53 protein-coding genes (1 of these 53 running past the window's edge) are annotated in these 57,074 nt (G+C 66.0%); 23 read left to right on the top strand and 30 right to left on the bottom strand.

Going from position 1 to position 57,074, the window contains the following annotated elements:
• The first annotated feature begins 191 nt into the window (after positions 1-191).
• Complete coding sequence (locus tag KO490_RS08100; protein ID WP_216018910.1) at positions 192-410, top strand: hypothetical protein; 219 nt, start codon at positions 192-194, stop codon at positions 408-410.
• 41 nt (positions 411-451) lie between these two features.
• Here KO490_RS08100 and KO490_RS08105 read toward each other — a convergent pair whose 3' ends face one another.
• The 5 genes from KO490_RS08105 to uxuA are packed head-to-tail and all read right to left on the bottom strand — an operon-like array spanning position 452 to position 5,710.
• Positions 452-1,738: a TRAP transporter large permease gene (locus tag KO490_RS08105; protein WP_303462267.1), complete on the bottom strand. Its 1,287-nt coding sequence runs from the start codon at positions 1,736-1,738 to the stop codon at positions 452-454.
• Complete coding sequence (locus KO490_RS08110; RefSeq protein WP_216018911.1) at positions 1,735-2,256, bottom strand: TRAP transporter small permease; 522 nt, start codon at positions 2,254-2,256, stop codon at positions 1,735-1,737. Before KO490_RS08110 ends, KO490_RS08105 begins: the two co-directional genes overlap by 4 nt.
• A gap of 60 nt (positions 2,257-2,316) precedes the next feature.
• A complete protein-coding gene (locus tag KO490_RS08115; RefSeq protein WP_216018912.1) occupies positions 2,317-3,288 on the bottom strand; it encodes a C4-dicarboxylate TRAP transporter substrate-binding protein in 972 nt (323 codons plus the stop codon).
• Between the two features lie 53 nt (positions 3,289-3,341).
• Entirely contained in the window at positions 3,342-4,499 is a 1,158-nt protein-coding gene (locus KO490_RS08120) for an AGE family epimerase/isomerase (RefSeq protein WP_216018913.1), read from the bottom strand.
• A complete protein-coding gene (gene uxuA / locus KO490_RS08125; RefSeq protein ID WP_216018914.1) occupies positions 4,496-5,710 on the bottom strand; it encodes a mannonate dehydratase in 1,215 nt (404 codons plus the stop codon). The genes KO490_RS08120 and uxuA overlap by 4 nt, the downstream gene beginning before the upstream one ends.
• 109 nt (positions 5,711-5,819) lie before the next feature.
• Here uxuA and KO490_RS08130 point away from each other — a divergent pair, with 109 nt between their 5' ends.
• The 5 genes from KO490_RS08130 to KO490_RS08150 all read left to right on the top strand — a co-directional run bounded on the left by KO490_RS08130 (position 5,820) and on the right by KO490_RS08150 (position 9,903).
• Positions 5,820-6,506 carry a GntR family transcriptional regulator gene (locus tag KO490_RS08130; RefSeq protein ID WP_216018915.1) on the top strand — a complete coding sequence of 229 codons (687 nt, stop codon included), beginning with the start codon at positions 5,820-5,822 and terminating at the stop codon, positions 6,504-6,506.
• Positions 6,507-6,601: 95 nt separating this feature from the next.
• Positions 6,602-7,633, top strand: coding sequence for a glycosyltransferase family 2 protein (locus KO490_RS08135; protein ID WP_216018916.1), 1,032 nt, complete (start codon positions 6,602-6,604; stop codon positions 7,631-7,633).
• Complete coding sequence (locus KO490_RS08140; protein ID WP_216018917.1) at positions 7,630-8,667, top strand: acyl-CoA dehydrogenase family protein; 1,038 nt, start codon at positions 7,630-7,632, stop codon at positions 8,665-8,667. The genes KO490_RS08135 and KO490_RS08140 overlap by 4 nt, the downstream gene beginning before the upstream one ends.
• Entirely contained in the window at positions 8,664-9,353 is a 690-nt protein-coding gene (locus KO490_RS08145) for a PIG-L deacetylase family protein (protein ID WP_216018918.1), read from the top strand. The genes KO490_RS08140 and KO490_RS08145 overlap by 4 nt, the downstream gene beginning before the upstream one ends.
• Positions 9,343-9,903 carry an SAM-dependent methyltransferase gene (locus KO490_RS08150; RefSeq protein WP_216018919.1) on the top strand — a complete coding sequence of 187 codons (561 nt, stop codon included), beginning with the start codon at positions 9,343-9,345 and terminating at the stop codon, positions 9,901-9,903. The genes KO490_RS08145 and KO490_RS08150 overlap by 11 nt, the downstream gene beginning before the upstream one ends.
• Before the next feature lie 75 nt (positions 9,904-9,978).
• Here KO490_RS08150 and KO490_RS08155 read toward each other — a convergent pair whose 3' ends face one another.
• The 3 genes from KO490_RS08155 to KO490_RS08165 form a co-directional block, all read right to left on the bottom strand.
• Positions 9,979-13,014, bottom strand: coding sequence for an efflux RND transporter permease subunit (locus tag KO490_RS08155; protein WP_216018920.1), 3,036 nt, complete (start codon positions 13,012-13,014; stop codon positions 9,979-9,981).
• The gene (locus KO490_RS08160; protein ID WP_216018921.1) at positions 13,011-14,096 is read right to left on the bottom strand and encodes an efflux RND transporter periplasmic adaptor subunit; all 1,086 of its coding nucleotides are present in this window, start codon (positions 14,094-14,096) and stop codon (positions 13,011-13,013) included. Before KO490_RS08160 ends, KO490_RS08155 begins: the two co-directional genes overlap by 4 nt.
• Positions 14,097-14,204: 108 nt before the next feature.
• Positions 14,205-15,398, bottom strand: a complete 1,194-nt coding sequence (locus KO490_RS08165; protein WP_216018922.1) for an alpha/beta hydrolase — start codon at positions 15,396-15,398, stop codon at positions 14,205-14,207.
• A gap of 249 nt (positions 15,399-15,647) precedes the next feature.
• Here KO490_RS08165 and KO490_RS08170 point away from each other — a divergent pair, with 249 nt between their 5' ends.
• The 3 genes from KO490_RS08170 to KO490_RS08180 all read left to right on the top strand — a co-directional run bounded on the left by KO490_RS08170 (position 15,648) and on the right by KO490_RS08180 (position 18,057).
• The gene (locus KO490_RS08170) at positions 15,648-16,289 is read left to right on the top strand and encodes a TetR/AcrR family transcriptional regulator (RefSeq protein ID WP_216018923.1); all 642 of its coding nucleotides are present in this window, start codon (positions 15,648-15,650) and stop codon (positions 16,287-16,289) included.
• 77 nt (positions 16,290-16,366) lie between these two features.
• On the top strand, positions 16,367-17,530 hold the full coding sequence (locus tag KO490_RS08175; protein WP_252727079.1) for a DUF3500 domain-containing protein: 1,164 nt from the start codon (positions 16,367-16,369) through the stop codon (positions 17,528-17,530).
• Positions 17,527-18,057 (top strand): hypothetical protein, encoded by a 531-nt coding sequence (locus tag KO490_RS08180; protein ID WP_216018924.1) that lies wholly within the window; start codon positions 17,527-17,529, stop codon positions 18,055-18,057. Before KO490_RS08175 ends, KO490_RS08180 begins: the two co-directional genes overlap by 4 nt.
• A 3-nt stretch (positions 18,058-18,060) precedes the next feature.
• Here KO490_RS08180 and KO490_RS08185 read toward each other — a convergent pair whose 3' ends face one another.
• The 9 genes from KO490_RS08185 to KO490_RS08225 all read right to left on the bottom strand — a co-directional run bounded on the left by KO490_RS08185 (position 18,061) and on the right by KO490_RS08225 (position 27,063).
• Positions 18,061-18,666, bottom strand: coding sequence for a DedA family protein (locus tag KO490_RS08185; protein ID WP_216018925.1), 606 nt, complete (start codon positions 18,664-18,666; stop codon positions 18,061-18,063).
• A complete protein-coding gene (locus KO490_RS08190; protein WP_216018926.1) occupies positions 18,663-19,016 on the bottom strand; it encodes a hypothetical protein in 354 nt (117 codons plus the stop codon). Before KO490_RS08190 ends, KO490_RS08185 begins: the two co-directional genes overlap by 4 nt.
• Positions 19,017-19,118: 102 nt before the next feature.
• On the bottom strand, positions 19,119-20,396 hold the full coding sequence (locus tag KO490_RS08195; protein ID WP_216018927.1) for an amidase: 1,278 nt from the start codon (positions 20,394-20,396) through the stop codon (positions 19,119-19,121).
• A gap of 26 nt (positions 20,397-20,422) precedes the next feature.
• Complete coding sequence (locus KO490_RS08200; RefSeq protein WP_216018928.1) at positions 20,423-21,748, bottom strand: amidase; 1,326 nt, start codon at positions 21,746-21,748, stop codon at positions 20,423-20,425.
• Positions 21,745-21,927 (bottom strand): hypothetical protein, encoded by a 183-nt coding sequence (locus KO490_RS08205; RefSeq protein WP_216018929.1) that lies wholly within the window; start codon positions 21,925-21,927, stop codon positions 21,745-21,747. Before KO490_RS08205 ends, KO490_RS08200 begins: the two co-directional genes overlap by 4 nt.
• Positions 21,928-21,961: 34 nt before the next feature.
• Positions 21,962-22,960 carry an ABC transporter permease gene (locus KO490_RS08210; protein WP_216018930.1) on the bottom strand — a complete coding sequence of 333 codons (999 nt, stop codon included), beginning with the start codon at positions 22,958-22,960 and terminating at the stop codon, positions 21,962-21,964.
• A complete protein-coding gene (locus tag KO490_RS08215; RefSeq protein ID WP_216018931.1) occupies positions 22,957-24,537 on the bottom strand; it encodes a sugar ABC transporter ATP-binding protein in 1,581 nt (526 codons plus the stop codon). The genes KO490_RS08210 and KO490_RS08215 overlap by 4 nt, the downstream gene beginning before the upstream one ends.
• The gene (locus KO490_RS08220; RefSeq protein ID WP_216018932.1) at positions 24,537-25,643 is read right to left on the bottom strand and encodes a substrate-binding domain-containing protein; all 1,107 of its coding nucleotides are present in this window, start codon (positions 25,641-25,643) and stop codon (positions 24,537-24,539) included. Before KO490_RS08220 ends, KO490_RS08215 begins: the two co-directional genes overlap by 1 nt.
• Before the next feature lie 193 nt (positions 25,644-25,836).
• On the bottom strand, positions 25,837-27,063 hold the full coding sequence (locus KO490_RS08225; RefSeq protein WP_216018933.1) for an MFS transporter: 1,227 nt from the start codon (positions 27,061-27,063) through the stop codon (positions 25,837-25,839).
• A 108-nt stretch (positions 27,064-27,171) separates the two neighbouring features.
• Here KO490_RS08225 and KO490_RS08230 point away from each other — a divergent pair, with 108 nt between their 5' ends.
• The 3 genes from KO490_RS08230 (at position 27,172) to KO490_RS08240 (ending at position 29,849) form a co-directional block, all read left to right on the top strand.
• On the top strand, positions 27,172-27,924 hold the full coding sequence (locus KO490_RS08230; RefSeq protein ID WP_216018934.1) for a GntR family transcriptional regulator: 753 nt from the start codon (positions 27,172-27,174) through the stop codon (positions 27,922-27,924).
• Between the two features lie 142 nt (positions 27,925-28,066).
• Positions 28,067-29,146 (top strand): pyrimidine utilization protein A, encoded by a 1,080-nt coding sequence (rutA, locus tag KO490_RS08235; RefSeq protein ID WP_216018935.1) that lies wholly within the window; start codon positions 28,067-28,069, stop codon positions 29,144-29,146.
• A 67-nt stretch (positions 29,147-29,213) separates the two neighbouring features.
• Complete coding sequence (locus tag KO490_RS08240; protein WP_216018936.1) at positions 29,214-29,849, top strand: isochorismatase family protein; 636 nt, start codon at positions 29,214-29,216, stop codon at positions 29,847-29,849.
• Positions 29,850-29,872: 23 nt separating this feature from the next.
• Here the strand turns inward: KO490_RS08240 and KO490_RS08245 are convergent, their stop codons facing one another.
• From KO490_RS08245 to urtA, 7 genes are all read right to left on the bottom strand, one after another.
• Positions 29,873-30,205 (bottom strand): FmdB family zinc ribbon protein, encoded by a 333-nt coding sequence (locus KO490_RS08245; protein ID WP_216018937.1) that lies wholly within the window; start codon positions 30,203-30,205, stop codon positions 29,873-29,875.
• Between the two features lie 64 nt (positions 30,206-30,269).
• Positions 30,270-31,505, bottom strand: a complete 1,236-nt coding sequence (gene fmdA, locus KO490_RS08250) for a formamidase (RefSeq protein ID WP_216018938.1) — start codon at positions 31,503-31,505, stop codon at positions 30,270-30,272.
• 24 nt (positions 31,506-31,529) lie between these two features.
• On the bottom strand, positions 31,530-32,219 hold the full coding sequence (gene urtE / locus KO490_RS08255; RefSeq protein ID WP_216018939.1) for an urea ABC transporter ATP-binding subunit UrtE: 690 nt from the start codon (positions 32,217-32,219) through the stop codon (positions 31,530-31,532).
• A gap of 10 nt (positions 32,220-32,229) precedes the next feature.
• Entirely contained in the window at positions 32,230-32,973 is a 744-nt protein-coding gene (gene urtD, locus KO490_RS08260) for an urea ABC transporter ATP-binding protein UrtD (protein WP_216018940.1), read from the bottom strand.
• Positions 32,974-32,982: 9 nt separating this feature from the next.
• Positions 32,983-34,092, bottom strand: a complete 1,110-nt coding sequence (urtC, locus tag KO490_RS08265; protein WP_216018941.1) for an urea ABC transporter permease subunit UrtC — start codon at positions 34,090-34,092, stop codon at positions 32,983-32,985.
• Between the two features lie 10 nt (positions 34,093-34,102).
• On the bottom strand, positions 34,103-35,029 hold the full coding sequence (urtB, locus tag KO490_RS08270) for an urea ABC transporter permease subunit UrtB (protein WP_216018942.1): 927 nt from the start codon (positions 35,027-35,029) through the stop codon (positions 34,103-34,105).
• Between the two features lie 60 nt (positions 35,030-35,089).
• Positions 35,090-36,205 (bottom strand): urea ABC transporter substrate-binding protein, encoded by a 1,116-nt coding sequence (gene urtA / locus KO490_RS08275; RefSeq protein ID WP_303462230.1) that lies wholly within the window; start codon positions 36,203-36,205, stop codon positions 35,090-35,092.
• 324 nt (positions 36,206-36,529) lie between these two features.
• Here urtA and KO490_RS08280 point away from each other — a divergent pair, with 324 nt between their 5' ends.
• The 3 genes from KO490_RS08280 to KO490_RS08290 are packed head-to-tail and all read left to right on the top strand — an operon-like array spanning position 36,530 to position 41,161.
• Entirely contained in the window at positions 36,530-39,859 is a 3,330-nt protein-coding gene (locus KO490_RS08280; protein ID WP_216018943.1) for an ATP-binding protein, read from the top strand.
• Positions 39,856-40,767: a DNA-binding response regulator gene (locus KO490_RS08285; RefSeq protein ID WP_216018944.1), complete on the top strand. Its 912-nt coding sequence runs from the start codon at positions 39,856-39,858 to the stop codon at positions 40,765-40,767. The genes KO490_RS08280 and KO490_RS08285 overlap by 4 nt, the downstream gene beginning before the upstream one ends.
• Before the next feature lie 43 nt (positions 40,768-40,810).
• Complete coding sequence (locus KO490_RS08290) at positions 40,811-41,161, top strand: hypothetical protein (protein WP_216018945.1); 351 nt, start codon at positions 40,811-40,813, stop codon at positions 41,159-41,161.
• A gap of 5 nt (positions 41,162-41,166) precedes the next feature.
• Here KO490_RS08290 and KO490_RS08295 read toward each other — a convergent pair whose 3' ends face one another.
• Positions 41,167-41,775 (bottom strand): glutathione S-transferase family protein, encoded by a 609-nt coding sequence (locus KO490_RS08295; RefSeq protein ID WP_216018946.1) that lies wholly within the window; start codon positions 41,773-41,775, stop codon positions 41,167-41,169.
• A gap of 377 nt (positions 41,776-42,152) precedes the next feature.
• Between KO490_RS08295 and KO490_RS08300 the strand changes: the two genes are divergently transcribed.
• The 7 genes from KO490_RS08300 (at position 42,153) to KO490_RS08330 (ending at position 50,014) form a co-directional block, all read left to right on the top strand.
• A complete protein-coding gene (locus tag KO490_RS08300) occupies positions 42,153-43,448 on the top strand; it encodes an NAD(P)/FAD-dependent oxidoreductase (protein ID WP_216018947.1) in 1,296 nt (431 codons plus the stop codon).
• A 141-nt stretch (positions 43,449-43,589) separates the two neighbouring features.
• Positions 43,590-43,766, top strand: a complete 177-nt coding sequence (locus tag KO490_RS08305) for a hypothetical protein (protein WP_216018948.1) — start codon at positions 43,590-43,592, stop codon at positions 43,764-43,766.
• A gap of 368 nt (positions 43,767-44,134) precedes the next feature.
• Positions 44,135-44,959 carry an alpha/beta fold hydrolase gene (locus tag KO490_RS08310; protein ID WP_216018949.1) on the top strand — a complete coding sequence of 275 codons (825 nt, stop codon included), beginning with the start codon at positions 44,135-44,137 and terminating at the stop codon, positions 44,957-44,959.
• 378 nt (positions 44,960-45,337) lie between these two features.
• Positions 45,338-45,853 carry a YHS domain-containing (seleno)protein gene (locus KO490_RS08315; protein WP_216018950.1) on the top strand — a complete coding sequence of 172 codons (516 nt, stop codon included), beginning with the start codon at positions 45,338-45,340 and terminating at the stop codon, positions 45,851-45,853.
• A gap of 61 nt (positions 45,854-45,914) precedes the next feature.
• A complete protein-coding gene (locus KO490_RS08320; RefSeq protein ID WP_216018951.1) occupies positions 45,915-47,267 on the top strand; it encodes a tetratricopeptide repeat protein in 1,353 nt (450 codons plus the stop codon).
• Positions 47,268-47,290: 23 nt separating this feature from the next.
• Positions 47,291-48,496, top strand: coding sequence for an OpgC family protein (locus KO490_RS08325; RefSeq protein WP_252727080.1), 1,206 nt, complete (start codon positions 47,291-47,293; stop codon positions 48,494-48,496).
• A complete protein-coding gene (locus KO490_RS08330; RefSeq protein ID WP_216018952.1) occupies positions 48,497-50,014 on the top strand; it encodes a glucan biosynthesis protein in 1,518 nt (505 codons plus the stop codon).
• Here KO490_RS08330 and KO490_RS08335 read toward each other — a convergent pair.
• Positions 49,996-51,210, bottom strand: coding sequence for a CaiB/BaiF CoA-transferase family protein (locus KO490_RS08335; RefSeq protein ID WP_216018953.1), 1,215 nt, complete (start codon positions 51,208-51,210; stop codon positions 49,996-49,998). The two genes, KO490_RS08330 and KO490_RS08335, sit on opposite strands and share 19 nt — an antisense overlap.
• A 1-nt stretch (position 51,211) precedes the next feature.
• Entirely contained in the window at positions 51,212-52,840 is a 1,629-nt protein-coding gene (locus KO490_RS08340) for a thiamine pyrophosphate-binding protein (protein WP_216018954.1), read from the bottom strand.
• A 175-nt stretch (positions 52,841-53,015) separates the two neighbouring features.
• Here KO490_RS08340 and KO490_RS08345 point away from each other — a divergent pair, with 175 nt between their 5' ends.
• Positions 53,016-53,501, top strand: coding sequence for a hypothetical protein (locus KO490_RS08345; protein WP_216018955.1), 486 nt, complete (start codon positions 53,016-53,018; stop codon positions 53,499-53,501).
• Between the two features lie 44 nt (positions 53,502-53,545).
• Here the strand turns inward: KO490_RS08345 and KO490_RS08350 are convergent, their stop codons facing one another.
• The 3 genes from KO490_RS08350 to KO490_RS08360 all read right to left on the bottom strand — a co-directional run.
• On the bottom strand, positions 53,546-53,677 hold the full coding sequence (locus KO490_RS08350; protein ID WP_216018956.1) for a putative transporter small subunit: 132 nt from the start codon (positions 53,675-53,677) through the stop codon (positions 53,546-53,548).
• A 16-nt stretch (positions 53,678-53,693) separates the two neighbouring features.
• Positions 53,694-55,328 (bottom strand): sodium:solute symporter family protein, encoded by a 1,635-nt coding sequence (locus KO490_RS08355; protein ID WP_216018957.1) that lies wholly within the window; start codon positions 55,326-55,328, stop codon positions 53,694-53,696.
• A 265-nt stretch (positions 55,329-55,593) separates the two neighbouring features.
• Positions 55,594-57,074, bottom strand: the 3' portion of a protein-coding gene (locus KO490_RS08360) for a nitrate reductase (RefSeq protein WP_216018958.1). 1,132 nt of this gene lie beyond the right edge of the window; 1,481 of the gene's 2,613 nt are visible here — the last part of the coding sequence; its start codon lies off the right edge, out of view; the stop codon is at positions 55,594-55,596.

Below are 57,074 nucleotides of genomic sequence, written 5' to 3' on the forward strand. Positions count from 1 at the left end.
TGCGCCCCTCCGAAACCCTCAACGCCATCATGGCCTGAACCACCCCAACCCCCCGGCGCAAACACGCGCCGGGGGATGCGGCGCCTAAACATTTGATGGATCCCGGAACCATCGACCCGTCCGGGTCGTAGGGTTGTCATTCGCCGCACTCGCGGCCACGCAAATGCGATGACGACGGGAGGATCACCAAAATGACACTGGAACAGATGATCGACGAGGCGATGTCGGCACATCACGGCTGCAAGCACTTCAGCCTCAGCTACGATCCGACCAAGGCGATGGGATGGTGCGCGGCGGTCAGCGTGCTCGACACCTTGGGCGAACCGCGCGAGGTCCGGGCCGAGGGCGAGAGCGCACAAGGAGCGCTCGGGACGCTCGGGCTGCTGCTGCGCAAGCCTGCGCCCGCATGACCCAGGAATGTCCGGGGGCGTCATCGCCCCCGGACGTCATTCTACATCAGCCAGTTCGGAAGCCACATCACGACGCCCGGGAACAGGATCATCAGAACCACCGTGCCCAGGACAGCCGCGATGAACGGCAGCGCCTCGACCGTATAGTCGCGATACGAACAGCGCAGGATCCCGCAGACCGTGAACATCGAGACGCCGACCGGGGGCGTCATGCCGCCGAAGGTCACCAGCGTCATCATGATCAGCCCGAAATGCACCGGATCGATGCCCGCCGCCGTGACGACCGGTACCAGGATCGGCGTCAGCAGCATGACCAGCACGGTCGCCTCGATCAGCATGCCCAGAACCAGCAGGAAGCCCGCCACGACGAACAGCAGCACCGTCGGATTGGTCAGTGCGGTCAGGGCGAATTCCGCGATGTCCTGCGGGACGCGTTCGAAGGTGATGACATAGCCGAACGTCCCCGAGAACAGGATGATGAGCATGATCATCCCGATATCGCTCAGCGTCTGCATGAAGGCTTCATAGACGCGGCGCAGGGTCAGCTCGCGATAGATGAACATCCCCACCACCAGCGTATAGGCGATGGCGAAGGCGCCGGCCTCGGACGGGGTGAAGAAACCGAAGCGGATGCCGACCAGCAGCCAGACGGGGAACAGCACCGCCCAGAAACCGTGGATGAAGTCGCGCCAGATCTCGGACAGGGTCGGTGCGCTTTCCTTTTCGGGAACATAGCCGCGCCTGCGGGCCACGATGGTCGTGGTCAGCATCAGCGCTATGGTCAGCAGCACGCCCGGCACGATGCCCGCGATGAAGAGGCGCCCGATCGACACCTCGCCCAGATAGCCATAGAGGATCAGCCCCAGGCTGGGCGGGATGGTCGCGGTGATCAGCCCACCGATGGCCAGCAGCGATCCCGCGAAGCCCGGCGAATATCCACGCGCCACCATCGGCACGCCCAGGATGCGGGCCTGCATCGCGGCATCGGCGACGGCCGATCCCGACACGCCCCCCATCAGCGCGCTGAGCAGGATCGAGGATTGCGCAAGCCCGCCCCGCATCCAGCCGGCCAGGGTCGTGGACAGGCGGATCAGACGCTCGGTGATGCCCGAGCCGTTCATCAGGTTGCCCAGCAGGATGAACAGCGGCACCGCCAGCAGCGGAAAGGACTGGCTGACGGCCACGATCCGCTGGACGGATGTGGAATCCGGCAGGAAGGTCGAGGGCAGCAGGAAATAGGACGTGCCTGCGATACCGATGGCGAAGGCCACGGGCATCCCGATGGCGATCAGCCCCAGGGCCAATACGAGGATGAGGGTCGAGATCACAGGATTTCCTCCTTCGCGAGGTCCTCGGGGGGGACGTCCAGATGCGCCAGCTGATCGAACAGACCGACCAGCCCCTCGGCCATCAGGCGGCGAACCAGCGACAGGATCAGCAGCACCGCCCCGACCGGCAGGGCCAGCGTCACCAATCCGTAGGACAGGCCCGATGCGCCCAGTTCGCGCTGCCAGTTGTCGATGGCCAGGAACCATCCCTGCCAGGCGACGAAGGCCAGGAACGGCAGGATCAGCGCAAGGATCAGCCCCGAGAGCAGACGGCGCAGCGTCGGGGGCAGCGCGTCGAAGATGGCGCCCACGCGGATATGCTGCCCTTCGCGCGCGGCGATGTCGGCGCCCAGCATGCATGACCAGATCAATGCCAGCTGCGCGTATTGCGGCGCGGCGGCGACGGGCCAGCCAAGGCTGCGCCCGACCCCTGCAATCAGCACCGCCAGCACCACGCCCACAAGGGCCAGCAGTGCTGCGGTCCGTTCGACAAGGTCGAATATTCTCCAGAAACTCACGTGATCCCCCGTTCGCATCGGTGCCCCGCCCCCGAACCTGTCGGGGGCGGGCTGATCGGCTTATTGCGCCAGATAGGGCTGCAGCGCCTCGCGCGCCTCGACCAGCCCGAGCGTCTCATAGACGCCCGCGGTCGCCTCGCGGAACGGGGTGATGTCCAGCTCGTTGAAGGCGACGCCGGCGGCCTCCATCTCGGACTGGACCTCGGCCAGCTTGGCGACGGTGCCTTCGGTCGCACGGTCGCCCGCGGCCTTCAGTTCCTCGTCCAGGATGGTCCGCAGGTCCTCGGGCAGCGATTTGTACCAGTCCTCGGACGTGACGAGGCCGGTGAACAGCTGGATGTGGTTCGTGAAGGCCACATTGGTCGAGACCTCGTGCAGCTTGATGCCGAAGGCGCCGGTCAGCTGTGCCTCGGCACCGTCGATGGCACCCAGCTGCAGCGCGGAATAGACCTCGGACCAGGCCATGGGTGCGGGCGTCGCGCCCATCGCCTCGACCGTCGCGATCCAGCCCGGCGCATCGATGGTGCGCACGCGCACGCCCGACAGATCGTCCGGGCCCTCTATCAGCTTCTTGGTGAACATCTGGCGCGTGCCCTGGAACCAGTTGTAGTTCATCAGCCGCATCCCCGAGCTTTCGGCAAGGTCGTCGGCCCAGCCCTGGAAGACGGGCGAATCCGTGATCGCGGCATAGCCGGTATAGTCCTCGACCAGATAGGGTGCGGCAAGGATGCCCAGTTCCTTCTGGAAGGGCGTCAGGCGACCCGCATCGACCAGTGCCGCGATGGGGGCACCACCGCGGATCTGTTCCAGCACGTCGTTATCCTCGCCCAACTGCGAGCTGGGATAGATGGTGATCCCGATGCGGCCTTCGCTGCGTTCCTCGATGGCAGCCTTGGCTTCCTCCATCGCGATGACCATCGGGTCGGTCGATGGCTGCGAGGTGGACAGCGCAAGCTTGAAATCCTGCGCCATCGCGGGTGACACGGCCAGCGCCAGAACGGCAGCTGCGGTCGCCTTGAAAAGATGGGTCATTGGGGTCTCCTCCTCGTTGAACTCTCTCGGTGTTTCCTGTCGCATCGCGGGCATCAGCCGCGCGGGCCTTCCATCCTCCAGAAGCCTGCGCGATGCCCTTCGGTGACGAAGATCGCCACGTGATAGAGAAGCCGCGTCAGCGCGGCGTCCCATGTCGTGCGACCCTCGCCGTCCAGCTGGTTGATCCAGCGGGGTTCCTGCCCCGGCGCGAAATAGGCGCCGAAGATCAGCTGCCCCATCCGCAGCGCCGCTTCGCGATCCCCCAGAAGGGCATAGAGCTTGCCGGCCTCGGTCAGGGGCCACAGCAGATGCGTCGCTTCGGTCACCTGTCCTGCCGCATCGACCGCGTCGAAGGGCGCAAGGTCCAGTTCGCCGCCCCGCCGCAGGCCATGGGCCTCGGCAAAGGATTTCATGCGGTGTGCAAGCGCGCGGGGCGCGTCGTCGCCCGACAGATCCGCATGACAGTGAAGAAGCCATGCCCATTCGTATTGATGCCCGGGTTCGCGCCGTTGCCCGGTCGCATCCTGCAGGGGTTCCAGATCGCGACCGACGAATTCGCGCACGGCACCGGTTTCGGGGTCGATGAAATGGCGGCTGCCGATCCCCACGAAATGGGCCGCACGTTCCAGCCATATCCGGTCGTTCGTCGCGGAATAGGCCTCGAGCAGCGCTTCGAGCATGTGCATCTGCGGGTTCTGGGCGCGAAGCTGCGCACTGTCGGGACCGCGGTCATCCTCCCACAGGGCGCCGGTCTCGGGGTCGATCAGGGTCTCGATGAACCCCCAGATCCGGTCCAGGTCGTCTGCGTCGGCACTGTCCGATCCCGCGCGGATCAGGGCCGCGACCGACAGCAGGGCAAAGCTCTGATCATAGCTGCGGCGAAGGCGGCTGGCCGGATCGTCCAGCGCGGTTCCGTCCGGCGCGACCGCGAAGCGATGCCCCCAATCGCCGTCCCGCAGATGCTGCACGACAAAGCCCTGGATGCGTTCGGCCGCCATCAGCAGTTCGGGAATATGCGCCACGCGCGCCAGATGCGCCAGGGCGAAGACCGTCCGGCATTGCGCCAGCGTCGTGCGCGGGCCGTCATCGCCCAATGCCTCGATCACCGGAGCGGGGCCGGTGCCCGGTGGCAATGCAGCCTTCAGCCACGCGGGAATGCGACGACTTGCAAAACCCTCGCAGGCTGCGACGATGTCCTGACCTTCGATCATTTTCCACCTCCAAGTGGATGCGACAGGGCCGTCACGATGCCGCGCAATTCGGCCAGCCCCTTCAGTCGACCGATGGCCGGATAGCCCGGCTGAGAGTTCCGCTTCAGATCGTCGAGAATGTCCTGCCCGTGGTCGGGACGGAACGGGATCGAGGCATCGGCGCGCCCGGCCTCGCGGCGGCGTGCCTCTTCGGCCAGGATCGCATGGATCAGCGCCACCATGTCCGTCCCGCCGCCCAGATGCTCGGCCTCGTGGAAGGAACAGGGCAGACCCTCGTCCTCTCGTGTGACGTTGCGCAGATGCAGGAAATGCACGCGGTCGCCCAGGCGGCGCATCATCCCCGGCAGGTCGTTGTCCGCGCGCGCCCCAAGCGATCCCGAACACAGCGTGACCCCGTTCGACGGCAGATCGACCGCATCCAGGATCGCGCGGTAATCGGCCTCGGTCGACATGATCCGGGGCAGGCCCAGCAGCGGAAAGGGCGGGTCGTCGGGATGACAGCACAGCCGCATCCCCAGGCGTTCGGCCTCGGGGGCGATCTCGGACAGGAAATCGATCAGGTTCGCGCGCAGGCGCTCGGTCGGAATGTCGGCATATTGCGCAAGATGGTCGCGCACGTCCGCCAGGCTGAAATTCTCGGCCGCGCCCGGCAGGCCGAAGACCACGTTGCCGGTCAGCTGATCCCGGCGGGCATCGTCCATTGCGGCAAAGCGTTCCTCGGCGGCAGCCGAAACCGCCGCGGGGAAGGACTGCGCTGCGCCGGGGCGTTTCAGGATATGGATGTCGAAGGCCGCAAAATCGATCAGGTCGAAACGCATGGCCGTCCCGCCATGGGCGACGCGCCACGCCAGATCGGTGCGGGTCCAGTCGAGGACCGGCATGAAGTTGTAGCAGATCGTCGAGATCCCCGCTTCCGCAAGGTTCCGAAGGCTCTGGGCATAGTTCTGCAGATGCGCGCGCCAATCCCCGGTCTGGCGCTTGATATCCTCGGATACCGGCAGGCTTTCGACCACGTCCCATGCCAGACCCGAAGGCGTGCCGTCGGGGCGGGTCGCGATCTGCCGCTGGCGCTGTGCGATCTCGGCCGGGGTCCAGACCATGCCCGTGGGCAGGTGATGCAGTGCGGATACCACCCCTTCGACGCCCGCCTGAAGCATATCCTCGATCCCGACCCCGTCACGGGGGCCGAACCAGCGCCATGTCTGCTGCATGATTCCTCCCTCTTCCCTGCCCGATCTCTAGATCAGCGCAATCCTGATTACAAGTATGGTAGTATATCTCAGCTTGTCGAGGCACGGCCCGACAGGGTATGAGTGGGGCATGGATACAGTCGCCACCATCGAAGCCACGGCCCCCATCGGCACGCAGCTGATCGCCGATCTGCGCAACCGCATCGTCAGCGGGGGCCTGCAGCCCGGCACGCGCCTGTCCGAGCAGGAGATCGCGGCCGCATACGGCCTGTCGCGCCAACCCGTCCGCGAGACGTTCATCAAGCTTGCGGGCGAGCGGCTGGTCGAAATCCGGCCTCAGCGCGGGACGTTCGTCTGCAAGATCAACATGTATGACGTGACGCAGGGCCAGTTCGTCCGCGAGGCGGTCGAGGCCGACATCGCCCGCATCGCCGCGCGGACCGCCGATGCCGCGACCATCGGCATGCTGCGCGATCTGGTGACCGAACAGCGCAATGCGCGCGATGGCGACGGGTCGTCCTTCTTCGCGCTGGACGAACGGTTCCATCAGGCCCTTGCGGGGGCTGCCGGACGGGCAGGCGTCTGGGCGCATATCCAGCCGATCAAGATGCAGATGGACCGCGTGCGCCACCTGACGGCAGGCGAATTCCCGGTCGATCACCTGGTCGATCAGCACGCCGCCATCGTCGAGGCGATCGCCGCAGGCGATGCGCAGGCCGCCGAGGATTCGGTCCGCACCCATCTGCGCGGCGTCCTGGACGACCTGAAGAAGGTCGCCCGGATGATGCCCCACTGCTTCGAGATGGTCGCACGTTAGGGCGCGGTTCCGCGCCCCTAAACGAATTGCCTTTTATTACAGGAACGATAAGGCCATCCGCGCTGTTGGGTCGCAGCAGCCAGAGGAGACGCCCGATGGATGGTGCCGCACCCATCGCCTGTTCCGCCACGACCCTTCACGCCATCGACCACATCGCCATCGCGGTGCCCGTCCGCAACGAGGCCGCAAGGCTTCCCAAACTGCTCTCGGCGCTTGGGGTTGCCGCAGCGATGGCGCCCCTGCCGGTCAGGGTTCTGATGCTGGTCAACAACACGACCGATGCCAGTGCGGCGATCGCACGGGCATTCGACCACCCCGCGTTGGAGGTGCAGGTCGCGACGGTCGATTTCGCCCCCGAGGACGCAAGCGCGGGCCGCGCCCGTGGCCTTGCCATGCGGATGGCGGCAATGTCGCGCGGATTGCTGATGACCACGGATGCCGACACGGTTCCCGATCCGATGTGGATCGCCTCGGCGTTGAATACCGGGAATGCGGGCGCGGATCTTGTCTGCGGGCGGATCGCCGCGCGCGTGCCTCGTGTCATCGCCACGCCCTCGGGTGCCAGGATCACCAATGCCGAACGCTCCTATTCCCTGCTGCTCCATGAGATCCGCCACCGGATGGACCAGGTCGCGGGGCGGCAGGCGATCGGTTCGGCGCGGCCTCATTACATGGAATCCGGCGCCTGCATGGCGATCCGCGCCGACGCCTTCATCTCGGTCGGGGGTCTGCCCGACCTGCATCACAGCGAGGATCGCGCCATGGTCCACCGGGCCGAGATGGGCGGTCTTGTCGTCCGCTACTGCGACGCGATGAAGGCACGTGTTTCGGGACGGCTGCGCGGACGGGCGATCGGCGGAATGGCCGAATGCCTGCGCCAGCGAATGAGCGATGCCGACCCCCTGGCAGATCAGGCGATGCTGCCGCCCGAGCTTCTGGCGAAGCTGTGGCGCGACGCGATGGCGGGTCGCGGCGTTATGTTCCCCGATCGCAGCCGCCCGCACGGACCGCAGATGCGGGCATCCGACCTCGAGGCTGCGCTGCCTGTCCTGACGCATCTGTTCGACGAAACCATCCGCCCGCAATTCGACGATTGGCAGTCCCGCAACAGGGTGGTGGCGGCATGAGGTCTGCGGAACTGGCCGGGGACCTTCTGCAGTCGCTGCCCGACGATACCCATGACGGTCCTTCCGGGCCCGCACTGGCGGCCGCCCTGCACGACAGCGGGCTGCTGGCCGATTGCATGTCGCTGGCGCATCACCCCGAAAATCCGCTGGACCTGCTGGACGCGCTGGTGCGGGTGGGCCATGCCAGCCTGCCCGCCGGGCGCATCTTCGAGGGTCACGTGAACGCGGTGAAGCTGTTGCAACTGCATGGCGGCCCGACCGATGCCGCCGCAAGGGGCGAGCTGCATGGCATCTGGGGGGCCGACGGTCCCGACCCCGTGCGGATCGAGGACGGGATGCTGCGCGGTCAGAAGCTGTTCGCCAGCGGTGCCGATGTGCTCGATCAGATCATCGTCACCGCCCGGTCCGACGAGGGACTGCACCTGCTGCTTCTGCCGCGCACGGCGCTGGCCGGACGGTTGTTCCCCGAGGAATGGCACATGTCGGGCATGAAATCGACTGCCTCGGGGCGCTGCGATCTGAACGGTGTGCCGCTTTCGGACGCGACCATGCTGGGCGATCCCGACTGCTATCTGGCCGAGCCGCATTTCCATGGCGGGGTCTGGCGCTATGCCGCCGTCCAGCTGGGCGCGATGCGTCGCCTGACCGCCATCACGACCGCGCAGCTGCGCCGCCGGGGGCAGATCGATGCGCCCCTGCAGGCGATGCGGCTGCACCGCATGATCACCGCCTGCGAGACGGCGCGCCTCTGGCTGGCGCAGGCGGCCTGCACCATCGAGCGCCCGCAGGCCAGTGCCGCGGATGCCCAGGCCTCGATCCTTGCGCGGCTGCGCACGGCCGAGGAAGCGGCCCAGCTGATGACCCTGGTGGATCAGGCCCTGGGTGCGGCATCCTTCGCCACCGGCCATCCTGCGGACCGCATCAGGCGGGACCTGGGGCTTTACCTGCGCCAGGCCAACCCGGACGGGCTGACGCTTGCATCGACGGCCCGTATCGCGGGCGATCCCGAACTGGAGGCAAGGTGGATCGGATGAGCGGTTTTCTGGATCACATCGCCGTCGCCCCGACCATCACCGTGGCCGAACTGGTGCAGGACCGCCCGCTGGTGGTCCTTGCCCCGCATCCCGATGACGAGACGCTCGGCTGCGGGGCGATCCTGTTCGATGCCGCGCGCATGGGAACCGCCTGCAGCATCATCTGCGTCACCGACGGGTCGGCCTCGCATCCCGGGTCGCGCGAATATCCCCCCGACCGGATTGCCCGCCTGCGCGAGGCGGAACTGCGCGCGGCCTGCGCCATTCTTGCGCCCGATGCCGATGTGACCTGGCTGGGATACCCGGACTGCCATGCGCCGCGCGATGCGGCGGCCGCCGAACGGATCGCGGCAATGATGCCCCCCCGCGCCATGCTTCTGGCCAGCTGGGGCGGCGATCCGCATATCGACCACGAAAGCTGCGCGGCGCTTGCCCGGCTGATCGCGGATCTTCGGCCCGACATCTTGCTGCGCTTTTATCCGATATGGGGTCGCTTCACCGATGCCACCGCCCCGGCGGTCCATCTGCGCACGACCCCCGAGGCAGCCGCCGCCAAGGCCCGTGCCTTGGCCTGCCATCGCAGTCAGATGACGAAGATGATCGACGACGACCCCGACGGCTTCGTGATGAGCGAGGCGCACCAGCAGCATTTCCTGTCATACCCCGAGGTGATCCTTGCCCTGTGAAGAGGTTCTTGCGCATCTGACCGGTCTCTATGCTGCCAGCGACGATCCTTGGCAGCACCGAACCAGCGCCTATGAGGCGGCCAAATATGCCGCGACCCTGGACATCATCGGCCCCGGCCCCTTCGATCAGGCGTTGGAGATCGGTTGCGGAAACGGCACCCTGGCGGCCCTTCTGGCCCCGCGATGCGGTCATCTGACATTGATGGAATGCATTCCGGCGGCCATGGCCTCGGCCCGCATGGCGCTGGCCCCGCAATCCAACGTGACCTTCATCGAAGGTCAGGCACCTGCCGCCCTTCCCCCGCTGCGCCCGGACCTGGTTCTGCTATCCGAGGTTCTCTATTTCCTGACGCCCGAGGAAATCGGCGATCTGGGCGAATGGCTGCGGCGGCACGCAAGCGGCCGCATCATCGCTGTCAACTGGACCGGACCCACGGACGAACAGCTGGACGGCAATGCGGCGATCGACCTTCTTGCCGGCATCCTGGGTCAGCCCGCGACGCATCGACATGACGGATTTCGGATCGACATCTTCGACATGACGGGTTGAAAAGCGGGGGCGGCGGATCATCGCCCCCGGGCATCCTGCCCCAGGTGCCCCAGGGCGCCCAGGGCAGGGAAAGGTTCAAGCGGCCTCCAACTTGCGTTCCTTGCTGAACAGCACGAAGTAGAGCGTCGGCGCGGCGATCAGGGTCAGGATCGTCGCGAAGGCAAGCCCCCCCATGATCGTCACCGACATCGACGCGAAGAACGGATCCCACAGCAGGGGCACCATTCCCAGGATCGTCGTCGCCGCCGCCAGCACGACAGGCCGCAAGCGCGAGGTCGAGGCCTCGATGATGGCTTCGCGGAAGGGAACGCCCTCGCCACGGACCAGATCGATCTCTTCGACCAGGACGATGCCGTTCTTCAGAAGCATTCCCGACAGGGACAGCAGCCCCAGAAGCGCCGTGAACGAGAAGGGAAGCCCTGTCATCAGCAACCCGATGACCACGCCGTTCACCGCCATCGGCACCAGCAGCCAGACGATCAGCGGCTGACGCAACCGGCGGAACAGCAGGATCGAGATCAGGACCATGATCAGGATCGTCACGGGCAGCTGCCCGCCCAGGCTTTCCTGCGCTTCGGTGCTGTTCTCGTGTTCGCCGCCCCATTCCAGCGCATAGCCCCTGGGCATCGGCACCGCCTCGATCGCGCCGCGGATGGATGCGAAGACCGCCGAAGCGTTGGTGCCGCTTGGAAGCCCGGCCTCGACCGTGATGGTCGGCACCCGGTTCCTGCGCTGGATCAGCGTGTTGCGCGGTTCCCATTCCAGGTCGTCGATCAGCTGCTCCATCCGCAGGTAATCGCCCGCCGCGCTGGAATAGATCAGCTGCTCGGTCAGGTCCGGCGTCTCGTCGAAGTCGCGGGTCCGCAGCCGGATGGGGATCTTGCGGTCATCCTCCTGATAGGTCGCGACGGCCATGCCCTCGGTCGCCATCAGGCTGGCATCCGAGATATCTGCCCGGGTGATCCCCGCCGTCTGCGCCCGCTGCGTGGCATAGTTCGGGATCAGCACGGGTTCGTATTCCCGCCAGTCGGTGCGGATATCCATCAAGGGCGCATCCTGCGCCTTCATGGCATCCACCACCTGCCGGGCCAGGTCGCGCAGCACCTTCGGATCGCGCCCCGAGATGCGGGCCTCGATCGGGGCCCCGCCACCGGGACCGAAGGCCAGGCGTTCGGTCCGGAATTCGCCCGCAAGCAGCGCCTCGCGACCGAAGCGGTTCAGGTCGTCCAGCAGCATGGGGATCGCGTCCAGCGTGTCGGTCCGGACGATCAGGTGGCCATAGGTCGGCAGCGATTCCTCGGGGGTATAGGTCAGCATGAAGCGCGTGGCCCCGCCCCCGATGAAGCTGGCGACAGAGGTCACCTCGTCGCGTTCCAGCAGCCAATCCTCGGCCTTCTGCAGGTCGCGCGACACCTCGTGGATGTCGCTGCCCTGCGGCAGCTTGTAATGGGCATAGAAGATCGGCGTGCTGCTGTCGGGGAAGAACTGCTGGGGAACCGAGGCGAAGCCCCGGAAGCAGAGCACGGTGACGACCACCAGCCCCGCCAAAAACAGCCAGCGGACATTCAGCGCCAGACCCAGCACCCGACGATAGGCGTTGAAGATCGGGCCCGAGTAGCCGTCATCGTCGCCCGTGCCGCGCTTGAAGACGTAATGCGCCAGAAGCGGCGTGACCGTCAGCGCAAGCACCCAGGACAGCAGTAGGGAGATGCCCACCACCGCGAACAACGAGAACATGAATTCGCCCGTGGCATCCGGCGACAATCCGATCCCCGCGAATGCCATGATGCCGATGACGGTCGCCCCCAGCAGCGGCAGCTGGATGCGGCTTGCACCCTCGTCCGCGGCCTCGCGCGATGTCTGGCCGCCCTGCATCTTGATCTGCATGGCCTCGGCCACCACGATCGAGTTGTCGACCAGCATCCCCATCGCGATGATCAGCGCCCCGAGCGAGATGCGCTCCATCTCGATCCCGCCGAGCGACATGAAGAAGAAGGTGCCCACGACGTTCAGGAACAGCGTTGCCCCCACGACCACCGCCGAACGCCACCCCATGAACACGGCCAGCACCGCCGCCACCAGGCCCACCGACATGGCGAGGTTCTTCAGGAACCCGTTCGAGGATTCGTCCACGACCACATGCTGCTGATAGATCGGGTTGAATTCGACCCCATAGGGCAGATCGGCGCGCAGCATCTCCAGCTTGGCATCGACCCGGTTGCCGATATCGACGATGTTCTCGGACGCGATCCCCGCCACGCCAAGGGTGAAGGCCTCTTGTCCGTTGAAGCGGATGATCTGGCTGGGCGTATCCACGCGTCCGCGTTCCACGGCGGCGATATCCGTCAGCTGGACCGTGCTGTCGCCCAGGTTGATCGTCAGCTCGCGCAGCGCATCGACACTGTCGGCGCCGCGCGGGACGTCCAGCTGGAACCGCTTGCCGTCATCGCCAAGTGAACCGGCGGACGAGATCTGCGCGGCCGCCGCGATCTGCTGGGTCAGCGCATCCGGCGGCACGTTCAGGTTCGACGCGATGGCCATGTCGGGCATGACATAGACCGCCTCTTCGGGCAGGCCCGCGATGGACACGTCCGACACGCCCTCGACGGTCAGGATCTCTCGGCGGAGATAGCTGGAGATGTCGTGGATCTCGGCATCCGAGAAGCCGGGCGTGGTGACCGCGAAATAGATCCCGAAGACATCGCCGAAATCGTCGTTCACGATGGGCTGCCCCGCCCCGTCGGGCAGCTGCGCCGAGGCATCGGCGACACGGTTGCGCAATTCGTCCCAAACCTGCGGCAGTTCGGATCCGTCCACCGTCGGCAGGATCTCGACGTCGATCCGCGACACCCCGGGCTTGTTCGACGATGTGACGGTGTCCAGAACGCCCATCTGCTGGATCGCGGATTCCAGCGGTTCGGTCACCTCGCGCGAGACCTGCGCCGCAGATGCGCCGGGATAGCTGGTCAGCACGACCGCGGTCTTGATGGTGAAGGCCGGGTCCTCCAGCCGTCCCACGGTCAGATAGCCCCAGAGCCCCCCGCCCAGACAGCCGATGATGACCAGCCATGTGATCAGCGATGCCTCGATCGCCTTGCGTGCAAGATTCACGGCTGCCCCCCGTCATTCGACAGGCCCGAGAAGCGGCGGACGCGGTCGCCATCCGAGAGCATGGACGCCCCCGATGCGACGATGGTCGTCCCTGCATCCGGCCCTTCCGTCATGCGGAAATCGGTGCCCGTCGCAGGCTCGATGGCCACGTCCCGTGCAGTCACGGTGCCGGTATCGGCATCCCCTTCGTCGGGGGTGAAGACCATGACCTGCGCCGTCCCGTCGGGCGCAAAGCTCAGTGCGCTTGCCGGCAGGATCAGCACGCCCTTGTCGTCGGCGCGGCGGATCTCGGTCAGGACCGTGGCCGAGGAACCGGGCAGCAGGTAATCCGGGGCCTCGGTCGTCAGCGCGAAGGAGACGCGATAGCTCTGACCGACCTCGCTCGCCTCGGCGGCCAGCTCGCGGAATTCCAGCGGATAGAGCGGGCCGTCATGCGCAAGCTGCGCGCTGGCGGTGAATTCGGGTTGCCCGCCGAACTGGCGGAACAGGATCTCGGGCGCCTTGATCTCGATCTGGATCTCGCTCATGTCATGGGCCCGGACGATGGGTTCGCCCGCGGCGACCGTGGCAAAGCGATCCGCCAGCCGCTGCGAGATCAGCGCATCGAAGGGCGCATGCAGCGTCGCGTCGTCCAGGTTGTCCAGCGCATCGTCATAGCCCACCTGCGCCACGTCGCGCGCGGTCTCGGCATTCTCGATATCGGCCTGGGGCACGATGCGGGGGCCCAGTTCGCTGACCCGGTCCAGCTGGCGTTCGGCCTGGTTCAGCTGGGCGCGGGCTTCGCGCACGGCCCGCTCGAATGGCGCGGTGTCCAGCTTGCCCAGAATGTCGCCCTGCTGGACGAACTCGCCCTCACGGACGGGCAGATCCTCGATCTGGCCCCCTGCGCGAAAGGACAGATCGACGGTATTGCGCGCCGTGATGCGGCCGAAGAAGCGGCGGTTCACCACGTCGGCCGACCGTTCCAGCACCATCAGCTTGGCGGGGCGCAGGTTCTCGTCGGATTGGTCACCCTGCGCGGCGGCGCGGGTGGCGGAAATGGCCGTCAGAAGGCACAGGGCGATGGCGGTCAGGGATCTCATGGAAAACCTTGGTTTCTTGGCAGGCATGCAGCCCAGGGTGGAGAGGTGTCGTTCAGCCATGGGCCGAAGGGTCGCTTTCATCTTCATGGTTCACTGGCGGGCGGTCGGTCATTGCCCCGTGGCGGTCAGGACCGTGCCGCCCAGGTTGCCGGCCACATCGTCGATCCGGGCGCCCAGATCGTCGCGCCCCGCATCGCTGATCAGGGCAGCCGGCAGCGCACCCGCGGCGCCGACCGTCGAACCGACGGTGCGCAGCGTTCCGACCGCGGTGGCCTGCAGCGTTTCGCCGATGCCGGGGCTGCCCTCCGACAGCGTCTGCCCTTCGGCCAGCCGTCGCCCGATGATCTGCACCGCGGCGGGACTATTGGCAAAGCGGCTGTGGTTCAGGGGATCGTTCGATTTCAGCTTGCTCAGATCGATGACCGTCACGCCCCGATCCTCGATCGCGGCAAGGATCCCCGGCTTCTGCAGGTCCAGCTGCCCCAACCGCGTGACACCGCCCGCAAGCCTGCGCGACGCCAGAAGCGCCCGGTCGTCGACCGATGTGAAGATCGTGATCCGCGTGCGTTCGGTATCGATGTCGCGCAGCTGCTGCATGAACACGTCGATGTCGATATCGGGCGAGGCCAGCACCACGTTGGCGATCTTGGGCGACAGCCCGCCATTTCGCAGCGCCGACTGGTGCAGCGCCTCCATCGTCAGCCAGGCACCCATGGAATGGGCCATGATCGTGATGCTGCCGACCTCGGGGGCGGTGGCGGCGACGTCGATGGAACGCTCCAGCGCCCCCCGAGAGAAATTCGCGCTTTCGCGATCATAAAGGTAATCGAAGACGGACCCCCGCGACGGCCAGGTGAACAGGACGGGCGCGGCCTCGATCCCTGCATCATGGACCAGCTGCGCGAAGCGATAGACGGCTTCCTCGTGACGGGTGTTGAAGCCGTGGACGAAGACCAGCAGATCGTCCCCGCCATCGGGCTGCGCATGCCGGAACCAGCCCCCGGCCTGATCCTCGGTCAGCAGCTGCCTTCCGACGACCACGAATTCGCGCGACGGATCCGCGGCCCCCTGCGTCGGATAGATCAGCTGCCCGGGCTCACGGCTGCCCGGGGGCGGCACCGACACGAGGACGTTGTCGAAGGACACCCCCTGCCCCCGCGCGTCCGAAAACCCGACGCCGGGCCGCGTGCTGGGGGCGCGGGTCGTGACGGTCAGCATGTCCACGATGGTGGCACCCGGCACGGTGCGGCCGGTGGGCGCCAGCGTCCCGCTCGGGCGGTCGGCGCAGGCGGCAGCCGTCATGACCGCGCCGAACGCGATCGCCCGTGCCAGACCGCGCCGACACGAAAGGTTGCGAATACCCGACATTTCCAAGCCGGGACGGGCGCGGTAGGGAACGGATCGAAACCGATACCGCGATATGAGCCGAGCCATCGCCATGGAGCCTCTTGTTTTGATCCGGTCCTACGGACAGCTTATGAACTTGTCATTTACGGAACCCGCGCGTTCCGTAAATGCCTTACAAGCGTTCGCGCAGAAGGGAAAGCCGGAATGAGACTGCAGCCAAGGGTCTGCCGCACGCGCGGGCGCCCCCCATCGGCCGAGGCCACCGAACGCATCGTCGAGGCTGCGACCTGCCTGTTCCTGTCCAAGGGTTATGCCGCCACCTCGATGCAGGACGTGGCACGGCAGTTCGGCGGGTCCAAGCAGACGATCTATGCGCGCTTTCCCGACAAGAAGGCCCTGGCCGAGGCGGTTGTCGCGACATTCACCGAACGCAAGCTGCATGTCCCGCGCCAGTTGGGCCCCGGACGCGGTCCCGCGCACGAGACGCTGAACACGCTGGCGCTGGCCACCCTCGAATCCGCGCTCGATCGCGAAGCCATCATGTTGCTGCGCCTGGTGATCTCCGAGAACGAGCAGGTCCCCGAACTGGCCGATATCGTCCAGCGCAGGCTGAAACTGGCCGGGCTGGAGATGATCACCGACGTGATGCGACGGCTGGTCGCCGAAGGTCAGCTGGAGGGTCCGCCCGACACGCTTGCGCAGCAGTTCTGCGATCTGGTGATGATGCAGCATGTCTGGGATGCGCTGATCGCGTCATCCCCCGCCGCCGTGACGCCCGACGTGATCGCCAGGGTGCAGGGCTCTGTCGCGTTCTTCCTCAGGGCCGCCGAACCGCGCAGGCGCTGAGGCGTCGGGATCGGCAGATCCGTTGCGCCTCGCGCCCCCGGTCGCTAGCCTGAGGCGAACAGGCCAGGAGCAGCGCGATGACCGGATCCATCAGAGCCATGGCGGGCGTTATCGCCCTGGGCGCCGCCACCATGATCGGGCAGGCCCAGATGGCGGGCGCCCAACCCAAGGACGGGCCGCCCCCCGGTGGCGATCATCCGACCGATCCGAGGCTGGGCGATACCAGCATCCTGATGGGGCGCACGCCCATCCCGGCCTCGGTCGAGGGCTGCGGGACGGATCCGGGGCATGCGCGGCTCTTGTGCCTGATCGACCTTCTCAAGGCCGATGCCTCGGACGAGCTGCTGGAGCTGATGCAGCTCGACTACTCGGTCGCGACCGCCAAGATCTGGAGCAACCTGCCCGCGGGCGCGGTCCCCGACCGTCCCGGGGCCTATCTGGGTGAATTCGACACCGAACAGCGCGGCATCATCAAGGCCATCCTGATGGAGGCCGCCAGCCTGACCGACAACGAAGGCTATGACGAGATGGAGCAGTCGCTAAACGCCGACGACTATATCGGCACGGTCAGCACCGACTACAAGGCGGGTTACGCCTCCTACAACAGCAAGTTCGCGCTCTTGGGGACGCCGGCGGAAACAGGGACGTGGCAGCTCTATTACGGGGGGCATCACCTGGCCTTCGCCAATACCTATACCGACGGGGTTCTGGCGGGCGCCACGCCGTCGTTCCGCGGGATCGAACCATTCCCGCGCTTCGAGATGAACGGCCGCGAGAACATGCCCATGATGCAGGAACGCGCGGCCTTCGCGGCACTGCTGCGGTCGCTGAGCGACGAGCAGGCCCGCGCCGCGCGGCTCGAGGGGACCTATCGCGACATCCTGGCCGGTCCGCAACAGGACGACGCGATCCCCGCCGAGCAGGAGGGGCTGAGCGTCGCCGAACTGTCCGACGATCAGCAGGCGCTGCTTCTGGCGGCGGTCGGGACCTATGTGGGCGACATCAACGACGCGGATGCCGCCACCTACATGGAGAAATACACTGCCGAACTGCCCCAAACGGTGCTGGGCTTCACGGGCACGACCGAGGTGAACAGCGAAGACGATTACGTGCGCATCCACGGCCCGTCGCTGTGGCTGGAATTTTCCCTGCAATCGAACAAGTCCACGGGCCAGATCGGCAACCACCCCCATTCCGTCTGGCGCGATCAGGACGACGATTACGGCGGCAATACCGAATGAGGATTGCGGCCCTTGCGCTGGCGCTGTTCCTGTCGGGGAACGGCGCATATGCCCATGCCCTGCCGGGCAGCGTGCTGATTATCGAAAGCGTCGGGACGCAGATCGGGCTGGACCTGTGCATCCCGCTGGAGGATCTGATCATCGCGGCGCCCGACCTGATCGCGCTGGAAGACCTGGGACCGACCGAGATCCCGCCGGCGCTGACCGCGCCGCTTGGCCGGTATCTGGATGCCCATCTGGCGATCGAGACTGAGGGGCACGATATTCCGCTGCGCCTGACGGGCGCACGGCTGGAACGCGCCCGGAACGATCATGTTGGGAACTTCGCCCTGCTGATTGCGGAGTTCGCGGGCACGCTGCCCGATCCGGATGTGACGCTCAGCCTGACCTACGATGCCGTCATGCACGAGGTTCGCAGCCATCGCGCGGCGGTCTTCGAGACGAATGACGATGGCCCGCCGATGGCCGAATTCGGGTTCCGACAGGACCGGGGCAAGCCCGTCCCGGTCAAGATCGACCTTCGCTGATCCTCAGGAAACGCTGGCCTGGCGGGCCTTCCACTGCCCCAGCAGCCACCGCAGGCTCAGCGCGACTGCGGTCGCGGCAAGAACGACCCCGAAGAAATTGCTCAGCACTTCGGAAACCTGCGCCAGCCGGTCCGCGAAGACATAGCCCAGGCCCCCATAGGCCAGGGTCCAGATCACGGCACCGGGGATCGCCAACGCGCTGAAGCGGTTGCGCGCCATGCCCCCCGCCCCGCACAGATAGCTGACATAGGGACAGGTCGGGCTGAGGATCGTGTGGCTGAGAAGCACCGCGACGCCGCCCCGCTGCTGCAGCAGATCCTCGCTTCGCGACAGCAGGCGATCCATCCGATCGCGGCGACGAAGACGGCCCAGAAGGCGCGGCCCTGCCCGACGCGCGATCGCGAAGGCCAGCTGATCGCCAAGAATGAAGGCCGCCGCGGTCACGGCCAGCACCTGCCACAGCGACAGATCGCCCGCCGCCGCGAAGCTTCCCGCCGCCAGCACCAGCATCGAGGCCGGAAGCGGCACCGCAAGGCAGGCCAGCACCGTCACCGCGAACACGACATAAAGCCCGTAATCGGGAACCAGCCCGAGGACGTAATCGGTCATGGGCGCCCCCCGTGATACATGTCCGCAGCGTCGCGCACGCGTTCGGTCAGCTCCTCCATCGTGACGCCCATCTCCCGCGCGATGGTGCCCAGCTTCAGGCGACCGGGGCCCGTGGGCGGCAGCTCCAGCACGTCGGCCACGACCTCTCGTGGAAGGTCGTAGGACATCACGACAAAGCGGGGCGTCATCCAGGGTTTCAGCGCCTGATCGTGCAGCGGAACGTTGTCATGACGCGCCAGATCCAGCGCGAAACCCGTGGCGAACCAGATCAGCGCGGCGCTGGCGCAGCCCAGGATCAGCAGCGCGGCCCAATTGGCACGGGCGAAACCTATCAATTGCCGGGAATTCATCGCGCATCCTTTCAGGGCCGTCCTGCCTGGCACAAGGCATTAGGAAAGGCCGGGCCGAAGGTAAAGTCACTGCGCCTGCATGTGACCACGCGACAGCCCCCTTCAGCCGACCGGCGGGACCGTTTCGGGCATCAGAAGCGATGCGGCGCGAATGACCTTGCGGTCGTCATATCGCCGGCCCACCAGCGATACCCCGACCGGCAGGCCCTGTGGCGTCTTGTGGAAGGGCACCACGACCACGGGCACCTGCATCAGGGTCCACATCGAATTGAAGATCGGATCGCCCGCATGGGTGCCCTCGGGTGCCGCGCCGGGGGCCGAGGGCGTCAGGATCAGGTCAAGCGCTGACGCGAACATCCCGTCCAGCAGCGCACGGCACAGATCGGCCTGCGCATAGGCGGCCCGCGCCTCGGACGGGCCGGGGCGGTCGCCATCCACCATCTTGGCGAAGAAGGCGTCGATGCCCGGGGTATTGCGGACCTCGTTCAGGAAGGCCGACGCCCCTTCGCGGGCCAGGATCGTTCGATGCGCATCGAGGATGCCGTCGAACCCGGCGGGCAACACCAGGTCTGACAGGATGGCGCCCGCATCCCGCAAGGCCGCGGCGGCAGCGTCCATCGCGGCCCGCGTATCGCTGTCGGCCGCATGGGGCGTCGTGCCATAGGTGATCCCGATCCGCAGCCCCTGCAGGGTGGTCGGCAGCGCGCATTCGTCGAAGCGGAACAGGTCGGCCAGCATCTCGAAATCGGCCGCCGCGCGCGCATAGAGTCCGACCGTGTCGCAGGTCGCGGAATACATTTTCGACCCCTCGCGAGAGATCGCGTTCCAGGTGGGCTTCATCCCGAAGACGCCGCAAAAGGATGCGGGCCGGATCGTCGATCCGCCCGTCTGGGTGCCGATCGCCAGTGTCGCAAGGCCAGCCGCCACCGCCGCCGCCGAACCCGAGGACGACCCCCCCGGCGTGCGGTTCGGATCATGCGGGTTGCGCGTTCCCGGGCCGACGGTGGTCGAGGCGAATTCGGTCGTGGTGGCCTTGCCCGCGATCAGCGCACCCGCGCCCCGCAGCGTATCGACGCAGGCCGCGTCGATGCCCGGGCGGCTGCCACCGTATCGCGGCGAATTATGCCCCGTCGGCATGTCACGGGTCAGCAGCACATCCTTGATGGCGACAGGCACCCCGCGCAGCGGCCCTTCGGGCAGGTCCTCGGCCTGCCGCATCAGCGCATCCGCATCGAAATGGGCATAGGCGCCCACCGCAGGCTCGATCCGGGCGACACGCTCGATCAGCGCCCGGGCGACAGCCGCGGGCGGCAGCCCCGCCGCCACGGCCTGCCGGATATCGCGGGCCGTCCCTGCGGCGGCATCAAATCTCTTGTCCATCAGGTATCACCAATCCTTGGGCGGTTTCAGGTCGTCTGAAGCGTCGGCAGCCTTGCCGCCTCGACGGTGGTGGCCAGATCGGCCAGCATGTCCTCGGACCCGGGCGGGCCGATCAGCTGCAACGACAGCGGGCCCGCATCGCTCCACGCCACCGGGACCGAGATCGCGGGCAGGCCCATCAGCGAGGCCGGTCGCGAGAACCGCGTCACCGCCGATATCATGCGCGAGAGCGACGCCCCTTCCAGCGCGGAAAGTTCGGCCACCTGCGGGGGAATGTCGGGCATCATCGGAAGCGCGATGACATCGACCGACGCGAAGACACGGGCGATGCGTTCCTGCGCGATGCGGCGCAGCTGACAGGCCCGCAGATAGGCCTGAGCCGAGATCGCGGCCGCCTGGGCCAGGCGGTTGCGAACCTGCGTGCCATAAAGGTCGCAATCCTTGCGCAGCTGATCGGCATGGACCGTGCCCGCCTCGGCCATGGCGATGACATTCGCGGGCTCGTCCAGATGGGCCAGCCACGCGAGGTCCACATCGCGATCGGCATGACCGTCCGTGGCCATCCGGTGGCGGACCAGGCGCAGCGCCTCGGTCATCGCGGGCGATATCCCCCCCAGCAGCGCGCCCGCGTCGAAGCCGATACGCAGGTGCCCGGGGTCGCGCGGCTGGGCCCGTGTGGCGCCCTCGGTCAGCACCGATAGGACGCGGCGTGCGCAATCGACGCTGGCCGCCAGCGGGCCGACGCAATCCTGCGTCCAGCTGAGTGGCATGACATGCGCCAGGGGCACCAGCCCATGCGTCGGCTTGAAACCCACGACGCCGTTGCAGGCGGCGGGTATCCGGATCGATCCGCCCGTATCGGACCCAAGCGCGGCGGGCACGATCCCCATGGCCACCGCGACCCCCGACCCCGATGACGACCCCCCGATGATCGCACCCGGAACGCAGGGGTTCGGCGGGCAGGGATGATGGTGATTGCTGCCCGTCGGCCCCATCGCGAATTCGGACATCTGGAGCCGTCCCAGATCGACAGCGCCTGCCCGGTCCAGTCGTTCCAGGACCGGGGCCGTGTGACGCGCCACATAGGCCAGTGAAGGATGCGCCCCCCGCCCCATGCGGGCGCCGGCACGTTCGAACATGTCCTTGTGCGCAAGCGGGATGCCCGCCAGTGGCCCGGCACCGGGCCCCATCGCGTCCGCCGCCGCGGCCTGCCCGCGCGCACGGTCGAATTCCGTCGTCGAGAAGGGCGAGGCCGCACCCGCCGCCACAGCGGCGGCGATGGCGTCCTCGACCAGCCCGACCGCGCTGGTTCGGCCCGCCGCGCGGTCGCGGATCATCTGGGCGATCGTCATTCCGCGCAGGCCCCGGAAGGATCGCGCGCGGCAAGCCCTGTCGCCGTTTCCTGGGCCGACCACAGCGGGTTGTAGATCACCCCGAACTCGATCCGGGTGCGCTGATCCTCGAACATGGCGGTTTCCTCGGCGGTGGGCGGACGCCCGAGATAGCTGGCGAGGGCTTCTTGCGTGGTCATGATGCGGGTCCTCCTGTGCGGAAATTGAATGCGCTCAGCCGAAATTCTGCGGTTGGCGGCGACGGACAAGCTGGCTGAGGGACACGGCGACGATCAGCGCCCCGCCATAAAAAAGCGACTGCACGAAGGCATCGGCACCCAGCATGGTCAGGCCGGTGATGCCCGTGATCAGGAAATAGACCCCGACCAGCGTCCCGATGGGATTGAAGCGCCCCGGATAGATGGCCGTGGCCCCCAGGAAGGCCGCCGCGAAGGCAGGCAGCAGCAGCGACAGGCCCGATGTCGGATCGGCCGATCCCGTCATCCCGGCATAGAGCACCCCCGCCAGCGCGGCCAGAAGCCCGGACAGGACGAAGGACGCCCCACGCACCCGGTTGACGGAAACGCCGTTCAGGCGTGCCACCTCGCGGCCCCGCCCGACAAACAGCAGCTTGCGCCCCGCGATCGTGTATTCCAGCGCCCACCACATCACGATGGCGACCGCCAGCCCATAGTAGAAGGCCAGCGGCACGCCCAGCAGCCGCTTGATGACGACCAGTTCGACAAGCTGCATCGACACCCCCGCGATCGTCCGCGAATCCGAGATCCAGAGCGTCATCCCGTTCAGGAACGTCCCGAGACCCAGTGTCACGATCAGGCTGTGGATCCGGAAATAGAGGACGAAGAACGCGTTCACCGCCCCGATCAACGCCCCGATCGTCAGCGCCGCCGCGACCGACCAGCCGATCCCCCAGCCCCATGTGACATCCGACACCGCCAGGAACATCGCCGCGAAGACCAGGGTCGATGCGGCCGAGAGATCGAAATCGCCCGAGGTCAGCGGTACGAGAATCGCCAGCGCCAGGACCACGAGGACGGCCTGCGACCCCAGCATCGACGACACCGTGCGCCATGTCAGGAAGGTATCGGGCAGCAGCGCCCCGAAGGTCAGGAACAGGACCAGCCATGCCAGAAGAAGGGCGAAGCGCTCGACCTCTCTCTTGGCCACGAATGCCGGAAGGCGGCGGGGGCGGGTCGTCTCGGCAATGCTCATGAGGCGGCCTCTCTCTGGGGGTGGGCTGGAATTGCCGCGCCGTCGTGGAAACAGGCGCGGGCGATGTTTTCCCGGGTCAGGGCGGGTCCCGAAAGGCAGGCCACGGATCGGCCGCGATGGAAGACGAAGACCCGGTCGCAGATCTGGGCCAGCTGTTCGTAATCGGTCGAGGCGCAGAGGATCGCCGTCCCCTGCCCCGCGGCACGGTCCAGCGCCGCGAAGATCTGCTGGCGGGCGCCGTAATCGACGCCCTGCGTCGGTTCGTCCAGCAGCAGCAGGCGCGGATCCTCGGCCAGCCATTTGCCCATCACGACCTTCTGCTGGTTCCCGCCCGACAGGGTCGCCAGCGGCACCTGCGCGCGGGCCGGACGCACATCGTATTCGGCGATCAGGGATTGCGCGGCCTCGGCCATCCTGTTGCGCCGCAGACCGAACCTGCCGCGCAACCGCCGCAACCCCAGGAATGTCGCGTTCTCCTCGACGCTGAGGCCGCCGACACAGCTTTGATGCGCCCGGTCGCCGGGGATCAGGCCGATGCCCGCGCCGATCGCGGCGGCGGGCGTCAGGGTCACCACGTCATGGGCGACGTCCTGCGCGTCCTCCAGCGTCAGCCGTCCGCGACCTGCCATCGCCCCGAACAGCAGATAGGGGATCTCGGCGAAGCCCGATCCGATAAGACCCGTCACCCCGACAACCTCGCCGCGGCGCAGTTCGGCGTCGAACTGCGCGAGCCTGCCGCCCGAGACGCCCTCGATCCGGGCGGCCACCTCGTGGCGGGGTGCGGCCGGGGCGCGCCTGAACGGGGCGATCACGCTGCCCACGATGGTGTTCAGGATGTCCTGCCGCGTTGTTTCGGCGGTCGTCAGCACCGCATCCATCTGCCCGTCGCGCATGATGGCCACGCGGTCCGTGATCTCCAGCACCTCGTCGATGTCATGGGTCACGATGATGACGCTGGCACCGGTGCGGCGGATGCGGCGCAGCAGGGCGAACAGCTTCTCGACATCCTCGGCGGACAGGAAGGGCGTCGGCTCGTCCAGAACCAGGATCCCCTCGCCCGCGCGACCGGCCTCGGACCTGCGCAATTCGGCCACGGCGCGCAGGATCGCGGTATAGGCACGCTCGACCGGGGACAGCGTCTCGACAAGGGCGGTCGGCTCGATCTCCAGGCCGAACTCGTCGAACAGCTCGCGCATCCAGGCGCATTCGCGACGCCACCGGATGCCGGTCCGGCGCGGTCTGTCATCGCCCACAAGCATGTTGTCGGCCACCGACAGCGACGGGATCAGCGCAAGATGCTGATGCACGAAGGCCACCCCCATCGCCCTGATCCGGCGCGGGTCCAGCGGCAGGGGCAGCGTCTCGCCCCACAATGTCACCTTGCTGCCCGGATCGGGCGAATTGAAGCCCGCCAGCACCTTGATCAACGTGGACTTGCCCGATCCGTTCTGACCCAGAAGGCCCAGGATCTCGGCCCGGCGCAGGTTGACCGACACACCCTTGAGCACCTCGACCGTGCCGAAGGTCATGCGGATATCGGCCATCCGCAGCACGCCCGGTTGCGGATCGGCAGCCATCAGCCCTCGAGGCCCCACAGCTTGCGATACCCCGCGACATGCGCGTCGCCATAGCCCGAGTCGAAATCGGCGGGCACGCCCGCGGTCTCGGCATTGTCCTTGTCGAAGATCAGCAGCGGGATGCCCAGGCTCTCGGGCACCTCCAGACCGCAGAGCACGCGCATCTGCGCATCGACCGCCGCATATCCCGCCCAGCCCAGGCTTTCGCCGATATCCATCTGGACCGTCCCCTCGCGCACCATGTCCAGCACGAAGGGCGTGCCGTTATAGGACGCCATGCCGACATCGTTCGCCCCCGCGATCCGCAGGGCGGGCGTCACGAACTGGGTCATGGAATCATAAATCGGCAGGATGTAGTTGATGCCCGGATTGGCCAGCAGCGCCGATTGCGTGCCCGACTGGATGCGCGTCGCCCATTCGTTCACCGGGACGTTCAGATATTGCTGTTCGCAATCGGGGCAGTATTCCGACAGGCTCTGACGGATCTGTTCCACGAAGGGCAGCGACGGCAGGACGTCGTCCGACCCGATGATCAGCACGTTCGGCTTGCCCTCGGTCTCAACGAAGGCCCATGCCGCAAGGATCTCTCCTGCGCGGCGGTAATCGACCTTGGCCGAGGCATCGACGAAATCCGCCTGCTCCTGGCTTTCATCATAGAGATGGGTCGTCGTCACCGCGAGGCCCGCTTCCTTGGCCTCGCGCAGCTGCGGGGCCAGCATCTCGGGGTTCAGGCCGCCCGCGACATCGACCAGAGAGTAGTCCTGCGCGATGGCCTGGTTCACCCCCTGGATCCAGCTGTCCGACGCGCCCTGGTTCTCCCAGGTGGTGTATTTGAAGCCCACATCCGCGGCCGCGCGGCTCATGGCCTTCTGCAGCTCGACATTGAAGGGGATGGCCATCGTGACGGGGATCGAGAAGACGCTCTTGTCGGCCATGCAGGCGGCAGCGTCGAACGGTTCGCCCAGGGGCGCGAAATCGGGTGCCGCGCGATGCGCGTCCAGCACCGCCCTGGCATCGGACATCGCATCGGCCGAGGCCGTCATCGGCATGATCGCCGCCACGGCCCCAAGCATCGTCGCGCGGATCGTCAGTTCCCTTGCCGTCATTTCCGTCCCCTTCCTTGCTGCACCGGAACCGCTTCGGGCGGCTCTCTCAGTTTGGATAGTCCGGACTTATGCGAATTTGGGGAAGCGGAAATCGGGGCTGTTGGTATGGATTACGGTAGATGCGGCGTCCGGGGCCAGAATATGGGCAGGTTGCCTTGTCTGCTGCCCATAGATTGTCCGGACTTACAACGACCTACTTCCGTGCGGCCTGACGGAAGGACAGGACCGCACCCACAAGCCCGATCACCGAGAAGATCGCGAAGCAGAGGTCGTAGGAACCCGTAAGGTCGTAGACGAGCGCGAAGGTCGACGGACCCACGATCACCCCGATGAAGGTATAGACCAGAAGCGCCCCGGTATTCGCGCCGACCTTGCCCTTGGGCGCGGTTCGCGCCGCAGCCGCCAGGAACACGCCGTTCCATCCCGTCGCGACCCCCCCAAGCGCGACCAGCAGCACGGCCTGCATCCATCCCGGCATGGTGCCTGCCCACCCAAGCGCGAACATGAAGCAACCCGCCAGCAGCCCGATAACCCCCAATGTGCGGAACCCGCCCAGCCGATCCGCCGCAAGCCCCCAGCTGACGCGCCCCGTCGCGCCCGCCAGCTGCAGGCCCGCGGCCACGATGCCCGCCGCGACCAGCGACCAGCCGTGATCGACCAGCATCACCACCGTGAAGGCGGTGGCCATCAGCTGCAGCGCGGAATAGAGCCCGCCCAGCAGGGCCAGCGTCCGCAGCCGGTCGTTGCGGTACAGCTCGACCTGATCGCGCAGCGCCCGCAGCAGGGGATTGCCCTGCCCAGCCCCCCGGCGGATCGGGGTGAAGGTGAACTGCGACCAGGCCCAGGTCATCAGGACCAGGGGCACGACGGATGCCGCAAGCAGCGCATGACGCCAACCCTCGCCCCCGCCATGCATCAGCACCGCAAGCCCCGGCAACGTGACCGAGGCCACGACGGCGCCCAAGGGAACACCGGTCTGCTTGATCGAGAAGACCAGCGAATGCCGTCCCCCATGCGCGGTGCGATGCAGGATGTCGGACGATGCGGGATTGTTCAGCCCGTAGCAGATGCCGAACAGCGCCGATGCCGCGATCATCAGCAGCGGCCGCCCCGTGGCCAGCAGCATCAGACCGATCGAGAAGCCCGCCAGCTCCAGGACGATGACGCGTTCGGCGCCGAGGGTCTCGACCACCGTGCCGGCCATCGCGGATGCGAACACGCCCGCGAAATAGATCAGGCTAATCTGGTAACCGATGTAATGCGCCCCGATCCCGAGCGAGCTTGCAACCTCGGGTGCCAGCGATGTCAGGGCCAGCACGCTCAGCGTGGCTGCGACCTGCACCAGCGTCATCATGGCCAGCGGCTTCATCCATTCGGGGCGCCCGGATATGCCGGGCTGGCTCGACACCGTATGAGTCATGGTTATTCTGTCCGTACTGATCGGGCGCCATTTCGGCGAGTTGCTTCTCGTCCGCTACATAAGTCCGTACAAGCAAGCAACCAAAAACCCCTGGGAGGAAACCGAGGGATGACCGAAATCACACGCTGCCAATCTGAAAGCACCAATACGCCGCTTTACCTGCAGATTGCGCACAAGCTGGAGCGTCAGATCGTCAGCGGCGAACGCGCCGTCGGCAGCCTGCTGCCCCCCGAGGCAGAGCTGGCCGTCCAGCTGGGCGTCAGCAGGCACACGATCAGGCAGGCCATCCAGCAGCTTCGCCAGCGCGGGATGCTGGCCGCGCGCAAGGGCGTGGGCACGCGGGTCGAAAGCGCGCGACCGCAATGGCGCGACCGCTTCCGCGACAACAACCGCGACGACCTGTTCGAATTCGCAAGCGAGACCGAGATGTTCATCCGCGTGAAGGAACGTCGCGAGTTGCGCGGCAAGCTTGCGACCGAGATCGGCTGCAGGCCCGGGAAATCGCTGCTCTACATGGAAGGGCCGCGCCATTTCATCAACGAACCGACGCCGTTCTGCTGGAACGAGGTCTACCTGGATCCCATCGCCGAACCGGTCATCCGCGACATGGACATCCAGCGATCGTCGCTGTTTCACCTGGTCGAGGCGCATACCGGCGAACGCATCGTCGATATCCAGCAAGAGATACGCGCCGTGACGATCGCCCCCGAGATCTGCACCAAGATGGGACTGCCCCAGGATACGATCGGGCTGCGAATCACGCGCCGCTACCTGTCCTCCGGAGGTCGGCTGATGGAATACGCGATCCAGACATCCCCTGCCGACAGCTTTGCCTATCGCACCCACATCCAAGCCGCCTGAAGCGTCGCGTTGCACCCGGTTTGTGCAATTGCGGCGGTTTTGCGTAAGTCCGGACATGCCACGCACATTGCGCACTGGACCGCTTCGGAACCCCTCCTGCTAAGTTCGGACTTATGACGCAACCTTGCAGGAGGCCCGCACCATGGACATGGGCGTTTTCATTCCGATCGGGAACAACGGCTGGCTGATTTCCGAAGCCGCACCGCAATACAAACCCAGCTTCGAACTGAACAAGCAGATCGTCCAGAAGGCCGAGGGCTATGGCCTGGAATTCGCGCTGTCGATGATCAAGCTGCGTGGTTTCGGTGGCAAGACAGAGTTCTGGGACCACAATCTCGAAAGCTTCACGCTGATGGCGGGCCTGGCGGCGGTCACCACGAAGATCAAGCTGTTCGCGTCCAGCGCGGTGCTGACCCTGCCCCCGGCGATCGCCGCACGGATGGCCAGCACCGTGTCCTCGATCGCGCCGGGCCGCTTCGGCGTCAATATCGTGACGGGCTGGGCCGAGGCGGAATACAGCCAGATGGGCATCTGGCCCGGCGACGAATATTTCGGCTACCGCTACTCCTATGCCGCCGAATACGTGAATGTCATGAACGAGTTGTGGGCGAAAGGTTCATCCGATTTCAAGGGTCAGCATTTCGAGATGACCGACTGCAAGCTGTCTCCTCCCCCCGAGGGGAAGGTCGAGATCGTCGCGGCCGGACAATCGCCCAAGGGCATGAAATTCGCGGCCGAGCATGCGGATTACAACTTCATCATGGGTCAGGGCGTCAACACGCCCCAGGCGGTCGCGCCCATCTGCGGACGGCTGGCAGAGGCCGCGAAGGAATCCGGGCGCGATGTGGGGGCCTATTGCCTGTTCATGATCATCGCGGACGATACCGACGAGGCGGCCGAGGCGACCTGGCAGAAGTACAAGGACCATGTCGATGCCGATGCGCTGGCATGGATGGCCGATCAGGGCAGCAAGGACGACGCGGCAGATGCCAGCTCGACCGCCAAGCATATCAACCTTCCCGAAGGTGCGGTGAACTTCAACATGGGAACCCTGGTCGGCTCTCATGCCAAGGTCGCTGCCATGCTGGATGAAGCGACCCAAATGGAGGGCGTGAAGGGCATCATGATGGTCTTCGACGATTTCCTCGAAGGGCTCGACAAGTACGGCCAGAAGATCCAGCCGCTGATGAAGTCGCGCCAGCCGGTCGAAGTCGCCGCCTGAGACCCGACACAGCCGAAGGGCCGCGACCCGGGTCGCGGCCCCTTTTCCGTCCCGCAGGAGAATTCGAATGACAGATCGAGACAGCAATTACGCCGGGGTCTACGACCGCCGGGTGGGCTTCGGTCAGCGCCCCGCATTGCTGATGATCGATTTCGCCCACGCCTATTACGACCCGGATTGCCCGCTTTACGGCGGCGAGGGCTGCCGATCCGCGCTGGCAGCAGCGCTGGAGCTGCGCCGCGCCGCCAGGGCTGCGGATATCCCGGTCATCCTGACGCGCGTCAGCTATCACCCTTCGGGGCGGGATGGGGGACGGTTCTTCGAAAAGGCCGCCCCGCTCGAGGCATTCCTGCCCGGTCGGGCGACGGCGGAATTCGCCGAAGGCCTGCTGCCCCACGCGGACGAGATCGTCGTGACCAAGCAGTACCCCTCGGCGTTCTTCGGAACCTCGCTTGCACCGATGCTGACATCGATGGGCTGCGACAGCGTGCTGCTGAGCGGACTGACCACATCGGGCTGCGTGCGCGCCAGCTGCGTCGATGCCATGAGCCATGGCTTCCGGACGCTGGTGGTTGCCGATGCCTGCGGCGACAGGCATTCCGCCCCGCACGAGGCGAACCTGTTCGACATGAACGCAAAATACGCCGACGTGGTCAGCCTGCCGGACACACTGACCCATCTTGCAGGTCGCAAGGCGGCGTAAGGGCCGCCCCCGCCGGGGGGGCCTTAGTGAGAGATCATCCAGGGCCGCGTCCCCATCAGCGATTTCGAACCGTCGGGGCGGTGCAGCGTGCGGCTGGCCTTCTTCTTGCCGCCCGAACAGCAGCCGCAGCCCGGCCCGTGGCTGCTGAGTCGCTTCGGGCTGTCGGCGCTGCGTTCATTCGTGGCAAAGGCCGTGCGCCTGCCGGAATCCATGTTTGCAAGCCGCGGCGCGGTCAGCATGACGCGCGGCGCGGCATTCGCGCAGGCCGGACAGGCGCAGGGATCGGCGAATGCGGACATCGGGGCCAGCGCCTCGAACGGGCCGCAATCGGGGCAGGCATAATCATAGACGGGCATGGGTCATCCTTTGGCCGGGTTGCTTGAGATGGGGCCGCGCGTTCGCCCGCGCGGCCCCGGTCTGTTACAGATCGGGCGCGATGGGCATGTCGACCGAACCGTCCACCAGCTTCGTCGGACCGTCGACCGAGGGCATAAGGGCAGATCCGTTCTCGAAGATGTCGGTCGGCAGCCACAGGGTCGCGCAGGCGTTCGGCACATCGACCACCCCCGAGATATGCCCCTGCACCGGGGCCGTTCCCAGGATCGAATAGCCCTGCGCACCGGAATAGCCGAACTTCTTCAGATACTCGATCGCGTTCAGGCAGGCCTGGCGATAGGCGACATGCACGTCCAGATAGTGCTGCTTGCCGCCCTCGTCGACGCTGATGCCTTCGAAGATCAGGAAGTCGTCGTATTTGGGCACGATGGGCGAGGGGCGGAAGATCGGGTTCTTGATGGCGTATTTCTCCATCCCGCCCTTGATCAGGCTGACGCGGATGTGCAGCCAGCCGGCCATCTCGATCGCGCCGCAGAAGGTGATCTCGCCGTCGCCCTGGCTGAAGTGCAGATCGCCCATCGAGAGGCCCGCACCGTCGACATAGACCGGGAAGTAGATCTTCGACCCGCGGCTGAGGTCCTTGATGTCGCAATTGCCGCCGTGTTCGCGCGGGGGCACGGTGCGCGCGCCCTCGGCTGCGGCCTTGTCGCGGGCCTCGCCCTTCAGCTTGCCCATATGCGCCGATTGCGTGGTGGGCAGGTTCGCAAGCCCCGGCACGCGGTTCGGGTCGGTGGCCACCAGCCCCTTTTCACGCTCGTTCCACATGTCCAGCATCTTGCGGTCGGGCAGGCAGCCGATCAGGCCCGGATGGATCAGGCCCGCATAGCGCACGCCGGGGATGTGGCGAGATTTGGTGAACATCCCCTCGAAGTCCCAGATCGACTTCTGCGCGTCGGGGAAGTGATCGGTCAGGAAGCCGCCGCCGTTCTGCTTGGAAAAGAAGCCGTTGAAGCCCCAGTTCATCTCCTCCTTGGCGCCGATGTCCAGGATGTCGACGACCAGCAGGTCGCCCGGCTCGGCGCCCTTCACGCCGATGGGACCGGACAGGTAATGGACCTGTTCCAGTTCCACGTCGCGCACGTCGGATGCGTCGTCGTTGTTGCCGATCTGCCCGCCGGTCCAGTCGTAGGTCTCGACCTTGAAGTCGTCGCCCGGTTCGACCCAGCAGGCCATCGGGATGTCGCAATGCCAGCGGTTGTGAACGGCCTCGTTCGTATGGGGGCTTTCGCTCAGGTTTACGGAAATCAGCGTGTCGGCCATTGCGGGCCTCCTTCTCTTGCTGGTTCAGACGGAAAGGAATTTCGAAACATGCGCCTCGTCGACGCCCGCACGGGGGCTGTCATGGACGAAGGCGCCCTTCTCCAGCACCATCACGCGGTCGGCCACGTCCAGCGCAAAGCTGAGCACCTGTTCCGAGACGATGATGGTCAACCCGCGTTCATCGCGGATGCGGCGCAGGGTCCGGGCCATCTCGCGGATGATCGAGGGCTGGATGCCTTCGGTCGGCTCGTCCAGCAGCAGGACCTTGGGATCGGACGCCAGCGCGCGCGCGATGGCAAGCTGCTGCTGCTGACCGCCCGACAGGTTGCCGCCGCGCCGGTGCTTCATCTCGACCAGGACGGGAAACAGCTCGTAGATGTCGGCGGGAACGGCCTTCTTGCCGGTGACGGTCAGACCGGTCTCGACATTTTCCTCGACCGTCATGGCGGAAAAGATCTGCCGGCCCTGCGGGACATAGGCCAGCCCCCCTGCGACGCGGGCATGCGATTTCAGGCCCGCCATCTGTCGGTCCCCCACCGTGATCGTCCCCCCGGTCGCGGGCACGATGCCCATCAGCGACTTCATCAGCGTGGTCTTGCCCATGCCGTTGCGGCCCATGATCGCGACGATCTCGCCCTTGGGGACCCGAAGGTCGAGGCCGTGCAGCACCTCGGATTCGCCATAGCCCGAGGTCAGTTTCTCGATGGTCAGCATCACATGCTCCTCAGTGGCCCAGATAGACTTCGACGACCTTGGGGTCGGCCTGCACATGGGCCATCGACCCTTCCGACAGGCGCTTGCCCTGGTGCATCACGGTCACGCGCGTCGCGATGTCGGCGACGAAGCCCATGTCATGTTCGATCACGATGACCGCGCGGTCCTGGATGATCCGGTTCAGCAGTTCGGCCGTCTTCTTGCGTTCGGCGACCGACATGCCCGCGACGGGTTCGTCCAGCATCATCAGCTGCGGGTCTTGGATCAGCAGCATCCCGATCTCCAGCCACTGCTTCTGACCATGGCTGAGGATGGCGGCGCGTTCCTGCAGCATGTCGCCAAGGAAGATCGTCTCGGCCACCTCGCGGATGCGGGCATCCACATCGCCGTCGCGGCGGAAGGTCAGCGCCCCGAAGACGGTGTGCCCGCGCGGATAGCTGATTTCCAGGTTCTCGAAGACGGTCAGATCCTCGTAGACGGAAGGGGTCTGGAACTTGCGTCCGACGCCCGCATGGACGATCTGGTCCTCACGCATGCGGGTCAGTTCCGATCCCTTGAACTCAATCGATCCGGCAGTGGCCCGGGTCCGCCCGCAGATCAGGTCCAGGACCGTCGTCTTACCCGCCCCGTTCGGTCCGATGATGACGCGGCATTCGTTCGGCTCGACATAGAAGCTGAGACCGTCCACCGCCTTGAACCCGTCGAAGGACACGGTCAGATCCTCGACCGTCAGGATGAAGTTCGGGTTTTCCATGGTGACGCCTTATTCTGCCGGTTGCGGGGTGGTGGCGGGCGCGGCGCGCCCGATGCGAAGACGCGGCTTGATGTAGTCGTCGAACAACCCGGCAAGTCCGTTGGGAAAGGCCATGACCACGGCGATGAACAGCGCCCCCAGTCCGAACAGCCACAGTTCGGGGAAGCTTTCCGAGAATGTGGTCTTGGCCCAGTTGACCAGCAGCGCCCCGTAGACCGCCCCCATCAGCGAATGACGCCCGCCGACCGCGCAGAAGATCACCATCTCGATCGAGGGAACGATGCCCACGATGGTGGGCGACATGAAGCCGACCTGCAGGGTGAACATCGCGCCCCCGACGGATGCCATCATCGCGCCGACGCAGAAAATGAAGATCTTGAAGCTGGCCACGTCGTAGCCCGAGAAGCGGACCCGGTCCTCGGCGTCGCGCATGGCCACCAGGACGCGGCCGAACTTCGACTTGCGGATCGCCATCGCGACCAGCAGGCAGACGAACAGCAAGACGCCGTTCACGAAGTAGAGCGTGGTCTTGGCCCCGTCGGGCCGGATGTCCCAACCCATCAGCGTCCGCAGGTCGGTGATGCCGTTGACCCCGCCGGTATAGCCCTGCTGGCCCACGATCAGGATCGTGGCAATGGCTGCGATGGCCTGGGTGATGATCGCGAAATAGACTCCGCTGACCCGGCGACGGAACATCGCATAGCCGATGACGAAGGCGAATGCCGCAGGCACGACGAAGATCGCGACGAGGGTGAAGGCGAAGCTGTTGAAGGGCTGCCACCAGATCGGCAGCGCCGAGATCTGGTTCCAGTCCATGAAGTCCGGGATGCCCGGGGTGGACTGGATCGCCGTGGCCTCGGGGGTCGATGCCTCGAGCTTGAGGAACATCGCCATGCAATAGCCCCCCAGCCCGAAGAAGACCCCCTGCCCCAGGCTGAGGATGCCCCCCGCCCCCCAGCACAGCACCAGCCCGATCGCCACGAAGGCATAGGTCAGGTATTTGCCGAACAGGTTCAGGCGGAAATCGTCCAGCATCACCGGGAAGACCACGAAGATGATCAGGGCGAGGATGACGAGGCCCACGGCCTCGTCGCGCTTCAGAAACGAAGTCTTGGTCATCGTCCGGTCCTCATTTCCGAAGTTTCATGGCAAACAGGCCCTGCGGACGCAGCATCAGGATGCCGACCACGACCAGCAGCGTGATGACCTTGGCCATCGAGCCCGAGAGGAAGAATTCCAGGATCGACTGCGCCTGGCTGATCGAGAATGCCGATGCGATCGTGCCCAGCAGGCTGGCCGCGCCGCCGAAGACCACCACGAGGAACGTATCGACGATATAGGCCTGCCCCGAGGTCGGCCCCGTCGATCCGATCATGGTGAAGGCAGCCCCCGCCACACCTGCGACCCCGCAGCCAATGCCGAAGGTCATGCGGTCGGTGCGTTCGGTGTCGATGCCCACGGCGCCCGCCATCACGCGGTTCTGCGTCACCGCGCGCACCTGCCGACCCCAGCCCGACTTGTACATCATCACATAGACCGCGGCCGAGATCCCCAGGGCCAGGACCATCACGAAGATGCCGTTGATCGGGATCTCGATCAGGTCGGTGACTGGCAGCGACCCCATCATCCATTCGGGGATGGTGACGCCGACCTCGCGCGCGCCGAAAAGCGACCGGAACGCCTGCTGCAGGATCAGGCTAAGCCCCCAGGTCGCAAGCAGCGTATCCAGCGGCCGCTTGTAGAGATGCCGGATGATCGCCCATTCGACCGCCATCCCCAGAAACCCCGAGGCGCAGAACGCCAGCACCATCGCCACGAAGAAATAGGCGCCGAACAGCGCCGGCATGTAGGCCGCGAAGGCGTTCGACACGAGGTAGGTGACATAGGCGCCCAGGATCATGAATTCGCCATGCGCCATGTTGATGACGCCCATCTGGCCGAAGATGATCGCAAGCCCCAGGGCCATCAGCACGAAGACCGAAAACAGGATCAGCCCGGCGAAGCCCTGCATGGCGAAGATCGCGCCAAGCTCTGGCAGGGAATAGCCCGAAAACATCGGAACTCTCCTTGAATGAAGGGGGAAGACGGCGGCCCTCGTCGGACCGCCGGGACGGGCTTACTGATAGCCCTCGGGGAAGGGGTCCGGCTCGACCAGATCGTCGGTCTCGAAGACGACCTCGTATTGACCGTCGGCCAAGGCATGCCCCACGCGGGTCTTGGACCACAGGTGATGGTTCTCGTGGATCTTCACATAGCCCTCGGGGGCGCTTGCCAGTTCGATCCCGGGGCTGGCCTCGCGCACCTTGTCCACGTCGAAGGACCCGGCCTTTTCCACGGCGGCCTTCCACAGCCAGGGCCCCAGATAGGCCGCCTGCGTCACGTCGCCGATGACCATGTCGTCGCCCCACATCTCCTTGAATGCCGCGACGAATTCCTGGTTGTTCTCGTTCTCCAGCGACTGGAAGTACTTCATGCAGGCATAGGCGCCTTCGATGTTCTCGCCGCCGATGCCGCGGATCTCGTCCTCGGTCACCGAGATGGTCAGCAGCAGCGGCGCCTCCTCGGTCATGTCGATGCCTGCGGCCTTCAGCTGCTTATAGAAGGCGACGTTCGAACCGCCCACGACGATGGCATAGATCACGTCGGGCTTCCTCAGCCGGATCTTGTTGATGACCGAGTTGAACTGCGTATGGCCGAGCGGATAATACTCCTCTCCGACAACCTCGCCGCCCAGCTTGTCCTCGATATGCTTGCGGGCGATCTTGTTCGACGTGCGCGGCCAGATGTAATCCGACCCCAACAGATAGAACGACTTGGCGCCCTTCTCGCGCGCGACCCAGTCGAGGCCCGCGATGATCTGCTGCGTGGCTTCCTGGCCGGTGTAGATGACGTTCGGGCTCTCCTCCAGACCCTCGTAGAAGGTCGGGTAATAGAGCATCCCGTTATGCTGTTCGAAGACCGGCAGCACCGCCTTGCGGCTGGCCGAGGTCCAGCAACCCATGACGCTGGCGACCTTGTCGTTGACCAGCAGCTTGCGCGCCTTTTCCGCGAAGGTGGGCCAATCCGATGCGCCATCCTCCTGGATGGTCTCGATCTTGCGGCCAAGCACGCCGCCCTGGGCGTTGATCTGCTCGATCGCCAGCTTCTCGGCCTGGACCGACCCGGTTTCCGAAATCGACATGGTGCCGCTGATGGAATGAAGGATGCCGACCTGCACGGTATCGTCGGTCACCGCCAGCCCGGTGGTATTGACCTGGTCGGTCGGGAAGTCCTGCGCCCGCAGACCCTTGGGCAGGAACAGCGACGCACCAAGCGCAGCCCCCCTGCCAGGATCGCACGCCGCGAGATGGGAGAGATGGGAACTTTCTTCTGATCGGCCATGTTGTCCTCGTCGGTTCGGGTCGTGGTTGACCAGAGGTTGACCCGCAAGCCGACGTCGCGGAATACGTCGAATGACGTATATGAATGCGTCGAATTTCCCCCTATCCCGGTCCCCTGACCAGAAAGACGCTCCGCCGGCCCTTGGGGCGCGGGGCCTGGGCAAGGGGCCGTCCGGATGAGCACTCTGCTGCACGCGACCACAGCCAAGCGCGAATATCACCGGCTTGTCGCCGACGAGACGATGGAGGATTTCGCCCTTCGCTTCACCGCGCATCGCGCGCGTCGGTGGTCGGCGGCCTGGGTCGCGAATGCGGCCCTGGGATCGATCTCGTTCCTCGCGCTCGAGGCGATCGGCGCCGCGCTGACCCTGGGTTTCGGTTTTTCGACAGCGGCCCTTGCCATCGCCGCGGTCTGTGCAGTGCTGTTTGTGACGGGTTTGCCCATCGCCTATTACGCCGCGCGTTATGGCGTGGATATCGACCTGCTCACCCGAGGCGCGGGCTTCGGCTATCTCGGGTCCACGCTGACATCGCTCATCTATGCCAGCTTCACATTCATCTTCTTCGCGCTCGAAGCGGCCATCCTGTCGCTTGCTTTGCAATTCTGCTTCGGCATTCCCTTGTGGGCAGGCTACATGGCATCCGCCGTGGTCGTGATCCCGCTGGTCGCGCACGGCTTCTCGCGGATCTCGCGTTTTCAGGCCTGGACCCAGATCCCCTGGCTGGCGCTGAACCTGCTGCCCTTCGCGGTGATCGCGGCAATGGACCTTGGCAATGTCGAATGGACGGGGTTCCGCGGGCTGGACGGCAGTTCCGAACTGACGCTTCTGTCCTTCGGGGCCGCATCTGCCGTGGGACTGTCCATGATCGCCCAGATCGGCGAGCAGGTCGATTTTCTGCGCTTCCTGCCCGCGCCGCGGACGCGGCGGCAGCGGATCGGATGGTGGGCCGCCATCATCGCGGCCGGACCGGGTTGGGCGGTGATCGGAGGGCTGAAGATGATGGCCGGATCGTTCCTGACGGTGCTGGCAATCTCGGCCGGGACCGCGGTGGGCGACCTGACCGATCCCGCGCATCTCTATTTCGCGGCCTTCGATCTGGCATTGGGCGACGGGGGGATGGCATTGGCCGTCACCGGCATCTTCATCGTGCTCTGCCAGTTGAAGATCAACGTGACGAATGCCTATGCCGGGTCGATCGCCTGGTCGAACTTCTTCTCGCGCCTGACCCACGCGCATCCGGGCCGGGTCGTCTGGCTTGTCTTCAATGTGGCGATCGCGTTCCTGCTGATGCAGTTCGGCGTCTTTCACGCGATCGAGGCGACGCTCAGCTTCTATTCCACCGTGGCCCTTGCATGGATCGGGGCGATCTTCGCCGACCTGGTGATCAACAAGCCGCTCGGGTTCAGCCCCGCGGGGATCGAGTTCCGCCGAGCCTATCTGTATGATCTGAACCCGGTGGGGCTCGGCTCGATGCTGGGCGCGGTCATCCTCGGCCTGATGGCAGGCCACGGATTGCTGGGTCATGTCGCCGCCGGGCTTTCGGCCTTCGTGGCCCTGGGCGCCGCCATCATCCTCGCGCCGCTGATCGCATGGGCCAGCAAGGGGCGGTTCTATATCGCAAGACAACCGGTCGAGTTCGCGGTCGGAGAGCATGTCTGCGATACCTGCGGCTATCCGTTCGAGGCGCAGGACATGGCGACATGTCCCTTCATCGAGGGGCAGATCTGTTCGCTCTGCTGCTCGCTCGAGGGGGGGTGCGGGGATCGCTGCAAGCCCCATGGCCGTGCGCCCTCGACGATCCGCAGCGCCATCGAGCTGTCATTGCCGGCACCCCTCGCGCGCCATCTCGTGTCGCGCGCGGGCATCTTCTCGGTCTGCTTCTCGGCCGCGGTCGCATCCCTTGCCTTGCTGCTGGCCTTCCTCTTCTGGGCGCGAATGTCCGAAGGGTTCGGTGCGATCCTGGGGGCGCTGTTCTGCGGTGCCGTCGTGCTGATCGGGGTCGGTATCTGGATGCTGATCCTGGGGCGCGAAAGCCGTCACAACGCGCGGGACGAGGCCGAACGACAGACGCTTCGACTGCTGCAGGAAATCCGCGCGCACAAGCGCACCGACCTGGCACTGCAGGCCGCCAAGGAACAGGCCGAAGCCGCAAACACCGCCAAGACCCGGTATCTGGCCGGGCTCAGCCATGAGATCCGCACGCCCCTGAACGCCATCTTCGGCTTCGCGCAGATCGTCGAGGCCGATCCCGACATTCCGCCCCGGCGCCGCGAGGCGGTCCGCACGATCCGCCGTTCCTCTGAACACCTTGCCGGGCTGATCGAGGGGCTTCTGGACATCTCGAAGATCGAGGTGGGCCAGATCGAGATCACCCGGGAACGCATCAACCTGCCCGGCTTCCTCAACCAGATCGGCGCGTTGTTTCGTCAGCAAGCCGCCGAGAAGGGGCTGGATCTGTCGATCACGACACGCGGCAGCATGCCCGTCTGGGTGATGTCCGACGAAAAGAGGCTGCGGCAGATCCTGATCAACCTGATGACCAATGCCGTGCGATACACGGCCCATGGCTCGGTCGAGCTGGCCTTTTCCTATCGCAACGAGGTGGCCACCATCGTGGTCACCGATACCGGTCAGGGCATCGCGCCCGAGCAGATGGAGCGGATCTGGCGGCCGTTCGAACGCGGCGGCGACCAGCACCCGGGCGGTTCGGGGCTGGGCCTGACCATCACCAAGCTGCTGGTCGACATCCTCGGCGGAGAGATCACCGCCAAAAGCATGCCCGGTCGCGGAAGCAGCTTCCGCGTGCGCCTGATGCTGCCATCCGTTCCCGATCATGCCGCCCGCCCCGGTCGACAGGTCGATCTGGACGACAAGGCCCGCCCCACCGGCTATGGTGGCAGGCGGCGTACATTGATGATCGTGGACGACGATCTGCACCATCTGAACCTGTTCGACAGCTTCTTCGCGCCACTGGGCTTCAACGTGGTGGGCGCCGCCGACACCACGGCCGCCCGGGCAATGCTGGGCGATGTGACGCCCGACCTTTTCGTGCTGGACGTGGACATGCCGGTCGAGGACGGCTGGAGCTTCGCGCTGTGGCTGCGGCGCGATGCCTATCGGACGACGCCCATCCTGATGTGCACGGGCCACGCCCTCGAGGCCGGGCTGGTCAATGCCGACATGCAGGTCCATGACGGGTTCCTCGTCAAGCCCTATACCCTGACCGACATGCTGGAAACCATCGCCAGCCTGCTGCGGCTGGAACTGACCCATGACCGTCAGATCGAACCTTCAAGGAATGCGCATGCCATCGGTCCGGTCGATCTGGAGGCGTTGTTGTCGAGCGCACGGATCGGCCACGCCCGCGGGGTCGCCGCGCAGCTGGACCGGATCGAGATCGACCATGGCGGGCCGTCCGAGCGGACGCGTACACTGCGCAGCCATCTGGAGAATTACGACCTGACGGCAATCGAAAAGACCGTGACAGAGTGGATGAACACATGATCCGAAGCCACGCGACAATCGCCTCGATGGCGCTGATCGTCGATGACGACCCCGGTTCGGTCGGCATGGTCTCCGAAGCGTTGGAGGTCAGCGGCACCACGGTCATCGTGGCGCGCGACGGACAAAGGGCCCTCGAACTGCTGGAAAGGGTCGATCCCGACGTGATCCTGCTGGACGCCATGATGCCGGTCATGGATGGGTTCGAAACCTGCCGGCGGATGAAATCCGCCCCCGTGATGACCGATGCACCCATCATCTTCATGACCGGGCTGACGGGCTCGGACGACGTTCGCCGCGGGCTTCAGGCCGGGGGCGTGGATTACGTCACCAAGCCGGTCAAGGTCAACGAACTGATCGCCCGCGTGACCACTCATATCCTGAACGCCCGCCAGATGCGCGATCTGCGCAATGCCTTCGATACCCAGAACCGGGCGCTTGTCGCCATGGACGTGGCGGGCCGAATTGCCTGGGGCTCGCCCGGCGCGCTTCAACTGATGGCCGAGGCGGGCATCCTGATGCCGGACGGAACGGCCTCGGCCGGGATGACCACCTGGCTGCCCACGCTTCCCGACCAGGCGGTGACCCGCGCGCCCGCGCTGAACCTCGGGGCGGTGGTGCTGCATTATGCAGGACGGACCGGCGGAGGCGATCTGTTGATCCGCATCGAGACCGGGCAGCGCGGCGCGCCCGAGGCGCTGCTGGCCGAAAGCTTCGGCCTGACCGGTCGCGAATCCGAAGTCCTGCTCTGGCTGTCCCAGGGCAAGGCCAATCGCGACATCGCCGAGATCCTGACGCTCAGTGCGCGGACGGTGAACAAGCACCTGGAACAGATCTACGACAAGCTGGGCGTGGACAACCGCACCTCGGCCGCGTTGCTGGCCGATCGGCTGCTGGCATCGCGCGGGTGAACGCGCGATTGCATTGGCGTCACCGGCAATGCATCATCGGCGAATGAGACTGGCAATCGCAATCGCCCTTCTGGGCAGTCCCGCCATCGCCGATCCGGCGATCGTCGAAGCCGTTGACGCGACGCGGTCTGCGAATGGCTGGCGCTTCGACGTCACGCTTCGTCATCCCGACACCGGCTGGGACCATTATGCCGATGCGTGGCAGGTCCTCGACGCGGACGGCAACGTCCTGGGGCTGCGCGAACTGGCGCATCCGCACGAAACCGAGCAGCCCTTCACGCGCAGCCTGTCGGGGGTGCAGATACCTGACGGCATCGATACCGTCTATGTGCAGGCCCGTTGCCTGATCGACGGCTGGGGCGACAAGCCTGTGCCCATCGCCCTGCCGGAGTGATCGGATCAGGCCTCGGCCTGAAGGGCGCGCTGCACCGCGGGCCGCTGCTGCATCCGTTCGAGGAATGCCTGAAGCCGCGGCGGCAGGTCGATCGGCACCCGCGCGGCAAAGCGGCAGATGTAGAACAGGGCGCCATCGGCAATGCTGAAATCCCCGAACAGGTAATCCTGATCGCCCAGCATCGCATCCAGCCGGTTCAGCCCGTCGCGCACGACCTCGGCTCCATGCGCCTTCAGCTCGGCCTGAGCCTCGGGGTCGGACACGAACTTGCCCGTCGCCAGAAGGAAGGTGTATCCGCGCATGTGGACGGTCCCGACCATGTAGTCCAGCGCCTCGAGGATGCGGGCCTGGCGTTCCACGTCATCGGGCAGCAACCCTGCTTCGGGGAAGGCGCGACCCAGCCAGAAGGCGATCGTCTGGAATTCGGTCAGAACCGTGCCGTCATCGCGCATCAGCGTCGGCACCTTGCCCTTGGTCGAAACCGCCTGGAAGGCCGCCTGTTTCTGCGCGCCGTCCTTGAGGCTGACCACCTCGGTTTCGAAATCGGCGCCGATCTCGGCCATCAGGACATGGATGCCCGTCGAGCATGATCCCGGATAATGATACAATTTCATCGTGTTGATGTCCCTGTCCTCGAATGGGTCGAGCACCCTGCGCAACCTCTGGGGCCCTTGATTGGCACGAAGCGGGCATGTTTGCCAATGGCTTGACGGGCGCAGGGTTCATATGAAGACCGAACCGGCATCGCGTTGCATGATTTCACGTCATCCGCGTCAGTCGCCGCCTTGGCTGCTTTGGATCGGCGATGACCGGGAACCCACGCCTTCAGGGCGTTCGGGCCGGCCCGTGCCCATAAAATCGACAACTGCCGTCGATCCCGGGCATGTGAACGCGGGGGCATTGAATTTTCGCGCAGGCAGGCGCATGGGCACCACCAAATACCGCGCCCGGGGGTGCGGCACCGCAAGGTAATTTTTCGGAAGGTATTGAAATGACCGAGATCGACAGGCGTCCGCGGATTGTCATCATCGGCGCGGGCTTCGGCGGGCTGGCGGCGGCCAAGGCGCTGAAGAACGCCCCCGTCGATGTCGAGATCATCGACAAGCGCAACTATCATCTCTTCCAGCCGCTGCTGTACCAGGTCGCGACGGCGGACCTGTCGCCCGCCGATATCGCCTGGCCGATCCGCAGCATCTTCTCGAAGCAGAAGAACGTCACGGTCACGCTGTCCAAGGTTCTGGATATCGACACCGAACGGCAGGTCGTGCTGCACGAGAACGGTGAAAGCACCTATGACCATCTGATCATCGCGAACGGGTCGTCGCATTCCTATTTCGGCAAGGACCACTGGGCCGCGAACGCGCCCGGCCTGAAGCGGATCGTCGACGCGACCGAGGTGCGCCGCCGCGTCCTCATGGCCTTCGAACGCGCCGAGCTGTGCGAGGACCCCGAGGACCAGGCACGAGAGCTGACCTTCGTGATCGTAGGTGCCGGCCCCACCGGGGTGGAACTTGCGGGCTCGATCGCGGAACTGGCGCATGTGACCCTGTCCGAGGATTTCCGCAGGATCGACCCCGACGATGCCCGCATCATCCTGATGGAAGGCGGTCCGCGCATCCTCTCGGCCTTCCCCGAGGTCCTTTCGGCCAAGGCCGAGGAATCGTTGCGCAAGCTGGGCGTGGAGGTCCGCACCGGCGTCATGGTCGAACAGATCGAGGACGATCATGTCGTGGCAGGGGGCGAGACGATCCCCGCCTCGACCGCGATCTGGGCCGCTGGCGTGAAGATCGAGAACCTGAAGCAGTGGCTGGGTTGCGAAACCGACCGCATCGGCCGCGTTCCGGTCCAGCCCGACCTGAGGGTTCCCGGCCTGCCCTCCGTCTCGGTCATCGGGGACGCGGCCAAGGTCGCGTGGAAGGACGGCATGGACGTGCCGGGCGTCGCCCCCGCCGCCAAGCAGGAGGGCAAGTATGTCGGCCGTCGCATCGCCGCCGAGGCCCGGGGCGAAAAGGCCCCCGCGCCCTTCCGCTATCGTCACATGGGCAGCCTTGCGACGATCGGACGGAATTCCGCCATCATCTCGTTCGGCAAGATCAATCTCAGTGGCTTTGTCGCCTGGCTGTTCTGGGGGCTGATCCACATCTACTTCCTGATCGGCGTGAAGCGCCCGATCTTCGTCGCAATGAGCTGGTTTTCGAACTATGTCTTCCGCTCCAAGGGGTCGCGCCTGATCACCGGGATGGAGGCCCTGCGGGCCGTGCGCGCCCACGTGCCGAAACGCCGCTGAACAGCGGCGCGGCAGGCGGGTACGGGGCCGCATATTCGGTGGGGGCCCCGATTGCATAGGGGCGCTGTCGGCCCCGCCATCGACACAGGCGACCGAGAGTGCGTGGGGCGGTTCGCGATACTTAGCATCCGGGCGAACGACATGCAGTCGCTTTTCGGCTGCTCTCCGCTCGCGTCGCCCTTTGTCTCTTACGGGGTGCCGGGCTATTTCGCATCGACCGCGCTGGCGCTGCGGATCCGTTCATTGCCGGGCATGAAGTCCGACGGCGCCCCCCTAGGGATGACGGGCATCCACTGGTGCAGCTTCCTGGTGGTCTGAGCCTTGCATAGCGTCATCTTCTGGCGGGGCACGTCATGGATGGAAGCCTTTCTGAACATCGCGGGGGGCCTTCATCTATGGCGAGGCGCTGATCAGTCCGACCGTGATCGCCACGCGGACCGACAGCGTCATCCTGTCGATCACCGTCACCTTCTTCGCAGCGACCATGGGCATCAATCGCGTTGCGAACTTCATCCCTTCGAACAACGGGATCGCGAACCTCGCGCGCGGGCTAATCGGGGCGGCGTTCAGGGGGCTCATCAATCACCAGATCGCCATCGGCAGGCTGGAGATCTGGCGGGCATTCAGGAACCCCTGTCCGCGGCGGGGGTTGGCAGGGCGAAGCGATACGCATGAAAGGTCCCGCCATGAACAGCCGCACCGCCCTTGTCGACGATATCCGGATGCGTTGGGAGGAAACCGGATCGGGCGATCCGGTCATCCTCGTCCATGGCATCCCGACCTGCCCCGCGCTCTGGCGCGACGTCGCACCGTTGATCGAGGGGCATCGCGTGCTGGCCTGGGAAATGCCCGGCTATGGCGCCTCGATCCCCGAGGGGGAGGGGCGCGACATCTCGGTCTCGGCGCAGGCGGATTACCTGGTGGCCTGGATGCGCGCCATCGGGATCGAACGCGCGGCCCTTGTCGGTCACGATCTGGGTGGCGGGGTGGTCCAGATCGCGGCTGTCCGTCACCCCGAGATGTTCAGCGGGATGCTGATCACCAACGGCATCAGCTATGATTCATGGCCCGTTCCGCTGATCAAGGGCGTGGCGATGGCCGGGTCGATCCTGCAATATGCGCCGGATGGATCGCTGCATGCATTGCTGCGCATGATCTATGGCAAGGGGCACGAAACCGATGCCGCGGCCGAGGCCGCCTTTGCAGCGCATGCCGGGCATTATGATGCGCATGGCGCGGCCGAAGCCTTTGTCCGGCAGGCCAAATCCCTGAATGTCGAGGATACGAAGGCCGTTGCGGACCGCCTGCCCCTGCTGGACATGCCCGCGCGGATCGTCTGGGGCGCGGCGGATGATTTCCAGAAGATCGAATATGGCGAACGCCTGGCGAAGGACCTGCGCGCGCCCTTGCGCCGGATCGAGGGGGGCAAGCACTTCACCCCCGAAGATCATCCGCAGCTGATCGCGGAGGAAATCAACCTGCTGCTGTCCGACATCGCGTCCCGAAGCTGATCCCGGGCCGCATCGGCACCATCTGTAGAACCTTAGTTGGGTTCACTGCCGCCACCGCCGCGCGCAGATAGGCGTAATGCTTCCCTGCCGCGACCGGGCATCGCGAGCCTTTTAAATATGCCCGGTCGATTGGCGGTTCGGCTCTCAGCCACACCGTTATAAATTCGTCGACCGCATACCCCCGTGCGCACGCGCGGGGCGACGCCTGGCACTGCCGAAGCGGGCCGATCCTGCCTATTGGCCTCGCCCGCCGCACTCGCCTGCACATCCGTGACGGCCCCCGCAGAACGCTAAGACGCGTTCACGAAACCGTGATCTTCGTAACGCTTCATCACCCTCTGGCGAAACGGACACCATGGTTCGTGCTGGAGGATGACGATGTTTCGACCCCTGATCTCTGCGACCGCGCTCTCGTTGGCGCTGGCAACCGGCGCCCTTGCGGGCGAGCAATATGTGGATGGCACCGGCTATGCGGTCTCGGGATACGATGTCGTATCCTATCACGACTTGCCGCAGGCCGAACCCGGCGGCGCGCAGCCCGCCCCGTCCAAGGGGCTGAAGCAGTTCACCGCAAGGTATAACGACGCGGTCTTCGCCTTTGCCTCGGCTGCGAACAGGGACCGGTTTCTGGCCGACCCCGAGGCATTCGCCCCCCAGTATGACGGGCACTGCGCCTATGGTGTCGCCAAGGGTGGCAAGGTTCCGGGCAACCCGAACCTGTGGCGCATCGTGGATGGCAAGCTCTATCTGAACATCACGCCGCGGGTGGTAAGAACCTGGGAACGGGATATCCCCGGCTATATCACCCTGGCCGAGGACGAATGGGGCGAATTGGAGGGCGACACGGCCTCGAACGACAGGATCCCCGGCTTTACGGCGACCGTCCCCAACTGACGCGACAGGGCATCCGCCGCCCGGCGGGTGCCGCATCCTTCACGACAAGGACAGCCCATCGATGAATACCGATATCTGCGACGCCAGCGTCAGCATCACCGACCCGACCGCCCTTGCGGAATGGAACGCCACCATCCGCGCCTTTATGGCCCATGGCAGTCAGACCCCACTTCATCTGGGCAAGGTGCTGGAGCTGGAGCCGGGCTTTGCGATGGGCCATGCGGCCAAGGGGCTGTTCAGCCTGATGCTGGGGCGGAGCGAACTGACCGTGGTCGCGCGCGACGCGCTGGCCGTCGCGGAACGGGCGCTGGCCCAAGGGCAGGCACCGCTTCGCGAACGCCTCTGGTGCCGGGCGTTGTCCGCGTGGCTGGCCGGACGCCCCTCGGGGGCCATCGCGCTGATGGAGGAGGCGCTGATGGACAACCCCCGCGATACTCTGTCCGCCAAGATGTCCCATGCCATTCGCTTCGTTCTGGGCGATAACCATGGAATGCGCCGCTCGATCGAGAGGGTCCTGAATGCGCATGGCGACGACCACCCGCTGCGCGGCTTCGTCCACGGCTGCCATGCCTTCACGCTTGAAGAAACCGGCGAATATGCGGCCGCCGAAGCGGCAGGACTTCGCGGGCTGCAATCGGCACCCGACGATGCATGGGGGCTGCATGCCGTCGCCCATGTCTATGACATGACCCACCAGCCCGAACGCGGCATCGCCCTGATCGAGGAAAACGCGGGCAGCTGGCTGCATTGCAACAATTTCCGCTATCACGTCTGGTGGCACAAGGCGCTGCTGCATCTGGACCGCGGAGAGCTGGAAAAGGTCGTCCAGCTCTATGATACCGAGATCCGTCACGACCGGACCGACGATTACCGCGACTTCTCGAATGCCAGCTCTTTGCTGATGCGCCTGGAACTGGAGGGCGTGCATGTGGGCGACCGCTGGCAGGAACTGGCGGACCTGGCCGAAAAACGCGCAAGCGATGCCTGCGCGGCCTTCGCGGACCTGCATTACATGATGGCCCTGACGCGCGAGAACCGGACCGAGGCCACCCAGACCATGCTGGAGCGGTTCCACCGCAATGCCGCCGACCCCGAGACGGAAACCCTGCGCATCATCGCCGAACCCGGCCTGACAGCCGCCGAGGGGCTGGCGGCCTATGGCGAGGGGCAATACGGCGCGGCCTTCCGCAACCTTGTCCAGGCGCAGCCCCGGATGCAGACCGTCGGCGGCAGCCATGCCCAACGCGACGTGTTCGAGCGGATCACCATCGACGCAGGAATGCGCGCGGGCTATCTGTCCGAGACCGAGGCCCTGATCCGCAAGCGCACCGCGCTTCGGGGCGGGATCGAGGATGCCTTTGCCGCCGCCCGCATGGAACAGCTGAGCGTCGCGATGCGTCGCGCCTCGGCGTAAGATCGGAAAGAACCACACAGCGCATGACCATGGCCCCAGACATCGCCCAGGCCGGGCGGCTGCCCGCCGCCAAGGTGGCCCCCGCCGTCACCGCCGCCCGTGATCCGCGGCTGGATTTCTTCCGCGGCATCAACATGTTCATCATCCTCATCGCGCATGTGCCCTCGAACTGGCTGACGCTGTGGATCCCGGCACGCTTCGGCTTCTCGGATGCGACCGAGGCCTTCGTGTTCTGTTCGGGCGCGGCATCCGCCATCGCCTTCGGTCGGCTGTTCGAACAGCGCGGAATGGCCCTGGGCACGGCGCGGGTCGGATTTCGCATCTGGCAGGTCTACTGGGCACATATCGGTCTGTTCATGGCGATCGCGGCGACCATGGCCATGCTGAACGGGCTTGGCACGTTCGAGAGGGACTATGTCGGATCGCTGAACCTGCATCCGTTCTTCAACGACCCGCTGACGAACCTGCCCGCGCTGCTGGGGTTGTTCTATGTCCCGAACTATTTCGACATCCTGCCGATGTATCTTGTCCTCCTGGCGCTGATGCCGCTGGTCATCTGGCTGGCGGGCATCTCACGGCTGCTGGCGCTGGTGCTGGTCGCGGGGCTGTGGCTGATCGCGAATATCGGTGACGTGAACCTTCCGGCCGAGCCGTGGTCGGACCGCCAGTGGTTCTTCAACCCCCTCGGCTGGCAGCTGATCTTCTTCACGGGCTTCGCATTCTCGGCGGGTTGGATACCGAAGCCCCCCGTGGACCGCCGGCTGGTGGCTGCGGCTGCCGCCATCGTGCTGATCACCGTGCCCTTCGCCTATTTCCGCATCATCAACGCCGTCCCCGAGATCGGCGCATGGCGTTCGGAATGGCGCCCCCTGATCCAGAAGAGCGATTTCGGCATCCTGCGCTATGTCCATTTCCTGGCTGTCGCCTATCTGGCCTGGGTCGCGGCGGGCGAGGCCGGTCATCGCCTGCTGCCCCCGCGCGGACACGGGATGCTGACCCGGGCCTGGCGTGCATGCCTTGCGATGATCATGAAGGTCGGGCAGCAATCGCTGGCGGTCTTCATCGCGTCGATGTTCATGGCCCGGCTGATGGGGGTCGCGCTGGATCAGGCGGGGCGCAGCAACTGGACCATGCTGGTCGTCAACCTGACGGGCATCCTGCTGCTGATCCTGGTGGCCCATGTCGCGGGCTGGTTCAAATCCCACCCATGGCGCAAGCGGGCGACCTGAATGGATCGTCGTTCGGTCATCATGGGCATGGCCGCCGCCTTTGCCGCCGCGCCGGTCCGCGCGGACGAACCGGGCCTGACGTTCGGGGCCGGGCAGCCATTCTCGGTGGACGATCTTTTGGCCCGGGCGCGACGGATGGCCACGCAACCCCATGCGCCCGGGCCAGAGATCCCGCAGCCATGGCGCGACCTTTCCTATGACCAGTACCGGATGATCTGGTTCGACGGGCGCAACGCCCTGTGGCGGGACGGACAGGCGCCCGTCCAGGTGGACCTGTTCCCGCCGGGCCTGTTCTATCGCCGCCCGGTCGATATCGCGGTGGTCGAGGACGGGATCGCCCGCCCCGTCCGGTTCGACATGGGCGTCTTCGACCGGACCGACCGCTTTCCCGACCTGCCGATCGACGACACGCTCGGCTATTCCGGGCTGCGCCTGCGGGCCGAGATCGAGAAGCCCGGCATATTCCAGGAATTCGCGGTCTTTCAGGGCGCAAGCTATTTCCGGGGGATCGGCACCGGGCAGATCTACGGCCTGTCGGCGCGCGGTCTTGCCATCGACACCGCCGAACCCACGGGCGAGGAGTTTCCCGAGTTCACCGCCTTCTGGATCGAGCGCCCCGCCAAGGGCGCCGACACCACCGTCATCCACGCCCTGCTGGACAGCCCGCGCGCGACCGGCATCTACAGCTTCCGCATCCGCCCCGGCGCGGTCTTGCGGATGGATGTCACCGCCCGGCTTTTCGCGCGGGCCGAGCTGCGCCATGTCGGGCTTGGTCCACTGACCTCGATGTTCCTCTTCGACGAGACGATGCGCGAGCGGTTCTCGGATTTCAGGCCCGCGGTCCATGACAGCGACGGCCTGCTGATCCATAACGGCGCGGGCGAGGCAATTTGGCGGCCCCTGTCCAACCCGCGCGAATTGCAGATCTCGGCCTTTCTCGATGACGGGCCGCAGGGTTTCGGGCTGATGCAGCGCGCGCGGGCCTTCGGCGATTTCGCCGATCTGGAGGCGCTCTATCATCGGCGGCCGGGGCTGTGGATCACCCCCGACGGCGATTGGGGCCGCGGGTCCGTGACCCTGGTCGAGATCCCCGCCGACCGAGAGGTCTATGACAATATCGTCGCCTATTGGCGCCCTGCCCGACCCCTGGCGGCCAGCGACGAGCTGAGCTTCGGATACAGCATGTCATGGGGCGCGGACCCCGCCCCCGCGCGCGATCTGGCGCGGGTGACGAATACCCGGATGGGGCGGCACATGCAGGGCGACGATTTCGTCGTCACCGTCGATTTCGAACCGCACCCCGCGCTTGCCGGCGATCTGTCCGCGATCGGGCACATGGTCCGCAGCAGCGCGGGCAGCACGACCAAGGGCGTTCTGCAGCGCAATCCGGATACGGGTGGGCCGCGCCTTGCCTTCCGCTTCACCCCCGGCGGTGCGGGGTTGGCCGAACTGCGCGTGCAACTGCGCGATGGCGACCGCCCGCTGAGCGAGGCCTGGCTCTATCGCTGGACGTCCTGATCCTCGTCCAGCCCCAGTTCGCGCCGGATGGGATCCGTATCCACCCCGAAGCGCGGCGGCGCGCTGCGATAGGTGACGGGCGTGCGCGACAGCTTCAGCGGATTGCCCAGCAGCCGGACATGCCCCTGCGCGGTCTCGGGCGCGTCCATCCGGACGGTCATCTCGCGCGCCTGCGCCTGATCGGACCCGAGCGCCTGGGCCAGATCGTTGATCGGACCGACAGGGACCTTCACCGCCTGCAACTGCGCGACGATCCAGTCCACGGATCTGGCTGCCAGCAACTCGCGCAGCACCGGCAGCAGCGCATCGCGATTGATCAGCCGGGCCGAGTTCGTGGCATAGTCCGGATCGCCCGCCAGATGCCCTGCCCCCAGCACGTCGCAGAACCGCGCGAATTGCGCATCGTTTCCGACCGCCACGATGACATGCCCGTCCGAAGCCTCGAACACGTCATAGGGCACGATGTTCGGATGGGCATTCCCGCGCCTTTCGGGCAACCTGCCGGATGTCAGGAAATTCGTGCCTTCGTTGATCAGCCAGGCCATCTGCGCATCGACCAGCGCAAGGTCGATATGCTGCCCCTCGCCCGTGCGATCGCGGTGGCGCAGCGCCGCAAGGATGCCCACCGTCGCATACATCCCGCACATCACGTCCGCGATGCCGACGCCCACCTTCATCGGCGGGCCTTCGGGCGCGCCCGTCAGGCTCATGATGCCGCCATATCCCTGCGCCATCAGGTCATAGCCCGGCTGGTCCCGGTTCGGCCCGGTCTGGCCGAACCCCGAGATCGAGCAGTAGACGAGGCCGGGATGCCGCGCCAGCAGGGTGGCATGGTCCAGCCCGTATTTCACAAGCCCGCCGGGCTTGTAATTCTCGATCACCACATCGGCGCGGGCGGCAAGGGCCGCGACCAACGCGCGGCCTTCCTCGGTCCCCAGATCGGCGGCGACGGATCGCTTGTTGCGGTTGGCCGCCATGAAATAGGCGCTGAGATCGCCCGTGCCGCCGTCCTTCAGCGTGGCATAGGGCGGACCCCACCCCCGCGTGTCGTCTCCCCCGGTCCGCGGGTTTTCGATCTTGATGACGGTCGCACCCAGATCCCCCAGAAGCTGCGTCGCGGTCGGTCCGGCCAGGATGCGCGACAGGTCCAGCACGACCAGCCCCTCCAGCGCCATCGGCGTCGTCTTGTCGGTCATATCACAGCCGCCCGTCATAGGATTTCCGGTCGATCACCGCCGCGATGACGGTAAAGCGGGTCTCGGCCATGGCCGTTTTCAGCGCATCGCGCAGTTCGGCGCGGCAGCGGACGGTATGCCCCGCCCCGCCGAAGGCCCGACCGATGGCCGCGATGTCGGGACCGTCGAAATCGACACCGTTCGATGTCAGCCCCATCTGCCGCTGCTTCAGGTCGATCAGCGCAAGACTGGCATCGACGAAAACGACGAAGATGACGGGTGTGCGCAGCTCTGCCGCGGTGGCCAGTTCGCCCGCCACCATCAGGAAGCCCGCATCCCCGGAAAACGAGACAACGTGACGCTCGGGCGTGGCCAGTGCGGCACCGATGGCCAGGGGCACCGCGCAACCCATCGTGCACAGCCCCGACGATTGCATCAGGCCACGAGGCTCGGTGCAGCGCCACATCTGCGACAGCAGGATGCGATGCGCCCCGCTGTCGACGGTGGCCAGCGTGCCGTCGGGAAGGCTGGTCATGCAAGTGTCGACGATGGCGGCGGGGCCCCATTCCTCGTCCCGCGGAAAGGCGGTCGCCATATCGTCCTGCAACCGTGCGATCCGATCTCCGGGCCATGTGGCGCGGGGCGTCACCCCAAGCGCCAGCGCGGCCAGCGTCGCCCCGCAATCGGCCACGAAGTTCACGCGCGCCTGGTGCATGTAGTGATGGTTCGGTGCGGCGGTGATGTCGATCACCGGCACCTGCGAGGGGTCCCAGGGATCGCGCCATCCGACCCGCATCTCGATCGGATCATAGCCCACGCAGATGATCAGATCGGCCTCGGCCAGCAGGGGCAGCAGCAGCCGGTCGGCCTTGGGCGATAGGCCCGCCGCACCAAGCGACAGGGGGTGATCCTCGGGGATCAGGCCCTTGGCCTTGTAGGTCGAGATGACGGGCGCGCCGAAGGTCTGGGCGAAATCGCGGATCGCGGCGCCCGCATTCTGGTTCATCGCATCCAGACCCATGATGACGATCGGGCGTTCCGCATCGGCAAGCCAGCGGCGTGCCTGCGCCAGATCCGCCCCTTCGGCCGGAACGGTCGGCGCGGCCGGAATGCGGTCATGGGACGGGCGGGCCTGAACGGGCGCGGATGCGACCGAGATCGGCACGTCGATATGGACCGGGCCGGGACGCCCCTCGCAGGCAATGGCCACGGCCTTGTCAGCAATCGCCGCCGCCGCGCCCGCATCGAAGGTGAAGCTGGCCTTGGTCACGGGGCGGAAGACCTCTCGCTGCTCCAGCACCTGGTGGGTATAGGTCGCGGCCTCGGCGGTATCGATGGCCCCGGTCAGCACGATCATCGGCACACGGTCCTGGCGCGCATTCTCGACCACGTTGACGGCATTCAACGCACCGGGACCGACCGTGGTGACCAGAAGCGCGGGCGCTCCGGTGCGGTGATAGACCCCTTCGGCCATGAAGCCCGCGGCATTCTCATGCTTGGCCAGCACGAACTCGATCCCCACGCGGGCCAGCGCGTCGATCAGCACCAGAACCTCGCCACCCGGCATCCCGAAGGCGATGCGGCAGCCGGCGCGATACAGCCGCCCTGCCAGAATGTCCGCCGCCGCCATGCCGTTGTCATCATGCCCCATCCGTCATTCCTTCGCCTTTCCGATTGCATTCGCCTTCCATTCGCGGACAGCCCCGGTTTTCTTTCGCGTCCGTGATGACAAATCCGTGAAGTCCTGCGATCCTTCGTAACTTTGCGGCCTTGCCGAGGGAATTGGAACACGCAACCGCCAACAGAGAGATGAACGGAGACCCAAGATGACCGATACCCGCACCAACCTGCCGCCGATCACCGCCGATACGCTGGCGGCCATCCTGATAAGCGGGGCGGTCGGGACCGTCGCCTTCGACCTGTGGGGGCAGGCGATCAGCCCGATGCTGGGATTTGCGAACCTGGCGCCGGTTGGACTGGCGCGGTCGCTTCTGGGAACGCTCGGGCTGCCGAACGGGGCGCCCGCGGGCCACCTGATGCATCTGTTCCTGGTGGGGCTGCTGGCCTATCCGATCGGCTGGCTGTTCGTCTTCCGGCCCCTGCAGCAGCACGTGGCGCCCGCGATCCCGATGATCGTTTCCGCAATCGCCTATGGGGCGGGGCTGTGGGTCTTCGCGATCGGCGGGGTGACGGCGGTGGCCGGGCTGCCGTTCTTCCTGGGCTTCACGGGCATCACCTGGGTCGCGCTGGTGGGGCATGTGATCTATGCGATCTTCGCCGCGCTGACCTTCGAATATCTGAACCGACGCTGAGCCGGAGCGGCTGAAGGCGCCCGCATGGGGCGCCTTCGGCAGTGTCAGATGATGGTGCGCCCTTCGGCACGGGCCTTTTGCCATTCCCCAAGGAAGGCGCGGACCAGGACGAACAGCACCACGGCCACGACGACGGGGCAGATCATGGCATAGATGGTCAGGATGGTGGGGGACATGTGGTGTTCCTTTCCTTCAGGATGCGACCTTGTCGAAGCTGCCGGTCTTGCGCCCGATCGCGTCGAAGTCGAAATGGTGATCATTGGCAAAGGACAGCGCCACGCACAGGATCATGCTGACCGCATAGGCCAGAAGCGACGCCGTCAGCACGGGATAGAGATGCAGGAAGCCCACGGCGAAGGGCGCAACTGCGGCCGCCACGACGACCCCGCCGATGATCCCCGCGCGCGCCCCGAGAAAGCCGAATATCATCAGCCCCGCGATGACGCCCACGCCGATCACCCCCAGGATGTCGGTCACGACCGCGACGCCGCCCTCCAGCGCGATCCAGCCGAAACGCACCGGAAAGAACGCGGCCAGCGCCGCCAGCACGGACACCGTGAAGGCACGGTTGCTGACGCGGCTCCAGTAGAAGCTGGCGATTACAGGAAAGACCAGCGCGCCCCAGATGGCGCCGACCAGCACCAGCAGTTCGAGGATGTTGAACTGCGCACTGGCGAAGAACAGCGCCGCACCGGATGCGACGATCATCGTCATGCGCCCGATCAGGAGCATCTTGCGGGGATCGGCATCCCCCTCGCCCGCGATGTTGCGGCCATAGATGTCGGTCATCACGATCGAGGACATGGCGGCAAGGTCGCTGTCCGCGGTCGAGGCGAGCGAGCCGATGATCATCACGAAGAAAACGCACAGAAGCACCGGTCCCAGATAGATCGAGGCCAGTTGCGGGATCAGGTTGTTCGTGTCGCCATTGGCCGGGTCAATGCCCAGATACAGCGCCAGAACGCCCATGACGCCCACGCCGATCACCGTCGCGCCATACCCGATCGTGGCGGTGACGAAGGTCTGCTTGATCTTGTCCTCGCGCACGGCAAACAGCCGCTGCGCGATGGTCTGGTTGCCGATGGCATAGGCCAGCACCGCCGCGATATAGGGGGCGCCCTGGTTGAAGAACGCCTCGGACGAGAAGAAGTCCTGCTGCGACGCCGTCAGGTTCACCGCGCCGCTGACGAAGATCTCGGGGCCGCCCGCCGCGAAGAAGACCGCCGGCACGATGATCACGACCGCGCCCAGCATCGCGCAGACCTGGATGAAGTCGGTCAGGATCGAGGCCCGGACACCCGACCACAGGGTATAGAGCAGCACGCCCGTCGCGATCATCAGGATGCCCGCACTGAAGGACAGGGGCGACAGCATCGCGATCAGCGCACCGCCCGCGATGAAGTTCGATGTCAGGCTGAGAAGGCTGCCCAGCACGTTCGACCCGGCCAGGATCAGCTGGCTGGAGCGTCCGTGGCGTGCGTGCAGGATCTCGGCCAGTGTATGCGCCTCGGGGGCGAGGCTGCGGATGCGACGACCGAAGGGATAGATGAACAGGATCATCAGCGCGCCCCACAGACCGTAATGGATCGGCCCCGAGATGCCGTAGGTGTAGCCCGAGGTCGCCGAGGCATAGAGCGAGGCGGCCCAGATCCAGGTGGCGGTCATGGATGCCGCCGAAATGCCGAAACCGACCTGGTTCCCGGCGGTCATGTAGTTGTCCGCGTTCTCGCGCTTGCGCCCGATCGTCAGCGACAACAGGAAGGTGCCGCCGAAGAAGAACAGCATCAGCGACAGGATGAGCGGGGTTCCTAGGGAGTTGAGTTGCATTGCGCCTTTCTGTCGTTTGGCCATGCGACATCGGCAGCCATGCCGCGCGCGAAGGCGCTGCAGCATTGTTGCGGATGCCACGACGGTGGCCTGATACGGATATGTGCGTCGGCCATGGGGATGCACAGCCTATGGCTGCACGGGCGCATGCAGGGCACGCGCGACCGAAAACGCACTGGGGTTGTGTGCGCGGAAACTATTTCCAAACCTTCCGGATAACAAGTGCTTGAGGGGGAAAGTTTGGAAATGTCCCCGCGCACCCGCCCTATTCCGCCGCGCAGGGCGTCCGTGCGCGCATCAGCAGCGATGCGATCTCGGGGCGGCAGGACCCGCAATTCGTGCCCGCCTGAAGGGCCGCGCCCACCTCTTCGACGCTGGCAAGGCCGCCCGCCTCGATGGCGGTGACGATGGTATTGACGCCCACCCCGAAACAGGAACACAGAAGCGGTCCGGGATCGACGCGTCCGACCGGCGGTCGACCCGTCAGCACGTCCTCGGCACCCGCACCCGGCAGGGTCGCCAGGTAATCGCGCATCACGGCCACGGGTTCGGGCGCAACGAACAGCGCGGCCATCAGCCGCCCCTGGTCGAAGATCGCGATGCGCGCCCTGCCCCGCGCACGGTCCTGCAGGACGACGTATTCGCCCTCCAGCCCGAAGATGTCGCGTGCCTCGGCCTCCCAGTCGTCGATCTTAAACATCCCGGCAAGTTCGGCACGGTGGCCATTCTGGGTCCGGGCGATGGCCCAGTAGGGCAGAGAGGGCCGGAACGGGCGGGCAGATACCGCGAACCCGTACCAGGCCGCGTCGAAACGCTGCAGCGCGACGGTTGCCGCCTTGCTTTCGGGCTGGCCGGAAACCGGATCGGTGAAGGCCGGCACGAGCGCGTCGATCCGGGCCGAAGGCGCGGTCTCGTTCGTCCAGTGGATCGGCGTGAAGACCTGGCCCGGCGCCACCGCATCGGTGATCCTGGCCCGCAGGATCGCCCGCCCGCCGGGATTGGCGATGCGCACCAGATCGGCGGTTCCGATCCCCAGATCGGCGGCATCGCGGGGGTGGATCTCGACAAAAGGTTCGGCCAGATGCGCGGACAGGCGCGGGGACAGCCCGCTGCGCGTCATCGTGTGCCACTGGTCGCGGATGCGGCCCGTGTTCATGCGGAACGGCAGATCGGGGGTTACCGGTTCGGCCGGGCCCCGGCAGGTCACGGGCAGCAGCCGCGCCTTGCCGTCAGGGTGGAAGAACCGCCCATCCGCGAAGAAGCGCCCGCCCTGGCGCGACGCCGTGACGGGCCAGCGCTGCGGGGCGAAGGCCGCGTAATCCGCGTCATCCGTTCCCGCAAGCCCCGAGATGTCGAAATCGCGCCCGAACCGACCCGCGATCCCGGACAATGCGGCATGTTCGCGAAAGATCTGCGCAGGCCCGTCGTAATCGAAGGCCGCGCCATGGCCCATCCGGCGGCCGACCTCGGCCAGCATCCACCAGTCCGGTCGCGCCTGACCCGGCGCGGGCAGCACCGCGCGCTGACGGCTAATCGTCCGGTCGGAATTGGTAACGGTCCCATCCTTCTCGGCCCAGGCGGTGGCGGGCAGCAGCACGTCGGCCAACCGCGCGGTATCCGTGGCCCCCGTCACATCGCTGACCACGACGAAGTCGCAATCCGCGATGGCACGGCGAACGGCGCCTGCGTCGGGCATGGTCACGGCGGGGTTGGTATGGATGATCCACAGCGCCTTGATCCTACCGT

Origin of the sequence: Paracoccus sp. C2R09, assembly GCF_018860625.1 — a bacterium.
Lineage (GTDB): Bacteria > Pseudomonadota > Alphaproteobacteria > Rhodobacterales > Rhodobacteraceae > Paracoccus.

Coding starts and splice junctions, on each gene's coding strand:
- KO490_RS08100 (WP_216018910.1), top strand. CDS start 192: ATGACACTGGAACAGATGATCGACGAGGCGATGTCGGCACATCACGGC.
- KO490_RS08115 (WP_216018912.1), bottom strand. CDS start 3,288: ATGACCCATCTTTTCAAGGCGACCGCAGCTGCCGTTCTGGCGCTGGCC.
- KO490_RS08120 (WP_216018913.1), bottom strand. CDS start 4,499: ATGATCGAAGGTCAGGACATCGTCGCAGCCTGCGAGGGTTTTGCAAGT.
- uxuA (WP_216018914.1), bottom strand. CDS start 5,710: ATGCAGCAGACATGGCGCTGGTTCGGCCCCCGTGACGGGGTCGGGATC.
- KO490_RS08130 (WP_216018915.1), top strand. CDS start 5,820: ATGGATACAGTCGCCACCATCGAAGCCACGGCCCCCATCGGCACGCAG.
- KO490_RS08135 (WP_216018916.1), top strand. CDS start 6,602: ATGGATGGTGCCGCACCCATCGCCTGTTCCGCCACGACCCTTCACGCC.
- KO490_RS08140 (WP_216018917.1), top strand. CDS start 7,630: ATGAGGTCTGCGGAACTGGCCGGGGACCTTCTGCAGTCGCTGCCCGAC.
- KO490_RS08145 (WP_216018918.1), top strand. CDS start 8,664: ATGAGCGGTTTTCTGGATCACATCGCCGTCGCCCCGACCATCACCGTG.
- KO490_RS08160 (WP_216018921.1), bottom strand. CDS start 14,096: ATGAGATCCCTGACCGCCATCGCCCTGTGCCTTCTGACGGCCATTTCC.
- KO490_RS08165 (WP_216018922.1), bottom strand. CDS start 15,398: ATGACGGCTGCCGCCTGCGCCGACCGCCCGAGCGGGACGCTGGCGCCC.
- KO490_RS08170 (WP_216018923.1), top strand. CDS start 15,648: ATGAGACTGCAGCCAAGGGTCTGCCGCACGCGCGGGCGCCCCCCATCG.
- KO490_RS08175 (WP_252727079.1), top strand. CDS start 16,367: ATGACCGGATCCATCAGAGCCATGGCGGGCGTTATCGCCCTGGGCGCC.
- KO490_RS08180 (WP_216018924.1), top strand. CDS start 17,527: ATGAGGATTGCGGCCCTTGCGCTGGCGCTGTTCCTGTCGGGGAACGGC.
- KO490_RS08185 (WP_216018925.1), bottom strand. CDS start 18,666: ATGACCGATTACGTCCTCGGGCTGGTTCCCGATTACGGGCTTTATGTC.
- KO490_RS08190 (WP_216018926.1), bottom strand. CDS start 19,016: ATGAATTCCCGGCAATTGATAGGTTTCGCCCGTGCCAATTGGGCCGCG.
- KO490_RS08195 (WP_216018927.1), bottom strand. CDS start 20,396: ATGGACAAGAGATTTGATGCCGCCGCAGGGACGGCCCGCGATATCCGG.
- KO490_RS08200 (WP_216018928.1), bottom strand. CDS start 21,748: ATGACGATCGCCCAGATGATCCGCGACCGCGCGGCGGGCCGAACCAGC.
- KO490_RS08205 (WP_216018929.1), bottom strand. CDS start 21,927: ATGACCACGCAAGAAGCCCTCGCCAGCTATCTCGGGCGTCCGCCCACC.
- KO490_RS08210 (WP_216018930.1), bottom strand. CDS start 22,960: ATGAGCATTGCCGAGACGACCCGCCCCCGCCGCCTTCCGGCATTCGTG.
- KO490_RS08215 (WP_216018931.1), bottom strand. CDS start 24,537: ATGGCTGCCGATCCGCAACCGGGCGTGCTGCGGATGGCCGATATCCGC.
- KO490_RS08220 (WP_216018932.1), bottom strand. CDS start 25,643: ATGACGGCAAGGGAACTGACGATCCGCGCGACGATGCTTGGGGCCGTG.
- KO490_RS08225 (WP_216018933.1), bottom strand. CDS start 27,063: ATGACTCATACGGTGTCGAGCCAGCCCGGCATATCCGGGCGCCCCGAA.
- KO490_RS08230 (WP_216018934.1), top strand. CDS start 27,172: ATGACCGAAATCACACGCTGCCAATCTGAAAGCACCAATACGCCGCTT.
- rutA (WP_216018935.1), top strand. CDS start 28,067: ATGGACATGGGCGTTTTCATTCCGATCGGGAACAACGGCTGGCTGATT.
- KO490_RS08240 (WP_216018936.1), top strand. CDS start 29,214: ATGACAGATCGAGACAGCAATTACGCCGGGGTCTACGACCGCCGGGTG.
- KO490_RS08245 (WP_216018937.1), bottom strand. CDS start 30,205: ATGCCCGTCTATGATTATGCCTGCCCCGATTGCGGCCCGTTCGAGGCG.
- fmdA (WP_216018938.1), bottom strand. CDS start 31,505: ATGGCCGACACGCTGATTTCCGTAAACCTGAGCGAAAGCCCCCATACG.
- urtE (WP_216018939.1), bottom strand. CDS start 32,219: ATGCTGACCATCGAGAAACTGACCTCGGGCTATGGCGAATCCGAGGTG.
- urtD (WP_216018940.1), bottom strand. CDS start 32,973: ATGGAAAACCCGAACTTCATCCTGACGGTCGAGGATCTGACCGTGTCC.
- urtC (WP_216018941.1), bottom strand. CDS start 34,092: ATGACCAAGACTTCGTTTCTGAAGCGCGACGAGGCCGTGGGCCTCGTC.
- urtB (WP_216018942.1), bottom strand. CDS start 35,029: ATGTTTTCGGGCTATTCCCTGCCAGAGCTTGGCGCGATCTTCGCCATG.
- KO490_RS08280 (WP_216018943.1), top strand. CDS start 36,530: ATGAGCACTCTGCTGCACGCGACCACAGCCAAGCGCGAATATCACCGG.
- KO490_RS08285 (WP_216018944.1), top strand. CDS start 39,856: ATGATCCGAAGCCACGCGACAATCGCCTCGATGGCGCTGATCGTCGAT.
- KO490_RS08290 (WP_216018945.1), top strand. CDS start 40,811: ATGAGACTGGCAATCGCAATCGCCCTTCTGGGCAGTCCCGCCATCGCC.
- KO490_RS08295 (WP_216018946.1), bottom strand. CDS start 41,775: ATGAAATTGTATCATTATCCGGGATCATGCTCGACGGGCATCCATGTC.
- KO490_RS08300 (WP_216018947.1), top strand. CDS start 42,153: ATGACCGAGATCGACAGGCGTCCGCGGATTGTCATCATCGGCGCGGGC.
- KO490_RS08305 (WP_216018948.1), top strand. CDS start 43,590: ATGCAGTCGCTTTTCGGCTGCTCTCCGCTCGCGTCGCCCTTTGTCTCT.
- KO490_RS08310 (WP_216018949.1), top strand. CDS start 44,135: ATGAACAGCCGCACCGCCCTTGTCGACGATATCCGGATGCGTTGGGAG.
- KO490_RS08315 (WP_216018950.1), top strand. CDS start 45,338: ATGTTTCGACCCCTGATCTCTGCGACCGCGCTCTCGTTGGCGCTGGCA.
- KO490_RS08320 (WP_216018951.1), top strand. CDS start 45,915: ATGAATACCGATATCTGCGACGCCAGCGTCAGCATCACCGACCCGACC.
- KO490_RS08325 (WP_252727080.1), top strand. CDS start 47,291: ATGACCATGGCCCCAGACATCGCCCAGGCCGGGCGGCTGCCCGCCGCC.
- KO490_RS08330 (WP_216018952.1), top strand. CDS start 48,497: ATGGATCGTCGTTCGGTCATCATGGGCATGGCCGCCGCCTTTGCCGCC.
- KO490_RS08335 (WP_216018953.1), bottom strand. CDS start 51,210: ATGACCGACAAGACGACGCCGATGGCGCTGGAGGGGCTGGTCGTGCTG.
- KO490_RS08340 (WP_216018954.1), bottom strand. CDS start 52,840: ATGGGGCATGATGACAACGGCATGGCGGCGGCGGACATTCTGGCAGGG.
- KO490_RS08345 (WP_216018955.1), top strand. CDS start 53,016: ATGACCGATACCCGCACCAACCTGCCGCCGATCACCGCCGATACGCTG.
- KO490_RS08350 (WP_216018956.1), bottom strand. CDS start 53,677: ATGTCCCCCACCATCCTGACCATCTATGCCATGATCTGCCCCGTCGTC.
- KO490_RS08355 (WP_216018957.1), bottom strand. CDS start 55,328: ATGCAACTCAACTCCCTAGGAACCCCGCTCATCCTGTCGCTGATGCTG.